General features: G+C 46.2%; 36 protein-coding genes. 21 read left to right on the top strand and 15 right to left on the bottom strand.

The window, feature by feature from the left end:
* The first annotated feature begins 116 nt into the window (after positions 1-116).
* From NDI34_RS03720 to NDI34_RS03730, 3 genes are all read left to right on the top strand, one after another.
* Positions 117-497: a hypothetical protein gene (locus NDI34_RS03720; protein ID WP_190413403.1), complete on the top strand. Its 381-nt coding sequence runs from the start codon at positions 117-119 to the stop codon at positions 495-497.
* A gap of 66 nt (positions 498-563) precedes the next feature.
* Positions 564-1754, top strand: a complete 1191-nt coding sequence (locus NDI34_RS03725; protein ID WP_348231891.1) for a cysteine desulfurase family protein — start codon at positions 564-566, stop codon at positions 1752-1754.
* A 241-nt stretch (positions 1755-1995) separates the two neighbouring features.
* On the top strand, positions 1996-2748 hold the full coding sequence (locus NDI34_RS03730) for a DUF1995 family protein (protein ID WP_348231893.1): 753 nt from the start codon (positions 1996-1998) through the stop codon (positions 2746-2748).
* On the opposite strand, the gene NDI34_RS03735 is transcribed toward NDI34_RS03730, so the two are convergent.
* Entirely contained in the window at positions 2745-5255 is a 2511-nt protein-coding gene (locus NDI34_RS03735; protein WP_348231894.1) for a diguanylate cyclase, read from the bottom strand. The two genes, NDI34_RS03730 and NDI34_RS03735, sit on opposite strands and share 4 nt — an antisense overlap.
* 609 nt (positions 5256-5864) lie before the next feature.
* Between NDI34_RS03735 and NDI34_RS03740 the strand changes: the two genes are divergently transcribed.
* The 3 genes from NDI34_RS03740 (at position 5865) to NDI34_RS03750 (ending at position 10782) form a co-directional block, all read left to right on the top strand.
* Entirely contained in the window at positions 5865-7277 is a 1413-nt protein-coding gene (locus tag NDI34_RS03740; protein ID WP_348231895.1) for an adenylate/guanylate cyclase domain-containing protein, read from the top strand.
* A gap of 15 nt (positions 7278-7292) precedes the next feature.
* Positions 7293-7679 carry a response regulator gene (locus NDI34_RS03745; protein WP_190435667.1) on the top strand — a complete coding sequence of 129 codons (387 nt, stop codon included), beginning with the start codon at positions 7293-7295 and terminating at the stop codon, positions 7677-7679.
* A 289-nt stretch (positions 7680-7968) separates the two neighbouring features.
* Complete coding sequence (locus NDI34_RS03750; protein WP_348231897.1) at positions 7969-10782, top strand: response regulator; 2814 nt, start codon at positions 7969-7971, stop codon at positions 10780-10782.
* 3 nt (positions 10783-10785) lie between these two features.
* On the opposite strand, the gene NDI34_RS03755 is transcribed toward NDI34_RS03750, so the two are convergent.
* A complete protein-coding gene (locus NDI34_RS03755) occupies positions 10786-11265 on the bottom strand; it encodes a GNAT family N-acetyltransferase (protein ID WP_348231898.1) in 480 nt (159 codons plus the stop codon).
* Positions 11266-11278: 13 nt separating this feature from the next.
* Positions 11279-11878, bottom strand: a complete 600-nt coding sequence (miaE, locus tag NDI34_RS03760) for a tRNA isopentenyl-2-thiomethyl-A-37 hydroxylase MiaE (RefSeq protein WP_348231899.1) — start codon at positions 11876-11878, stop codon at positions 11279-11281.
* A 669-nt stretch (positions 11879-12547) separates the two neighbouring features.
* Between miaE and NDI34_RS03765 the strand changes: the two genes are divergently transcribed.
* Positions 12548-13309 (top strand): metallophosphoesterase, encoded by a 762-nt coding sequence (locus tag NDI34_RS03765; protein WP_190413427.1) that lies wholly within the window; start codon positions 12548-12550, stop codon positions 13307-13309.
* Here NDI34_RS03765 and NDI34_RS03770 read toward each other — a convergent pair.
* Positions 13306-14157 (bottom strand): M48 family metallopeptidase, encoded by an 852-nt coding sequence (locus tag NDI34_RS03770; RefSeq protein ID WP_348231900.1) that lies wholly within the window; start codon positions 14155-14157, stop codon positions 13306-13308. The two genes, NDI34_RS03765 and NDI34_RS03770, sit on opposite strands and share 4 nt — an antisense overlap.
* Positions 14158-14608: 451 nt before the next feature.
* Between NDI34_RS03770 and NDI34_RS03775 the strand changes: the two genes are divergently transcribed.
* Both NDI34_RS03775 and NDI34_RS03780 read left to right on the top strand, forming a co-directional pair.
* A complete protein-coding gene (locus tag NDI34_RS03775) occupies positions 14609-14806 on the top strand; it encodes a hypothetical protein (protein ID WP_190413431.1) in 198 nt (65 codons plus the stop codon).
* 176 nt (positions 14807-14982) lie between these two features.
* Positions 14983-15510 (top strand): DUF4330 domain-containing protein, encoded by a 528-nt coding sequence (locus NDI34_RS03780; protein ID WP_190413433.1) that lies wholly within the window; start codon positions 14983-14985, stop codon positions 15508-15510.
* A 54-nt stretch (positions 15511-15564) separates the two neighbouring features.
* On the opposite strand, the gene NDI34_RS03785 is transcribed toward NDI34_RS03780, so the two are convergent.
* A complete protein-coding gene (locus NDI34_RS03785; protein WP_190681478.1) occupies positions 15565-16464 on the bottom strand; it encodes an alpha/beta hydrolase in 900 nt (299 codons plus the stop codon).
* 354 nt (positions 16465-16818) lie between these two features.
* The gene (locus NDI34_RS03790; RefSeq protein ID WP_348231901.1) at positions 16819-17025 is read right to left on the bottom strand and encodes a hypothetical protein; all 207 of its coding nucleotides are present in this window, start codon (positions 17023-17025) and stop codon (positions 16819-16821) included.
* 242 nt (positions 17026-17267) lie between these two features.
* Between NDI34_RS03790 and NDI34_RS03795 the strand changes: the two genes are divergently transcribed.
* Positions 17268-17846 (top strand): hypothetical protein, encoded by a 579-nt coding sequence (locus tag NDI34_RS03795; RefSeq protein ID WP_348231902.1) that lies wholly within the window; start codon positions 17268-17270, stop codon positions 17844-17846.
* A 145-nt stretch (positions 17847-17991) separates the two neighbouring features.
* Entirely contained in the window at positions 17992-18771 is a 780-nt protein-coding gene (locus NDI34_RS03800; protein WP_190530003.1) for a hypothetical protein, read from the top strand.
* 77 nt (positions 18772-18848) lie between these two features.
* On the opposite strand, the gene NDI34_RS03805 is transcribed toward NDI34_RS03800, so the two are convergent.
* Positions 18849-19337 carry a hypothetical protein gene (locus tag NDI34_RS03805; RefSeq protein ID WP_190413766.1) on the bottom strand — a complete coding sequence of 163 codons (489 nt, stop codon included), beginning with the start codon at positions 19335-19337 and terminating at the stop codon, positions 18849-18851.
* Positions 19338-19426: 89 nt separating this feature from the next.
* On the opposite strand from NDI34_RS03805, the gene NDI34_RS03810 reads away from it, so the two are divergent.
* Both NDI34_RS03810 and rpoD read left to right on the top strand, forming a co-directional pair.
* Entirely contained in the window at positions 19427-20113 is a 687-nt protein-coding gene (locus NDI34_RS03810) for a polysaccharide deacetylase family protein (RefSeq protein ID WP_348231903.1), read from the top strand.
* Positions 20114-20772: 659 nt separating this feature from the next.
* Positions 20773-21975, top strand: a complete 1203-nt coding sequence (gene rpoD, locus NDI34_RS03815; protein ID WP_190413446.1) for an RNA polymerase sigma factor RpoD — start codon at positions 20773-20775, stop codon at positions 21973-21975.
* 146 nt (positions 21976-22121) lie between these two features.
* On the opposite strand, the gene NDI34_RS03820 is transcribed toward rpoD, so the two are convergent.
* Complete coding sequence (locus NDI34_RS03820; RefSeq protein WP_190435681.1) at positions 22122-22277, bottom strand: chlorophyll A-B binding protein; 156 nt, start codon at positions 22275-22277, stop codon at positions 22122-22124.
* Positions 22278-22479: 202 nt separating this feature from the next.
* Here NDI34_RS03820 and NDI34_RS03825 point away from each other — a divergent pair, with 202 nt between their 5' ends.
* The 4 genes from NDI34_RS03825 (at position 22480) to NDI34_RS03840 (ending at position 29588) form a co-directional block, all read left to right on the top strand.
* Positions 22480-25707 (top strand): glycoside hydrolase family 15 protein, encoded by a 3228-nt coding sequence (locus NDI34_RS03825; protein ID WP_348231904.1) that lies wholly within the window; start codon positions 22480-22482, stop codon positions 25705-25707.
* Between the two features lie 282 nt (positions 25708-25989).
* Entirely contained in the window at positions 25990-27468 is a 1479-nt protein-coding gene (locus NDI34_RS03830; RefSeq protein ID WP_348231905.1) for an ATP-binding protein, read from the top strand.
* Between the two features lie 278 nt (positions 27469-27746).
* The gene (locus NDI34_RS03835; RefSeq protein ID WP_190413454.1) at positions 27747-28601 is read left to right on the top strand and encodes a DUF2267 domain-containing protein; all 855 of its coding nucleotides are present in this window, start codon (positions 27747-27749) and stop codon (positions 28599-28601) included.
* 156 nt (positions 28602-28757) lie between these two features.
* On the top strand, positions 28758-29588 hold the full coding sequence (locus NDI34_RS03840) for a hypothetical protein (protein WP_348231906.1): 831 nt from the start codon (positions 28758-28760) through the stop codon (positions 29586-29588).
* A gap of 81 nt (positions 29589-29669) precedes the next feature.
* Here NDI34_RS03840 and NDI34_RS03845 read toward each other — a convergent pair whose 3' ends face one another.
* Positions 29670-30779 (bottom strand): tetratricopeptide repeat protein, encoded by a 1110-nt coding sequence (locus NDI34_RS03845; protein WP_190677094.1) that lies wholly within the window; start codon positions 30777-30779, stop codon positions 29670-29672.
* On the bottom strand, positions 30769-31440 hold the full coding sequence (locus NDI34_RS03850) for a sigma-70 family RNA polymerase sigma factor (protein ID WP_190413460.1): 672 nt from the start codon (positions 31438-31440) through the stop codon (positions 30769-30771). The genes NDI34_RS03845 and NDI34_RS03850 overlap by 11 nt, the downstream gene beginning before the upstream one ends.
* A 461-nt stretch (positions 31441-31901) precedes the next feature.
* On the opposite strand from NDI34_RS03850, the gene NDI34_RS03855 reads away from it, so the two are divergent.
* Complete coding sequence (locus NDI34_RS03855) at positions 31902-32504, top strand: glyoxalase-like domain protein (RefSeq protein ID WP_190413462.1); 603 nt, start codon at positions 31902-31904, stop codon at positions 32502-32504.
* Positions 32505-32666: 162 nt separating this feature from the next.
* Here NDI34_RS03855 and lysS read toward each other — a convergent pair whose 3' ends face one another.
* A complete protein-coding gene (gene lysS, locus NDI34_RS03860) occupies positions 32667-34187 on the bottom strand; it encodes a lysine--tRNA ligase (protein WP_348231907.1) in 1521 nt (506 codons plus the stop codon).
* A 343-nt stretch (positions 34188-34530) separates the two neighbouring features.
* On the opposite strand from lysS, the gene NDI34_RS03865 reads away from it, so the two are divergent.
* From NDI34_RS03865 to NDI34_RS03875, 3 genes are all read left to right on the top strand, one after another.
* Positions 34531-35676 carry an AAA family ATPase gene (locus tag NDI34_RS03865; protein ID WP_348231908.1) on the top strand — a complete coding sequence of 382 codons (1146 nt, stop codon included), beginning with the start codon at positions 34531-34533 and terminating at the stop codon, positions 35674-35676.
* Positions 35673-36308: a hypothetical protein gene (locus tag NDI34_RS03870; RefSeq protein WP_348231909.1), complete on the top strand. Its 636-nt coding sequence runs from the start codon at positions 35673-35675 to the stop codon at positions 36306-36308. The genes NDI34_RS03865 and NDI34_RS03870 overlap by 4 nt, the downstream gene beginning before the upstream one ends.
* Before the next feature lie 25 nt (positions 36309-36333).
* Positions 36334-37391 (top strand): IS630 family transposase gene (locus tag NDI34_RS03875; protein ID WP_348231910.1). Its coding sequence is split into 2 segments (ribosomal slippage): positions 36334-36810 and positions 36813-37391, totalling 1056 coding nucleotides; the frame shifts between segments, so codons are not numbered across the junction.
* Positions 37392-37825: 434 nt separating this feature from the next.
* Here NDI34_RS03875 and NDI34_RS03880 read toward each other — a convergent pair.
* From NDI34_RS03880 to NDI34_RS03895, 4 genes are all read right to left on the bottom strand, one after another.
* The gene (locus tag NDI34_RS03880; protein ID WP_348231911.1) at positions 37826-38698 is read right to left on the bottom strand and encodes an alpha/beta hydrolase; all 873 of its coding nucleotides are present in this window, start codon (positions 38696-38698) and stop codon (positions 37826-37828) included.
* Positions 38699-38759: 61 nt separating this feature from the next.
* On the bottom strand, positions 38760-40241 hold the full coding sequence (locus tag NDI34_RS03885) for an FAD-dependent monooxygenase (RefSeq protein ID WP_348231912.1): 1482 nt from the start codon (positions 40239-40241) through the stop codon (positions 38760-38762).
* Between the two features lie 36 nt (positions 40242-40277).
* Entirely contained in the window at positions 40278-40898 is a 621-nt protein-coding gene (locus tag NDI34_RS03890; RefSeq protein ID WP_190429372.1) for a cytochrome b N-terminal domain-containing protein, read from the bottom strand.
* A gap of 218 nt (positions 40899-41116) precedes the next feature.
* Positions 41117-44371 carry an EAL domain-containing protein gene (locus NDI34_RS03895; RefSeq protein WP_348231913.1) on the bottom strand — a complete coding sequence of 1085 codons (3255 nt, stop codon included), beginning with the start codon at positions 44369-44371 and terminating at the stop codon, positions 41117-41119.
* Positions 44372-44986 lie beyond the last annotated feature (615 nt).

Raw genomic sequence — 44986 nt, forward strand, 5'->3', positions numbered from 1 at the left:
ACATAAACTGCAAGCGGACAAAATATTCGATCTTGTCCAACCGCCCACGGCGGAGAGTTTCCACAGGATAAAAGCTTTGTGGGGGTGGGAGGCACCAAGCCACACCACTATTTTTTATGCCAACCAGAAAAAAAACGTTTTCGTGCGGTCACAAAGGTCATGGTCAAACCTGCCATCGCTGCGTTCAAGAACGCGCCACCTGGATTCAAAGAAAACAGGAAAAACAGGAGTGGGAAGAATCTTTTTCACTCGATCCGATTAATTTAAGACATCTTCCCGCTCATTTGGTAGTGAAGGCGCGTGCCATCATCGCTAGATTGGAGGGTAGCCGGAACTATATAGAATTTAGGGGCAAGCGGATGCGCCACAACCGCTTGATTATTAGTATCCCTTTGAGCCGCGACTACCGGATGATTTGCCGCGACTGCGGGACGAAGCTGGTGCCAGAAGAAGTCATGTCTCACGAAGAATATAACGTCTGCAAACCTGGTAGTTAGGTGAGAGACGCTCTAGCGAGAGGCGCTATATGCTGAAAGAAGAGACAGCCTGTCGCTTAATCAACCATGCAAATTTATCTGGATTATAGTGCTACTACGCCCACTCGCCCAGAAGCGATCGCAACGATGCAAACTGTCCTCACCCAGCAGTGGGGCAATCCTTCCAGCTTGCACGAGTGGGGGCAACGGGCAGCAACGGTTCTGGAACTGGCAAGAATTCAGGTCGCTGGACTCATTAACGCACCGGCTGAGTCGATTATCTTCACTTCTGGCGGCACCGAGGCAGACAATCTGGCGATTATGGGGGTTGCCCGCAGCTACAGGACGCCCCAGCATATCATTATCTCCAGCGTCGAGCATTCAGCCGTGTCAGAACCGGCGCGTTTATTAGAGTTGTGGGGTTGGCAGGTGACGCGGTTGCCGGTAGATACTAAAGGACGGGTGAATCCCACCGATTTAGAAAAGGCGCTGCAACCGAATACAGTCTTAGTTTCGATTATTTACGGGCAAAGCGAAGTCGGTACGGTGCAACCAATTGAGGAATTGGGCAAGATTGCCCACTCCCACGGGGTGTTGTTTCACACTGATGCCGTCCAAGTGGCTGGGCGCTTGCCGATTGACGTGCAGCAGCTGCCGGTGGATATGCTTTCTCTTTCCAGCCACAAAATCTATGGTATTCAGGGCGCGGGTGCGGTTTATGTCCGCCCTGGTGTAGAGTTAGCGCCTTTATTGTGCGGGGGAGGGCAAGAAATAAAACTGCGTTCCGGAACTCAGGCTGTTCCTGTCATTGCTGGTTTTGGCGTGGCGGCTGAGTTGGCGGCGCAAGAATTGGGAACAGAGACACCGAGATTGATAAAATTGCGCGATCGCTTATTTTCCCATTTAGCGGATGTTCCTCACCTCATCCCTACTGGCGACAGGCAGCATCGGCTACCCCACCACGTCAGTTTCAGCGTCATCGGTGAGAGTGAAAAAGTCACCGGAAAAACCTTGGTGCGGCAGATGAACCTAGCTGGAATTGCCATCAGTGCCGGTTCTGCCTGTCACAGTGGCAAACTCAGCCCCAGCCCCATCTTGCTGGCAATGGGATACAGCGATGCAGTTGCCTTGGGAGGCATTCGCTTCACTCTGGGACGGGACACAGAGGAAGCTGATGTAGACTGGGCGACAATGGTGCTGAAGCAAGTTTTAGAACGATTGATGCCTGTTTCCAAGAATAGCTTTCAGCCGGAGCGAGTTTTGAGTTTAGAATTTTGAATGCTAACGACTCACAGTAATCAGTAGGTGGGAATCATCAACGACAACATTAAACCGAATCCCCAACCTCCTTCCCGTACTGCGCGTTCCGCGCCACTTCCCTAACGGAGGCAAGCAGCAATCCCGACATAATTAAAACATTCTTTCTCTTGTCCCCTTTCCTCTTAGGAGAGGGTTAGGGAGAGGTTTTTAATCAATTTGACATTTTGGCTGAATCCACTTAAATTCAACAATTTTCGAGATGGCAGAACTTCCCAAATCACTAGAAGAAGCGATCGCGCAATCCCGTGAAGCAACCCAAGCTGCGATCGCCAATGGTTACACCCGCATCAAGGTCGAGTTAGTCTTCCCAGAACTCAAACCGATGCCCGTCGCCTTGCAATTTATCGAAGCCTTTGAGGAGATGGCATCGGAGTTGAAAGTTTTCTTTCCCGACGCCGGGGCAGCTGCCCTTGCCCGCCGCGACTGGGGACACGTACCCTTTAAAATTACAGATATTGGCAGTAGCCGAGCGTCGGTAGATGAGAAAATTCACCCAGAAGATCGTGTTTTCTTGTTCGTTGAACCTTCCGCAGTAGAAGTCTTGCAAGTGGAAAAACTGTGCGAAGCAGCAGGCGATCGCCCGGTGGTTCTCCTCAACCCTAATCTAGAAGACGCCGCTATTATTGGCATTGGCTACGCGGGACGACAATTGCGCGATCGCTTCCTGACTACCCTGGAATCTAGTTACTATCTCAGACCCCTCGACGGTGCTGCGGTGCTTCGCTGCTACCCTTCACCCTGGCAAGTTTGGCAGGAAACCAAGGACAACTATCAGCTGATTGCCGAAGTTTCTACAAAACCCGTGGGCGAAGAACTTGACAACATCCTGGCAGGAACTACTCAGGGTAAGGACGCCGCCAATCCCAGCAACCGCAGCAGCGACACCGCAGCGCCAAAAAAACCTGGATTGTTCACCAATTTACAACGGTTCATTCGTACCCTGAGCCGTTAATTGTGTGCGGAATAGCGATCGCGCCCTGCGGCTTTTGCCTGATAGAGGGCGGTATCTGCTGCGGAAATCAGCATTGCTGGTGAGGATTCTAAAGTTGGAATTACACTAGCAATGCCTAAACTGAGCGCGATCTGCTGACTAGCTTGAGAATTAACGTGCGCGATCGCTAACGCCTTCACTTCAGCGCGGATTTGCTCAGCAACTCGGATTGCTCCCTCAACTACGGTATACGGCAAAATTATCGCAAATTCTTCTCCGCCGTAACGAGCTACTAAATCCGTCGAACGCTTCACTGCACGCCGAATCGCACTCGCCACTGCCTTTAAACATTCATCTCCCGCTTGATGACCGTAAGTATCGTTGTAGAGTTTAAAAAAATCGATATCGCCCAAAATTAAGGATAAGGGTGCTTGCTCTCGCACCAGCCGCTGCCACTCACTATTCATGTACTGGTCAAAGCAACGGCGATTCGCTACCTGAGTCAAGCCATCTAAAACGGCAAGGCGCTGCAACTCCTGATTCGCTTCTTCCAACTGTTGATAAAGTTGGGCTTGTTTAATCGCGATTCCCGCCTGTGTTGCTAATTCTTGGAGTAAATTAATCTCTAGCTGCTGCCACTGTCGCGGTTGCGAACAATGATGAGCAATCAACAATCCCCACAAATCCTCGCCTTGGAGTATGGGAACCACCAAGTTTGCTCTCACTTGAAACTGAGCCAATAAATCAACGTGACACGGACTTATCTTTGCCGTATAAATATCTTCAATCGATAGAATCCGACCGTTTTTGTAAGGCTCCACATAAGTTTGTGCAAAGCAACGGTCTGTCATCGTCGATCCTAAAATTGGCGTCCACCGAGAATCGACCGACTCAACTGCGATAACGCCACTCCAGTCTGGATGAAAGCGGAAAATGACTACCCGGTCGCAGGCAAGAAATTGTCGCACTTCTGTCACCGTCGTGTTGAGAATCTCCTCCAGCTTCAGAGATTGACGGATTTGGTGAGTAATTACCCGAATCAACGACTCCCGCTTTGCCTGCTGCAACAATGCCTCTTCAGTAGCTTTTCGCTGGGTGATATCCGTGACCATTCCCAGGACTCCCGCATATTTCCCCGCTTGATCGAAGATGGGATTGGTAGAAACAATTGCCCATAGATCGGAGCCATCCTGACGGCAGAATTTAAAATCATGTTGTTCTTTAATTCCTTGGCGGCGACGCTCCATGAAAGCTTTTGCGATCGCGCAACCTTCGTCATCCATAAAAGCAAACAAAGGCTTGCCTAACATTTGAGCCGCTGTTAGTCCTAGCATTTGTGCCATCTGGTTATTCACAAAAGCTGTATTCCCCTCTGGATCGAGAACCCAGATCCCTTCAACGGTGGTTTCGACAATTCGACGATACCTCGCTTCGTTTTCCCGTAGTGCTTGCTCTGCCTGCTTGCGCTCGGTTAGGGAAGCAATAGAATTAGCCAAACTTCCAATCCATTTCAGGAATGAATCATTGCATTGAACGATTTCCCAATGGGCTAAACTTAAAACTCCGATCGACCGTTGGTTGACGATCATCGGCATACAAATGAAAGTTTTAATCTCTGACTGCGAGAATATTTTATTAAAGTTACTATTCTTGGCTGACTGCGAAAGCTCCGTCTTCACGACAGGTTGACCCGTGCGAACCACACTCCCCGAAAGTGTCTGGTCTACCGGCACCTCAAGAACAGTTGTGTCCGCAGGCAAGGGAACTCCTTTTAGCCCTGCAAATACCATCATTTGCCTTGCTTCGTCATAAAGTTCGATGGTGATAATCGGAAAACCAGTATCAATGCTAATTTCTTCAACAATCTCTTGAAATGCAGTGTAAAGACATTGAGTCCCCTGCGCGATTTCTGAAATTTTGTATAGCGTTAGCCGTTCTAGATTACACAGGGTGAGCTGATTTTCTGAGTGCTTGCAATCGGTAATATTCTGAGCTTCGGCAATCAATAAAGGTAGCGTATGCTGTGCCTCAACAAACTCTGTTTCTACCTTCAAAATCTTCAACGAAAAGTCAAAGGTGGCGACAGTATTTCCAACACCTCGCACCTCAACTTCGTAACTCACGATTTCTCCGGCTGCTGCTTGAGCGATCGCGCATTTTAAACGTTCCTGGATCTCTGGCGAAACGCTCCACCACGGCGCTTCCCAAAAAAAACAACCTATTACATCACTTGCAGTGATTCCACCAAAGTTTAGCGCCGTCTGATTGGCTTCTAGGACAATCCCGTCTGATTGCAGTAGCGCGATAAATTGGGATGTTTGATTAAAAATAGCGCGGAATCGTCTCTCACTTTCGCTTAACGCTGTTTCAAACCTTTGTCGTGAGAGAATCTCTTTTTGGAGTTGTTCCTTCGTCTCGATCGGTTGATCTATTAATGCTGCAACTAGCTCTTCAAAATGCTCTAACTGTCCGCGAGGAGTTGTTGCCTGAGAACTCTCATCCCAGGGTACTAATTGATGAGGGTTCATTTCCTACACTCCTAATACCATTGGCGCAAAAATACCCCTCTCCACAAGAACAGTAGCCAAGCGATCCCCTGAGCAAATGATGCCATACCATAGGTTTACACATCCGCCCCAAGGATCGTTAAAGAAAACATAAAATGTTATTAATCTTTCGCTGAGCGGCGGCTGAAATTTGAAGATGAGGCAGCTTAATGGATGCGATCGCTTGGGTTAGCCATTGGATGCAGATTTTTGTCCTAGCGCTCCTGGCTTCCTTGTAACGGCGTTCTTGAAGAAGCGATCCCATAGGCGATCGTGATTCAACGATTAGCGCAAACGGTGGATGTATCAAGGGAGGCACTTTTCTGAACACAAATGTAAAAAAATACTCTTTTGAATTTTTATAGTCTTGATGGGTATTCTAAGCTTAGGGTGACAAATCGGCATTAGAAACACTAGCTATGTTTCTTAAAACCTTGTGATTTAAATTCTTTTCGCTAGGGAATGGCAATGTTATTTTATTCTTAAATCAGGGATTCAGCTCTCCGATTCTTCGCTAAATCGAGAATTTAGCCCTCATAAATCATTTAATGTTGCTATATTATTCCTATCATTGGCAGACAAAAAAATCTTATGACTCTAATTAGTTTAAAAAAGCTGATTTATAAAAAAGAAATTTCTTCGCTCATCGCTGACTTAATCGAGACATTGGATAGCTCTGTAAGTATTATAGATGTCAACGGTAGTCTATTAATCGGCGATGGTATTTTTTCCTCATCAAATAAATTTCCTATACAGCTTTCAGAGGAAGTAATTGGATGGGTATTTGGCGGAGACAAAGCATCCAGTCTTGCATCGTTGCTTACCTATATAGCTGGAAAGGAGCTTGAAAAAAAGACGCTTGCCCGCGAAATACTGGATAGATATAAAGAAATCAACCTTCTTTATAATATTTCTGGAAAACTATCAGCTTGCCTGGATCTTAAAGAAATTGCCAAATTAGTGATTGATGAAGCTAGGAGACTTATAAAAACAACCAATGCTTCAGCGATGTTACTGAATGAAAAGACAGGAAAGCTTGAAATCATTGCTGCTTTTGGTCAAGAACATCAGCATAAAACTACCCTGTTCCCTGGTGAAGGTATCGCTGGCAGCGTGTTTCATCTAGGAAACGCAGAGATAGTCAATGATGTAGAGTCAGATTCTAGATTTATTACAGGTAATAATAAGATAAAATCTCTAATTTGCGCCCCACTGAAGACGCAAAACGTAGTTCTTGGCGTGTTTAATTTGAGTAGCGATGAATTAGTCAATTATACAGCACAAGATTTAAAACTTTTCACTGCTTTAGCATCCCAAGCCGCAGCAGCTATCGAAAACGCTCTGCTCCATGAAAATAAACTTAGAGAAGCGCGGATTAAAAGTAACTTGGAAAGATATGTCCCTGCACAAGTCGTTGAAGCTATTTTAGATCCTCAAGAAGATATTTCTTTAGTTCCTGCTAAAAAAGACATTTCCATTCTCTTTTCTGATATTAGAAACTTTACCACTAAATGCGAGGAGTTAGCACCAGAAGCAATTGTAGAATATTTGAATGAGTATTTTACTCACATGGTAGAGGTGATATTTAGCCACGGCGGTACTGTGAACAAGTTTGTTGGAGATATGATTGTTGCCATGTTTGGCGCACCTTCAACTCTTGTCGATAGCGAACGACGAGCTATTGAAACAGCTATTGAAATGCAAAAACGCATAAAAACAATCCCAGTTGCTTGGATTAGGGATAATTTTCTTACCGGAATCGGTATAAGTTCGGGAGAGGTAGTTGTTGGCAACGTTGGCTCTCCACAACACATGGACTATACAGCAATAGGAGATAAAGTTAATATAGCGTCTAGGCTGCAATCTATGGCGAAGGGTGAGCAGATCCTAGTTAGTCGTTCTATCTATGAGAGTACAAAACATCTATTTGAATTTAAGGAGATTGGGAGCGTTCAAGTAAAAGGAAAAAAAGAAGCTGTAGAAGTTTTTGAAGTTCTTTATTAAATAGCAAGAAAAAGAATGAATCAGAAGATATTAATTGTTGATGATGAGCCTCACATTCGACTTTTGTTAGAACAAACCCTTGAGGATCTTGAAGATGAGGGCGTGGAATTACTAACGGCAACCAATGGTGAAGAGGCACTGGAGACAATTAAAACAGAAAAGCCAGCTCTTGTTTTTCTCGACGTAATGATGCCTAAAATGAATGGATTTGATGTATGTAATGCGGTTAAAAATGAACTAGAGATTAAGGACGTTTACATTATCATGCTGACTGCTAAGGGGCAAGAATTTGATAAGCAGAAGGGAAATGAAGTAGGGGCGGATATGTATATGACAAAGCCTTTCGATCCAGATGAGGTAGTGGCAAAAGCATCGAATATTCTAGAAATGGAGAAAGCTTAATTTTGTGAATAGATGTGATTGAACTATGTAAGTGTAGGTAGGTGTAGCCTGGGCGTTAGCGATCGCGTTATCAGAGCGCCTCGATGTAGCCCGTACTTTGGGCTTAGGAAAAGAAAAAGATGTAGGATTGCTATAGCACAGTAGTAACTGTAATCAAGATTTTTGCAAAAATCAAAACGGCGTTCAATACATACAGAGCTAGCTCAAGCGCCTGTAATATCAATCGTAAAAATATTTAGCAATATTAATTTTTTAATCAATTTTTGTCACCAAACGTTGAGGGTAAAATATGCAGTCAGAACCGAAAGCAAACATCCTTTTGGTTGACGACCATCCAGAAAATCTGCTGGCGTTAGAGGCAGTATTGAGTAGCTTAGGGCAGAATTTAGTCAAAGCAAATTCGGGGATGGAAGCCTTAAGATGTTTGCTAAATGAGGATTTTGCTGTGATTTTGCTCGATGTCCAGATGCCAGAACTGGATGGATTTGAGACAGCAAGGCTGATTCGAGCTAGAGAGCGATCGCGCCAGACTCCGATTATTTTCCAAACCGCATACGGCACAAGCGACACTAATATATTCACAGGTTATTCCCTAGGCGCGATAGACTACCTGGTTAAGCCGATTGAACCGGAAATATTACTCTCGAAAGTATCGATGTTTGTTAATCTGTTTAAGAATACAGCACAGGTAAAACAACAAGCATTGGACTTGGAAGCCGTCAATGCAGAACTTAAGAAAAACGAACAGCAATTTCGTTCTTTCAGTGCTTGTTTGCCAGTCGGCATTTTTATGACAGATATTGAAGGTAAATGCACTTATACAAACCCGCGCTGTCAAGCAATTTGTGGCTTTACACTTGAGGAAAGCTTGGGAGATGGTTGGTTGCGGTCAGTTTATCCGGAAGATAGCGATCGCGTCATCGCACAATGGTATACCTACACTCGTCAGCGGAAGGAATATTCGCACGAATGTCGCTTTCAAACACGAGAGGGAATTGTACGTTGGGCTTACATTCGGTCATCTCCTTTGCTTTCCAATAAAGGCGAACTCATCGGTTTTGTGGGAACAGTAGAAGACATTACTCCTACTAAAGAGGCAGAGGCATCACTACGAGAGAGTAAGCAAATGTTACAGCTAGTGATGAACAACATTCCGCAGTTAATTTTTTGGAAAGATAGAAAGTCTGTTTATCTGGGTTGCAATTACAACTTTGCGCGAGTAGCAGGGGTTAATACGCCAGAAGGCATTGTTGGCAAAACAGACTACGACTTGGCTTGGAATAAGGAGGAGGCGGACTGGTACCGCGAGTGTGACAATCGCATCATGGAGGCAGATACGCCCCAATATCATATCGTTGAAACTCAATTTCAAGCAGATGGCAAACAGTCTTGGGCAGAAACGAATAAGATTCCACTCCATGATGATGCAGGGAATGTTGTAGGTATTCTAGGTACCTATGAAGACATCACTGATAAAAAGTTGGTAGAAGAAACCCTGAAAAAGTCTGAGGAAGAGTTAAAAATTCGAGTAGAGGAACGTACTCTTGAATTGAATCATACTATTCAGAATTTGCAAAGCGAGATTGCCGAGCGCCAGCGGACGCAACAAGAGTTACAACAAGCTAAAGAAGCCGCTGAAGTTGCTAATTGTGCCAAGTCAGATTTCTTATCTCTTGTTTCCCATGAGTTAAGAACACCTCTTACCTCCGTCTTGGGATTCGCAAAAATTATCAAGAAAAAACTAGATTCCGTTATATTTCCTGAAGTTCAAAGTGAAGATAAGAAAGTTCGGAAAACCATCAAGCAAGTAGAAGAAAACCTGGACATCATTGTGTCTGAAGGGGAAAGACTAACAAATTTAATCAATAGTGTCCTTGATTTGGCAAAGTTAGAAGCAGGAAAGATTGAGTGGAAGACAGAACCAATTTATATATCTGAAATAATTGAACAGGCAACAGCGGCTACATCCGCCTTATTTGAAACAAAGCCGCTAAAGTTAATAAAGGATATCGAAAATGAACTACCTGAGCTAGTGGGTGATAAGGATAGACTCGTTCAGGTTGTGATTAATTTAATTTCCAATGCTGTCAAATTCACGCCAGAAGGCTGCATAACTTGCAGAGCAAAAAAAATCAACAACGAGGTTATTATCAGCGTTATTGATAGTGGTATAGGCATCGCCGAGGCTGACCAAGAGCAAGTCTTTGAAAAATTTAAGCAGGTAGGTGATACATTAACAGACAAACCTAAAGGAACTGGTTTAGGACTGCCCATTTGCAAGCAAATCGTAGAACATCATCAGGGTAGAATCTGGGTAAAAAGTAAATTGGGTAAAGAAAGCAACTTTTCATTCACCTTACCTATCAGTACAGGCGGAAATTTTGAGTTTGAAAAAGTTGATTTGGACACCCTTTTAAAACAACTAAAAGGTCATGTAATCACTTATAAAACCTCTTCTAATAAACAAAAGAAAACAATTCTGGTAGTAGATGATGAAGCATCTATTAGAGAACTTCTCACCCAGCAATTGGAAGCAGAAGGTTATATTGTTAGGCAAGCTAAAGACGGTATGGATGCCATTACACAGGTTAAAAAAGAACATCCTGATTTGATTATTCTGGATGTGATGATGCCTGCCATGAATGGATTTGATGTGGCAGCAGTACTGAAAAATGACCCTGGGACTACAACCATACCGATAATCATTTTATCAATTATAGAAGACAAAGATAGAGGCTATTGTTTAGGAATTGATAGGTATTTGGCAAAGCCAATTAACCAGGAAGAACTTCTAAGTGCTATCGAATCGCTTCTGGCTCAAGAAACCTCAAAGAAAAAAGTTTTGGTAGTAGATGAAGATGAATCAACAATCAAAATCCTTACTGATGTGTTACAGGCAAAAGGCTACAGCGTTGTTGAAGCTTCTAACGGTCAGGAATGTATCGAAAAGGCAATCTCAGCCAAGCCCGATATGATTATCATCGATTCAATCCTTTCAAAGCGAGACAATCTTGCCAAAACATTGCGATTTGAGAAAGGGCTGGAGAATGTTTTGTTTTTTTTAGTAGCAAACGGAAATGTAAATGGTCTAAATCAGTCGTGAGGGTTACAGGAATTTAACGTAGACGCGATCGCATCTTGCCGTCTCAATACCTGTTGCTGGTTCATACCCACTACTTTCATACAATTTGACTGCTTCTTTGAGAACGCTAGCGGTTTCAATCCAAATTTCCTGAAAACCACGAGAAGCGATCGCATTTTCGAGTTGTTCTAACAAATACTTACCCAGTCCTTGCCCTCTCACAGCTGGCAATAGATACATTTTGCGTAATTCTACCGCTCTGTCCCCACGCTTCACTGGATAATACGCGCCAGTCCCTACCACTTTCCCTTCTCTTTCAATTACCCAAAACTCACCCCCAGGATCTTGATAAAATTTTTCTACCTCTAGAACTTCCCTATCTGCCTCCTCTGGTTGCCAAGGCAAGCCATACTCGGTTAACACCGAATGAATGACATCAGATGCAAAAGTGCGATCGCGCTTTTCCCAGCCACGAATCACAAAATCCCGATATTGAGCCTTCATCTGCTTCTTGCCTTTAGCTGTGAATTCTCGGTTCTGGATGTAGCGTTTCCAGCAACTGACTCTCAACGACGGCTAATTCCTCCAGCCGTTGGTTGACAACAGCACGCTCAAAGTAAGTATCGGCAAGCACCCAATAAACGCCATAGTGACGTGCTTCAGATGCCATCAAGCTGCCATAAAATTGGGCTAACTCTGGAGCGGGCAAGTGGGTAGCGAGTAATCCCAACCGTTCGTGACTTCGAGCCTCTATCAACCCAGAAACTAGCAAAGAATCCAATAACCGCTCTGGCTCCTTGGCGCGGATTTGCGCCTTCATCCCGGCACCGTAGGGAGGCGCAGAGAGGGCAGCAAGGGGGATGCCACGACGTTCCAGCCACTGATTAACCAGCTCAAAGTGTTCCAGTTCTTCGCAGGCGATCCTGGTAAGCTGCCGCACTAACTGAGTATAAGAAGGATAGCGAAACATTAAATTCAAAGCAACTCCTGCTGCTTTCCGTTCGCAGTGGGAATGATCGAGCAGAATAGTATCCACGTTAGCGATCGCCTGATTTACCCAAGCGATACTACTAGCTTGTTTCAGAGCAATAATAACTGGCAGCGTAGCAGAAGACACACTAGAAGACACAGGAGGCAAGGAACTTTAAGGGAAAAAATCCTGACATTTAACGATAGCGAGAGAATTTTTCGGTTGATTGTCTCGCTCTGTTTTACCCAACACTCGACTGCCTTCAGAGAGATTCCCGATCCCAGAAGGTTCTACTCAAGCTAGGCGAGATATGATTAATAATGTAGTCTACCATACTTACAATTTGATACATCCCGCCACTTAGAAGAGAATTTAGAACTTAAAAGTCAGCTTTAAAAATATACCTTTGACTTTTAACTTCCTATTTCTAGTTGGTTTTCCCAGTGCTTTTTTGGTGTTCCCTATTCAGGCTGTGCATCCGCTCCGTGAAACTCTTAATACAAGGACATTCCCTTTTTTGACATTCTCCTACTTGATTGACTTACTAATCAACCCAGTTTTAGCGTGGTTATCAGTTTTAACGGGCTATAAGTTGCATCTAGCTGTAACGGAGCAGACGCAACAAACATATTACCAATGGTTGATTGGTAAGACATGGAATTTGATGATAGGTCGCGATTGAAAGTCACTCCCCCACCCGCGCTATAACCTGGGCGACATGACTAGGGATGTCCATGAGTGTATAAGTTTTGATCGACAGTGATTCAGTGTCTTACTTTGAGGCGCTATCTAAGGTTGTGAGTAATCGGATTGAGGATGAGCAAAATGACCCCCCGTCGCATTGTGATTGGTGATGTACATGGCCACTACGAAGGCCTGATGACCTTATTGGAAGCGATCGCTCCTTCCTCAAATGACTCGGTTTATTTTTTGGGGGATTTAATCGATCGAGGGCCTCACAGCGCTCAGGTTGTTAAATTTGTTAAGCAAAATTCCTACCATTGTTTGTTGGGCAACCACGAGCAAATGTTATTAGACGTGTTGGGCGATGGACAAATTTACGGCCCAGCGCTGCAAGGATGGCTCTACAGTGGCGGTCATGCAACCGTGAACAGTTATGGGGAAGCGGGTATTCCAACAGAGGATATCGAGTGGATGCGCTCGCTACCCACATATTTAGACTTAGGCGATGTCTGGTTGGTTCATGCAGGCGTCCATCCGCAAATTCCCTTCGAGAAGCAAACCGCTGAGGAATTTTGCTGGATTCGCGAAGAATTTCACAGCATTCCCCAGCCGTACTTCCCCGATAAACTGATCGTTACAGGTCACACCATCACCTTTACCCTGCCTGGAGTTGCACCAGGAAAACTTGCCCAAGGCAACGGCTGGCTTGACATCGATACGGGTGCCTATCACCAGAAAAGTGGCTGGTTGACAGGCTTGGATCTCACGAACAACTTGGTTTATCAAGTCAATGTGGCGCGGCGTCGCGTTCGCAAACTACCCTTGAAAGAAGCAGTGACGCAAATCGATCCATCTCAGGTGAGTCGGATGCGCCGCCAGATGCTCAGACCTTAAATCAGAGGGCGAATTTTCGCTTTATACGCCTGCTCATCCAACCCATCGCCGACGTTGGCATCTTCCGGGTCAATGGCACGTTCCAAAGCCTTAATCCGATCCGAGGTTGCCGGATGGGTACTTAAGAATGTAGGCACCGAATTTGCCCTGAGCAGCTTTTCCATGAAAGCCACCATTCCAGAGGGAGCATAACCTGCCCTAATCATGGTTTGCAGTCCCTTTTGATCTGCCTCGAATTCATCTTGCCGACTGTTCGGACGCCGTAGAGCCAAATCCACGCCAATTTGAACGGCTAGGTTGCGATCCAACCCCGCTGCTGCCGCTACGCCGCGAGCTAGCGCACTTTTCCGCATCTGCTCAATTGCATGACGACCGGCAATATGACCGATTTCATGGCTCATGACACTCGCCAGCTGAGCTTCATTCTCTGCTGCTGTGAGCAAGCCAGTGTTGACGTAGACAAAGCCTCCCATTGTTGCAAAGGCATTGAGACCCTTATCGTTAACCACTTGAAACGTATAAGGAATATCAGGGCGATCGCTCTTTGCCACCAACCGCTGACCAATCTCTTCAACGTAGCGAACGATTTGCGGATTGCGATACAGCCGAATCTCCCGACTGACCAGCTGGTTATTAATTGCCCGACCAATTTGGACTTCCTGTTTATCAGAAATATTCGATAGCTGAATTACCTGAACGCCGCGCAAAATCAAATCAAACAGCGAGATCGCTTGCCCAGACTGAGGCAAACCGACACAAATAAACAGCGCCACCACAGATGAGAGCAACGGATAGAACCAGCGGCGGGAGGAACGACGGGAAAAAAATGACAAGGGGTTCAACTTCATAGCGAATACGAGTGATAATCAAATCGACAGTTGCGATCGGCGACCAGTCTTGACAATTTCAACACTCCCTACCCTGAAAGCAGGCGAGGCAACACCACATTTTAAAAGTCACAATTTTGGGTTCTTGTTCTTCTTCCCAGGCATCGGCCCAGAGAAAGAGAATCTATAAGAATGCGATCGCTCCGCGTAAATGTGACAACAACTTTCATTAGTCTGAAACAAACAGACGTGATTTGAGAATTCTAAGTTGCAGCTTCAACCACAATCGAGAGATTTTGCGATCGCTCAAGCCTGGGCAAAGCCTCCAACTAAGATCGATCCCCCGTACAATACTGATTCGGTACTCCTGAAAATTTAGCCATTTTTCATCACCAGATTCGGTGAATGTCCTGATGAACTGGAGGGCAAGTTTACCGAAAATTTAAATAGAATCCTGTGCCCCGATAACCAGATGCAAGCTCAAAGCCTCTCCCTAACGATCGCTCAATTAGTCGAGCAATTATTAACTACGCGCAGAATTACTCGCCATGACCAACAACGGCTGATGGCGGCGCTGTTATCGAAGACGGCTCTCAGCTCCGAAGAGCAGATCCAAGTCAACCGAGTATTTGACAGCCTGAAACAAGGCTACATCCGTGTCGTAGACTAAGTTAGGCAGTCTTTTCAGGAAGGCTTTACAACCAGCCATCTGCCAGCACTCTCTAGGCGACACTCATGGTACTCTGACAAAAGACTGCCGGATTAAGTATCATCTACCTTGTGATTTGTAGAGTTAGAGGTTACTGAATCTCCCCAGTTTTTTAGCTAGAGCCAGGACAATTCTGCATGAAGATTTTGGATTCTCAAGGTCGCTTATTCGGCAAGGTGAGCATCTTAGATGTGGGTGCTGCCTTAGTGATTCTCTCAGTTATTGTGGGAATCTTCTTTTTTCCCGGCACTTCCGGTTCGGTTGCCCAAGTCGGCGTTACCACAAAACCCGTAGAAATGGATTTGATTGTCCGGGGTTTAAATGTGCGAGATCCCCAGGCTTTAATCGACCAGTTCCAGAAGGACAAAAAAACGAATATTATTATCCGCAATCAACCTGCCGGACAGATGGAGATTAAATCCATCAAGATCCTGCCACGAAGCGTGACCGTCCCGCAACCGGATGGTTCTGTCAAAGCGCTCCCCGATCCTAGACCTGATTCTTTCAGTACCGATATGCTGATGACTTTCGGTACTAAAGCCCAAATCACAAAAGATGGGCCGGTTGTGGGCGGTACCAAACTCAAAATTGGCATTCCAGTAGAACTAGACGGCTCAGGTTATAACTTCAATTCCACAGTCATTGATATTCGGTTCCCAGACTAATCTTGCGGTAGAGAAACCCACTATTTTCTAAAATAATGGGTTTCTTTGACATTTCTAGTCCAGCAAGTCTAAAAATCGCCGGATGAAGCCGATTGTCACCGCAGGCAGTTCCAGTTGGGGCGTCAATCCCACATCATCAAGCGCCTGAAAAACTCGGACAGCTTGCGGATTTAAAGCTGCCAGCCGCCTGCCAACTTCCGGACCCGTAAACTCGGACTTTTCCCCCCACATTATGGCAGTAGGCACGTTTAGCTGAGTTATGTAAAGGGATAGATCGAAGCATAAATCTCCCCGAACAAAAGAGAGCGCTGCATATTCCGCATTGGGTTGTTGGGCAGATTGCAAATAAGCGTCTACGATTTCCTGATATACGCGACGGCTACGAGCAAATTGTCGCTGTTCTAAGAAACTACGGATGCCACCCTCCGTAGCAACGCCCGTGCTATAGAGCAAGCGATCCAGAATGGGCGTAGCAACGAGTTGGGCAAAAAAGCTACGGGTGTAATTTTCCCCAAAGTCAGACAGACCCGCCGGTGTGGTGAGAATCAGGGACTTAAAGAGATCGGGGCGAGCGATCGCAGCTCTAATTGTAAAAGCAGCCGTGAGAGAAGATGCCACGACGGGTACTGGCTCGTTACAAGTCTGCTCGATGAACTCAATAATTGTGTTGATGTAGTCATCTATCTGGTAATTGCGTGCGGGGTGGTCAGACCGACCCCAACCAATTAGGTCGGGTGCAATCACTCGATAATCGGTTGCAAAAGCTGGATAGACTTTCGACCATTCGTAGGCGGATGACCCACCACCAAAGCCATGTAGGAAAACCAACGTGGGCAGATTCTCTGACATGGCTGCATCCGCCGAGCGCCAAGGTGCCCCCTTGGGGGTGTAGTACACCACTCTTCCCAAGGAAGTGACAATCGATTGCATCTCAAAGCCGGGTGGCTGAATCATGAATAAACCTCATTGTTATCGCCACGAGCGCTCATTGTCGCGAATTGTTGAGTGTTAGAACGTCTGACTACTGGTTGATTCCTAACACCCAGTTTCAATCGGCGATGCTCAGTTGAGCTGGTGACTGATACTATTTTAGATTTTTGCTTTAGATTTTGAACGATGAAACGCTTGCATATAGGTGGTTTCAGAATTTTTCATTGGGTAGCGTCAGACCAAACGATCTAGCACCAAATGCGCCCAGCCTAACTGGAGCAACGATCCTGTAATTTATCCGCAATTTAAAGGAACGATAAAACAACCGTCTTGAAATTAAAGATTTTGCAAATAGTTATCCCTAAAGGCAGATGTAAATTAAGGTAAAAATACATCAGTCGGTTGATAAGACTTTCCGCTATGCCAATCCAGCCGCTGGTTTTTTTCCGCCAAATTAGAAAAAATCAGAGATAATCCAAACGGTAGGGGGTGAAACCCCTCACCGGGTTTTTGCGTATTTAAGTAATAGGGTGTGTGCGATCGCGATGGCAATCGGTCATCAGCCAATGTTGATGACTGGAACATTTCTTCTAAAACTTCCCTCACAAGAAATTAAAAATGCGGAATTTTTTGCCTGAGGGAAGAAGCATTACTCGGAATCAGATCGTAAAAGACGCCCCATAAGTCAAGGAGGCTGAATGAACAGAGGGGGGATTAGTAGCTTCAGGTCGTCACTCCCAAGTGATAGCTCCGTCAAGTCTGGAGATATCTGCGTCGGAGTAATAAACGGCGATCCAGTTCTTGAAAAAGTACATTCACAGAATGTTATGGCAAAGCAATGCAGTCTTCCGTGGGATGAAATCAGCGACTTTAACGCATCCGCACCAACAATTGAGTCGCTCAGTGGGTCCACCGTTGTCGCTTCTCCTAGCGAGGAGCCGGCTAGCGCTGACTCCGGCTTCCCCTTAAATAAGGGAACCTGCGTTCGCCTCAACATGGAAGACTTGAAATGCTTTGACGTGGTGGAGCGCCAGTTTCAGCAATGGGGTCTCACGTTTAGAAACGCGATCGCTCTCCATCCCTCCAACCCCGCTTTCCCCCCTCGATCTGGCACCACCGTCCTCATGGGTGCCCCTAAAAACGGCTTGATAGAAATTTCCTTTGAGTTTCCGGTTCGCTTTGTCAGCGGCTTTGTCACCAGTTCTCAGCGAACAATTTTATCTGCCTACGACCAGCAAAACCAACTCCTGGGGCGCTCGGAGTTGACAGAGCCAAATCTAGCCGGAACGGATTCCAATATTCCTCCGAACAGTCAGCTGAGCGTCGCAGTACCAAATATCTATCGGATCACCTTCTACGCTTTTGATGGCTGTCTGACCGTCGATGACTTGAGCTTTGGTTTGTGAGCGGTCATCGGTCATTGGTTCGTAGTCATTGGTCAACTTGGTAAAACAAAGGACGAATGACTACGGGCTACGAGCTTAGGACTAAAAGGTATTACGATAGTTAACTCGTTAGGTATAATCTATCTGACTTAAGCAGGAAACTTTCGTGGCACAGGCGTCGTCTTGGCGACAACAACTCGTAAACCAGATCCAATTGGCTCTGTCGCAGAAACAATTAAAAATGCCAGTCCTCAAGCTGTTTCCCCGGCACCCAAGTCAGGGATCGGGCAGCTGGCTGGTGGTGAGCGCCGTTGTGGTGGTGATGCTGTTCTGGAACTGGAAGCTCCTACTGGCTACCGGCGCTGGTGTGTTGGTAATGTTGCTGGTTTACCTGATGCAGGAGTGGGACTGGCAAGTACACTGGTCAAGCCTGCAACGGTTTTTTAGTGGCTCCAACCGGCAATTAACGCTTGCCGTTGGCAGTGGCGGCATTGCTAGCCTCAGCACCTATATGGCAGTTTCCATCTGGGTAGACTCCGACAGTCCCTGGATTGCCGCTGGTGCAATTCTTCAAGGTCTGGGCACTCTGGCAACCCTAATCCTCTTGGTCTGGCAAATTATTAGCCGTCAACTGAATCGGGATGAAGCTAACCTGAACCATTGGTTAACGGAGCTGACGCAGGTAGACCCCCTGAAGCGTCTGATTGCGGTTCGCCGACTTTGTGCCTTAGTAACAGAGGCTCGGTTAGAGCGGGAGCATCGACGTAGTGTTGCCGAATACTTTCGGCTGATGCTGAATCAAGAACCGGAAGCGGCGATCCGAGATGCGGTTCTCGATGGTCTGCAAGCATTGGAGAGTAACCAGCCGTTAATTAAAGCTAGTCAACCGTTAAAGACGCCTGTTGTTTTGAAGCGCTCTGTGGCTAAAGTCCGCAGGAAGAATTAAGCAGGGGGGCAGAGGAGCCGAGAGACAGGGAAGAAGCGATCGCCCCCGCCTTAATTTTTGCTTTTTAATATCTCTTTTTAATTCTCAAACTTGGGTTCCGCTTTCTCCACAGAGGAATCATTGACTCCTAGCGTCAGCTCTAAAGGCGTTTGGGAAGGATATGCCTTGACAACCTCTCGATAGACATCGTAATTCGTCGGCAAGGTAACACTCTGCCCGTTGCTGCGATAAGTAATTTGGTAATTCACATCTCGCAAAATCTCTGGCTGGCTTGCCTTTTCGGCAGGTTGCAGTCGCTGTTCAATTTCATCAAGCGTGGGTCGTGGTGGCAGTGCAGACCACCAAAGTTCCCGTTCGTCGGGGCCAATTACCGCGCCTTCTGGCTTCTCCCCATTGCGGTTGAGTAAGGAAGTAGAGCCAAAAGTTTCGATTCGCTCTTGATTGCGACCCGGATTAGTCGAGTAACCGACTTTCCAAGTTAAAGTTGTCCGGGCGGTTGCTTCATACTGGTTAGTGGTTACGGTGCTGCACCCAGAGAGAGCAAATAAAAGAGAAGCTCCCGCCAGTATGGCAAAACATGGGCTTTGTTGTTTAAATTGACCTTTGAGACTCACCGTCTGTTGACACCCATTAGAAAAACGACATCAAAGAGCAAATGCAGCTAGCTCCGCTATTTCCTATTGTGTACCGAATTCTTCAGCCTGCCTTTCCCCGTTGTCTGTGGTCGGGTACTGGAAATTCACGAGCGATCGCTCTCACGTTTGATGATGGCCCCCATCCCCAGTACACTCCCGAACTCTTGAAAGTGCTAGACCACTACAACATACCCGCAAGTTTTTTTTGGCTGGGTGTTTGCGTTAACCGCGCACCAGCAACTGCCAAAGAAGTCTACCGGCGAGGTCACTGGCTTGGGCTGCATGGGTACGATCATCGCGCTTTTCCCAAGCTGAGTCCATCTGACCTCAAACAAAGTATGGAACAGACACAGCAGGCGATCCAACAAGCCTGTCAACTCGATCCACAATTTGTTCGTGACGTTCGACCCCCTAATGGTTTGTTTACACCCCAGACTTTAGATTTATTGCAGCAGTGGAACTATCGACCTGTCATGTGGAGCGTGGTGCCGGAAGACTGGGTACAGCCTGGGGTTAGCGTCGTCGTACAGCGAGTTTTGCGGCAAGTCCAAAATGGTTCGGTCATTGTTTTGCATGATGGCTATTATGGAGGTCAAGATGTGGCTGAAACGACCGCCCAGTTAGTGCCTAAACTATTGCAGCAAGGATATCAATTTGTTACCATCGATGCGCTGTGGCAGCAAAGTCAGTTGACCTCTTTAACCTAAATACGAAATATATTGATGTTTTCTCTGTCACATTTTGGCTCTTGTTGATTAGAATGACGGAATAGAATTCAGCCATTTGTCGCAACCCATCGCCCATCAAGCGTCAGTAGGATAGAGTTGCATTTAAGCAAAATGCGAAATCAAGCAATATTTTCTCTATTTTTGCCTAAACGTTCATTACTGCTTAGTGCTACTCTCCCCAAACCTTTGACGCTTAACTATAGGCTATTTATAGAAAGACAGCGCTCAACTGGCTGGAGGCATCACCAAATCAACCAGCGAGTGTTGCTGGTAAATCCTGTACAAGCTAGTTGAAGGAGATGAGATCGGAGTGGGTGTATCAATTCCAATCGGATTATCCATTGGGAAAAGCCGCCTTGACATTAACTTCATATTTGAAGGTTTAAATAAACCAAAAGCGTGCAAGTTTTGTGAGAAAGGCTACAATCGGAAAGGTTTTGAACACTACCAGCATTAACACCTATTTCAACGCGGTTATCGAACGCTGGCGTTGCACGCAAGCGCATTCTCTCTTTTCTCTCATTGAGCCAGTCAGCAAGCGTTGAAAGCTGGCAAGGTATAACGACTGGCTAACTTGTTTTGTAGATTAACTAACACCATCTTCTGGTCTTTAACTGAAGGAGCATGAGGAATTCGGCATGACCCAGGCCAACGACGTACTCGAAATCATCACTCCGCCTGAGAGCGAGTTGGATCTCTTAATTGATGAAGACGCGGATCAAGACGACTTTGTAGACGTAACGCCCGATGAAGACGAAGGTAAGCCTGGTAAGGTCAGTAGATCCCGTCGTCGGGTGCAAACGAAAAAGAAACACTACACTGAGGATTCGATTCGTCTCTATTTACAAGAAATTGGTCGGATTCGTCTCTTAAGAGCCGATGAAGAAATTGAACTCGCACGCAAGATAGCCGACTTACTAGAATTAGAGCGTTTGCGCGAGCAACTGATCGAAAATCTGGAGCGGGAACCGCAGGATATAGAGTGGGCTGAGGGAGTGCTGAAATCTGAGCGAGTCTGGGAACAACTCGCTACTCAGCTAGGGCGAGAACCCCAACAAGAAGAGTGGTCTAAAGAGGTGAAGAAGCGCCTACCAGCGTTCCGACATCGCCTCTATGTAGGTCGCCGCGCTAAAGACAAAATGGTGCAGTCAAACCTGCGTTTGGTGGTTTCGATTGCCAAAAAATATATGAATCGCGGCTTATCCTTCCAAGACTTGATTCAGGAAGGCAGTCTAGGCTTGATTCGAGCCGCTGAAAAATTTGACCACGAAAAAGGTTACAAATTCTCCACGTATGCGACGTGGTGGATTCGTCAGGCAATTACGAGAGCGATCGCGGATCAATCTCGCACCATTCGACTACCTGTTCACCTGTACGAAACCATTTCTCGGATCAAAAAAACTACCAAGCTTCTATCCCAAGAAATGGGTCGCAAACCCACTGAAGAAGAAATCGCTACTCGCATGGAAATGACCATCGAGAAACTGCGATTCATTGCTAAATCAGCTCAGTTACCCATCTCTCTAGAAACTCCCATCGGTAAAGAAGAAGACTCCCGTCTGGGTGACTTCATCGAAGCAGATGGTGAAACCCCCGAAGATCAAGTTTCTAAAAACCTCCTCCGGGAAGATCTAGAAAGCGTCCTCGACACCCTCAGCCCCCGCGAACGGGATGTGCTGCGTCTGCGCTACGGTTTGGATGATGGACGCATGAAAACTCTTGAAGAAATCGGTCAAATCTTCAACGTTACCCGCGAACGGATTCGTCAAATTGAAGCGAAAGCTCTCCGCAAGTTGCGGCATCCCAATCGCAACAGTATTCTCAAAGAATACATTCGCTAGACAATCCTTTTTAGCGAGATAAATAATAGTAGGGGCGGGTTTCTTTACCTGCCCCTACTATTATTTGGGAAACAAAAAACTGGGAGTTCCTAGATAAACTCCCAGCGAGCTTTTGAAATTGACCAAATTTATAAAATTGAAATATATTACATCAGACCCCAGAAGTGAAGCACGCCTTGACCTGTGGTGAGTTCAATCATCATGGCAATGAAAAAGCCGATCGTGGCAAAACGCCCATTCCAATTTTCAGCTTGGGGCGTAAAGCCAATCTTGGTTGCATCGTTGCGGTCTTGAGTTTGCATAGTCTTAACTCCATAAAATAAACTTTTGTTACCATCTGTACAAGAATGTAACTAAAGAATTGTAAACGCGCAGCAATCTGCTTCGCGAGGCAGATGAATTTTAGCTTTGGTGCGAAAATAAAAAGCACTTGGGCTGGATTTCTGACACTCTCTTCGTTTTGCCGGGGACGACCCCCAGCACCCCTCTCTTTAGGAGAATGATATGTTGCTAAACGCCTCACAACCGCTAAGCGATCGCCTAGACGATTACTACCACCAGATCAAGGCTGTCATTCTCAACCGTCAAAATCCGATTACGGGTCTGTTGCCCGCCAGTACTGCAATTAACGCCCACGGCGACTACACCGATGCCTGGGTACGCGACAACGTTTACAGCATTCTCGCCGTTTGGGGATTGGCGCTAGCTTACCGCAAAGTCGATGAAGATAAGGGGCGCACCTACGAGCTAGAACAAAGCGTCGTCAAGCTGATGCGCGGGCTGTTGTTCTGTATGATGCGACAGAGCCACAAAGTTGAGCAATTTAAACAAAGCCAATCCCTCCTAGACTGCCTGCACGCCAAATACAACACCAGCAGCGGTGATGTCGTAGTCGGCGATGACGCTTGGGGACACTTGCAGTTAGATGCCACCTCGCTATTTCTGCTGATGCTGGCTCAGATGACGGCATCGGGGTTACATATCATCTACGCCATTGACGAAGTAAACTTTGTCCAAAATCTGGTCTATTACATTGGCAGAACTTACCGAACCCCCGATTATGGCATTTGGGAGCGGGGAAATAAGATAAACCGGGGGAATCCAGAACTAAATGCCAGTTCGATCGGGATGGCAAAAGCCGCTTTAGAAGCAATAAGCGGACTGGATTTATTCGGAGTGCGCGGTTCTCAGGCTTCTGTAATTCACGTGCTGCCGGATGAAATTGCTCGCGCTCGTATGACCCTGAAATCCCTGTTACCAAGAGAATCTAGCTCCAAAGAAGTGGATGCGGCTAGCTTAAGCGTCATTAGTTTCCCAGCCTTTGCGGTGGAAAATATGGAGCTGATGGAACGCACTCGACAGAAAATCATCGACAAGCTGGAGGGACGCTACGGCTGCAAACGCTTTTTGCGAGATGGACACCAAACTGTTTTGGAAGATACCAGCCGCTTGCACTACGAACCTTGGGAATTGCAGCAATTTGAGCATATTGAGTGCGAATGGCCTTTATTTTTCACCTACCTGGTTCTGGATGGCTTGTTTCGAGGAGACATGGAACAAGTTAAGGACTATCAAGAGTGCCTGGAGTTTCTGCTGATTGAGCAGGACGGTTTGCGGCTGCTACCGGAGCTTTATTATGTCCCGGCGGAAAAGATTGAGGCGGAGAGACAGAACCCCCACACCCAACCGCGCCTGCCAAATGAAAATATCCCCTTGGTGTGGGCGCAAAGCTTGTACCTGCTAGGAGAAATGCTGAGTGAGAAGTTAATCGCGGTGGGAGATATTGACCCGCTGGGACGGCACCTGAGTGTGGGTCGGGAAGGAAACCCGATGGTACAAATTGCGCTGCTGGCAGAAGATGAAAAGTTACAGGCTGAATTAGCAGTTCACGGCATTGCAACGCAGACGCCGCAACAACTGGAGCCGATTCAGGTGCGTCAAGCAACAGAACTTTCGGCGGTTTATACCCAAATTGGGCGGAACGACAAGCTGGGACTCACGGGCAGGCCCGTGCGCCGGTTGCGGACTTTAACAACATCAAGGATTTTTCGTATTCGCAGCGAGACGATTGTCTTCTTACCGTCATTTTTGGATCAAAAGCAGTTTTACCTGACCCTTGACTACCATTTCTTAGTTGCTGAAATTCAGAGCGAACTTGCTTATATTCAGCGCAATTGGTTTGAGCTAGGGCGTCCTACCATGACGTTGTTGCTGACCCACGCAATGCTGGAAACCGGCTCAGAGGCGCTTCTGGAACTGATGCAGGAGCTAAAAGATGGTTTATGCAATGGGGTTCGGGTGAAATTGGGGCGGCTCAATCAGCTGATGCTGACATCTGGGACACAACGAATTGATTTTCTACACGACTTTGAGTTTACCCAATCGCCGGTTCAAGATGCCGCGACGCGGCGGTACTACCTGACCAGCCATCCCGATAAAAATTGGCCGCTGGGTAATACTCAAGAATTTATGCTGGAGTGCGAAACCAATTTGGGGTTATTGCTCTCTAGCCTGCGGGAGTCGGAAAACATCTACGAACAAATCGAGTTGTTGCATACCTTAGTGCGGTTGCAGGGATTGGATTTTGATACCGGCTTTGGAGGGCCGGAACAGCGAGTGACAGTGGCGGATTTGCTGGATGAAGTGTACACCAAGGCAGGCACCAGCGAAGCGTCCCCCCACTGGACGGTGGTACGTCATGCGGCTGGGTTACTGAATAAGGTTGATATTGGCTTGTCGGATGCGGTGACGGATATCCTGGTGCGGGGCAAGCAGATTACGGTGGGCAAGGCGTATACTGAGGCATCGCTGATGGCACGCCCGATGTCTTATACAGAAATTATGGACAAAATCCGCGAGTTCTGTGGGGAGGATATTCGCGATCGCGTCTTCACTCAAGAAATCCTAATTTATCTCGGACTCCTGATCAAGGGGGAACCTCAGCTATTTGATGGTTTGCTGACGCTGCGGGTGGGATATTTGATCCTGCTGCTGACTAGCGAATTGGCGCACGAGTTGTGCCTGACTCAGGATGAAGCTTACGAACACTTGATGCAGTTAAGTCCTTTTGAAGTGAGAATGCGGCTGCGCCAAGTATTGGCTGGGTATGAGGGGATGAATCAAGTGCTGCGTCAGCAAGAATCTTTACACGTTAAACAGCAGGAACAGGAGATTGAGTGGGTGGTGCCGGTGGAACCCGATGAGGAAGAGGCACCCACTGCTGGGGGTTGGTTGCGACAGCGACAACTAGATGGGGCACTCAATCGAGTCCCGAAAGATTTTTATCCCAGCGTTTGGAGATTGCTGAAACACTGCAAAGGTGTAGTAATTGGGGATAAGCTAGAGCGTCGCAATCGTTTGGATAGCCATTTGATTTTGTCAGAAATGACGCCAGGGGAAAAGAATTTTGCTCTGCGAATCGAGCATTTACTTAATAAAATACAGGCACCGGAATACCGAAAGGTAAATATTGAGGCATTAATGGAATTGGCAGCGATCGCTCAAGCGAATCCAGAGCTACAAGTAGAAGAATATATTGTGCTAGATGTGCTAATTGGTCATGCCGTGCGCTTGGCTTGGTTGGAAAAATTTCCAGAAAGAGCAGATCGCTATGACGAGTATAAAGCCGCTGCATGGCGTGCCTTTTACGGCACTTCTCCCAGAGATTGTGCGGCTTCTATTGTCAAAGCGTTCCGCTTCCTGACTCAATTTGGGCAACGCAGTGCTGCATAAAGTTGCTTAGATTGAATATTTGAAACGCAAAGGTACGCTAAGGAAAACGCAAAGGTACGCGAATTTAGATTGATTTCTCTGCGTATCTTTGTGTAAAAAGTAGATATTAGCGTTGAAGTTATATGCTTAATTTTTTCGCTAATTTAATATCATCGAAGTTGGGAAAGGCAGGCGATTCAGAGGATAGCGATTATAGTAAAATTTTACCCCTAGCTACGCTTACCGACTAGCAACGTTTAGGTGAGTTGCCAGAATAGCATTGGCAAAAGATTGAGTTAATTTATGTTTCAAGCTACTCGTCGGCGATTAGCTATTTGGTACACGGCTGTTACAGCGGTACTGCTACTGCTATTTGCTACTGGGGTTTATTTGTATGTCCGCAACACGCTGATTGAGCGCGTGGATGACACGCTCAATCATGTAGTGGAAGTGGTGCAGCGATCGCTCGTGATTGAAACCGCCCCGAATGGCAGTTCATCCGTCAACGTCGAAGCCAGTTTTCGCAACGATGCAGAAGCCGCTGAAGACGACCACATCGACCTAGAGTGGTTTAGCCCCACAGGTGAATTACTCTGGTCAACTCTCTCCGAACCTTTAGATATTCCCATTCATCTCAACCGCACTGGTGAAACCGTGCCGGTCGTTCGGGCTTCCTGGCAAGGGATATTAGACTCGGAATTTTGGTCTTCGACCAGGGAGGCAACGAAGGACTCCAAGCTGCTTTTGCGACAGGTAACGCAACGAGTGCAAATGGGGCGTCAGGTGCTGGGATATCTGCGCGTCAGCCATCCTTGGTTTGAGGTTGCCAAACCGACTCGTTTGTTGATGGTCGATTTGATTTTTGGCACCGGACTAATGTTGATTTCTGTGGCGACTAGCGGCTGGTGGCTTTCCGGGTTGGCGATGGAACCCGTGCGAGAGTCTTACCAACGGCTTAAACAATTCACCGCTGACGCCTCCCACGAACTGCGGAACCCGATTGCCATGATTCAAACGAATGTGCAGGTGGCGCTGGACGATCCCGATCTTGTAGAAGCATCTGGGGAGGCACCCATCCATTACCGACAACAGCTGAAGGTTGTAGAACGGCTTACTAGGCGTTTAGGGCGTTTGGTGGACGATCTGCTATTTCTGGCGCGGCAGGATAGTGGCATGAAACAACGCACTTGGGTTCAAGTTCACCTTGATGCCTTGTTGATGGAGGTGATTGAAGAACAACAGCTAGTCGCTGCGGAGAAAGGTGTCAAGCTATCTCTCGATTTTGGATTGCCAATTTTAAATATGGGAATGATTGAGCAAGAAAATCTCCCCTCCCAAATCCCAAATCCCAAATTTGAAGAGGATGCCTTTGCTATTGAAGGTGACTGGGATCAGCTGGCGCGTCTCTTCACAAATCTGGTTAGTAACGCCCTACAATACACTCCAGCAGGGGGTAAAGTTGATGTGACATTGCAATGGGTCGATACCATGAATCGCCTCGCCACGAAACGCCACGGGATGCCCCATCTGCAAGTCAGAGTCAGCGACACTGGCATCGGCATTCCAGAGTCGGCACTGCCCCACATTTTCGACCGATTCTATCGAGTCGATCCAGCCAGAACTCATATCGCGGGAAATACAACGGTAACGGGATCTGGATTAGGGTTAGCGATCGCGCAGGCAATTGTTGAAACTCACCAAGGTCATATCCAGATTGAAAGTATTCTCCATCAAGGTACAACCGTTACCGTCACTTTACCGGCAGCCACAGAAGAATATTAGGAAGGACAAATTCATTCATCTTTCATCCCCTTCCTCATCCTTCCGAAGACTCTACTTTAGAAATGCTTCCCCTGGCAGATGCAGGGATCAAGCTTGACCTACTAATTTCTTGAATAGCGGCTAAGGCAATTTAGCCAAATTTAGACCCAAAAGTGGTTTTGAGACTCTCTTTGAGTTTCAATTGCTCTACTCGTTATATACGAGCGCTTTCTTATGGAAAGTTTAGGGCAAAGCGCCACGTTTACTAAATCCAACATTCAAAATATAAGGAGATTCTGATGACAATACCCTTAAGAGAAGATGTTGCCTACATTTTACTCAAAAAAATTCACGAAGGTGATAGCGAACCGGGTAAGCATGAAGTAGCCTTCACGGCGGCAGACTTCGCTGGTAGACAAGTCACAGAAACCGACCTGATGGGGCACTTAGATTATTTAAATCAAAAGCAGTATATCGATGCTGAATTTACTGGCAATGCTTACGCTAATCAGGAAGATACCACGGATGTCGTTAATCCGAAAGAGTTCGACTTCCGCATTGCCAATTCCTACGATCCCTCTGATGGTTTAGCACCTCATCTAATTAAATTTAAAAGTGCCAGACTGACCGAAAAAGGGCAACGCCTGTTGGAAAAAATGGAGGAAAACCCGCCAGCAGCCCTTAAGGAAGGTCCTGTGGTTCCCATTGCCACAAAAGATATGCCCTTCCTAGAGAAAGTGATGTTCAGGGGCGAACTGGAAGATATCTTTGATGCTAGAGATATCAGTGAGGTGGTGTTCCGTACCATGCGAGATATGATGACGAATGAAGCCGCCGATCGGGTGACTTCTGAACTGCATGAACCAGTAGAACCGACAGAAGATAAGGCGCTGCAAAACGAAATTGCTGACTTGTGGCAGGATACCAATCCAATTGTCCATTTCCTTAGCCGGATTCGTCCTCCCCTGATCATTAAGGCTGATACTTTTCTATTCCGGATTCGCCAAGAAGCAGGTTTGCCGCAAGGGGTAGAACCAGAAATGGCAATTAAGGCTGTGTTCTCGGCGACAAAAGATGAATTGTCCGAAGAACGGATTCAGGAAATTGCTGGCTTCTTACCCGACAAAATTAGAGAACTCTGGGAGCAAGCCTAACTTTTTGAAAAAGGCAAAAGTAAAAAGAGCAAATTCTTTACTTTCGCCTTTTACTGACTAGACTTTAAATCTTTTTTTGCTGCCCGACGAGTACCAAATTGCTGAAGTCGGGCAGTATAAATGCTTTTAAAAAACTGAATTAAAGGAGAATCAATCATGATTCACAAACATCAGCCAATCAAAAAAACACTAGCGTTAGCAGGCGCGATTTGTGGGAGTTTGCTCTTTGGCTTACCAGCGCTGGCTCAGATGAACTCGGCTCCAGGGGAGATCGACCAACCGCGCGATACTCGCGATCGCCTGATGCAACCACCCGCAAGTGGAGAGGGCATGATGCAACCACCTGCAAGTGGCGATCGCATGATGCAACCACCTGCAAGTGGCGATCGCATAATGCAAAATAACTCCACTCCCAGCAATGTCAACCAATTGCAGAATAACGCTCAGGGTGCTTCGCCGCTAAATCCTTGTCCTAGCATTTTCTACGAATCTAGATACATTCAAGCAGGCATTCGTCCTCCCGCAGGTTGCCCAGCCGCTCCGCCACTCCAGCCAGGTTCCGCGACTGAGACAACATCCCCAGCGCCGCCAAGACCGGGCGCTGAGACGGCACCGCCGACACAACCGGGTGCTGTGATTCAAGCACCAGCCCCGGAACAGCTACAATCTCCCGCTTCTAACGTGATGCCCATGAACGGGATGGTGAATGTCAGGCTGATTAACCAAACCGGTGATCCCATTACTTACCAGGTGCTGGGCGATACCAATCAGAGAAGACTACCGGGTAGAGATAATATTACGCTCCAAGGCTTAAAAACCCCTGTAAATCTGACTTTCCAACGTCCGAATGGCGCACTGTTGAGAGTCGTTCCGCAAACATCAGGCGAACAGGGAATGTTAGAGGTGGTTTTGGAGGAAACAACGGATCTCAGTGTTGACAAAAATGCCATGACCATTCAGGAAAATGGTAATGTCCTGGTGAACTAACGATTTCGATATTTCCACAACCAGAAGTGTAGAGATGCAAAGCTTTGCGTCCCTACACTTCTGGTGTTTTGATTCAAATGCTTATCTAATCCGAATTTGAGCCAAATTGTTGAGCAAAAGTGCTTCTTCTTGCTCATCCCCAAGGGTACGCGCCAAAACGATCGCTCGTTGGTAGAAGGTCCGCGCCGTTACTGGGTTGCCGCTGACCTGATAAAGTTGAGCAAATAACCTGAGTGATTCTAGTTCTTGCCGCAAATTTTGCGATTCCTGAGCCAAGGTTAAGCGGCGATCGAGCAGTTCAAAACCCTCCTGATACTGCCTAAGCTTGCTGTAGACGACCAGCAGACCATCAATCGCTCGATATTGAGTTGAGCGATCGCGTATTTGCCGACCCAATCTCAGTGCCCCACGGTATGAAATCTGGGCATCCCGATATTGATTGAGTGCCAGATAAGCATCTCCCAAATTATTCACTGTATTCGCCTCGCCCAGCGGGTCTTTCCCCCGACGCCGAAAAATCAAGGCTTCTTCGTAACGTTTAATCGCTTGCAAATAATCGCCGCTATTTGCCGCCGCCAATCCTAGATTACTTAGAGACAGTCCTTCCCCGGCTTGGCTGTTGATGCTTTGGGCAATTGCCAGTGCTTCAGAAAAGCTTGCTGAAGCCGCCTGCACGGCACCTCGTTGCAGCAAAACGGTGCCGACGTTATTTAAGCCATAAATCTGCCCCTGGAAGTCTGGTTCGTCGCGGGCAACCGCCAACCGGCGTCGCAGGGCATCTTCCGCCTCAAAGTAGCGTCCCAAGCGGGCGTAAGTAAGACCTAAATAATCGTATGTCTGACCGATTGCCCGCCGATCGCCTATTTGTTGGTAAATATCCAGTGCTTGTATCCAGTAGGGAATTGCTTTTGCCAGGTTCCCTCTCTGTTCCTCCTGTGCGCCCAATCGCAGCAGTCGGTCAGCATCTTCCCTCGCATATCCTTGGGTCCCATTGTTCAAGGGGATACTGAGTTGTTGGTCAATACTAACGGCTTTGGCACTGCTCGGCAAGTAAAAAGTAAACAGTAAAAAGATAAAAGAAACAGAAAAGAATCTCAATTTATTAGCATTGTTCTCTTTTATTTTTTGTGCCCTATTTTTGCCTAGTTTGGCGAATGCTGCAAACAACCACCCTCGCTCCTCATAACTCATAGCTAATCGCTCCACTTGCCTCTTGCTTCTCACCTTTTTGTTGCTTAGCTGCTCCTACCAGATAAATTGTGCGAATATCCTCTGGTAAAGAAGCTTCTAACAGTTGATACCCTTCTTGGAGCTTGACTTGAACCTGTGCGGGAGAAATTGTTTCTCCCTCTGCCTGGAGATAAGCGGCAATCCGCGTATGACTCCAGTTAAAGGTCTGCGCCATCAGCACCATCAATCGCAGCATCGGCGGGAATCGCTCCAACGCTTGTTCGACATAACACCACAGGGGCGGGGAAGCCGCTTGTAGGTTGTAATGAATTGACTCCACGGGCGGCAATTCTGCCTGGTTGATACATACAGCAGTAATGTTGATCAGCCAGTTCTGGAACGTTAGCATCCCAGTCCCGCTAACATCGCGCAAATCCAGTCCGCCTAGCTCAAAGTAGATGTGCCGCCAGGTGAGGGCGAAGAGGTAGTCTGCTTGTACAGGCGATCGCGCCAAATGCTGAATCAGGGTATAAACAATCGGACTATAGCGACTGAAAAGCGCTACGAAGAAGCGCCCCTGCTCCGGATGGCGCTGAAACAAAGTCAGTAATTCCTGATCGCTGTAATGAAACAGCGATTTGACAATCGGATGATTGCTTTCAGGGAAATGAGGAATTTGCACGATTTTGAATCACTTACTGGAGTCATTCTATCCAGGAACGATCCCTAATATATCTAGTGTTTTCAGGAATGGAAATGATACTTGTATTTTTAGCCGGTGGGAAGAGTGCCAATCGCCCTTTATTTTTTTAGCTGATGCGATCGCTTCAGTGCGATGAATGGAGTAGCGATCGCGCTCAACAAACTCCCATCCTTCTGATTATCTTTCTCATTTTGTGAAGGCAAGATACCCGACTTCATAGAGAAATCGGGTATCTGAAATCGTAGCGATCGCCTTGTCTGAGTATCGAGCTAGATGACTTGCTGCGTCAGTTTTATTAACTTCGGCAGACTTGCAGAGTATTTTAGAGACTCGTTTAAGCTTGATAGAATTAAATAGCGCTCTTGACTGGTTTACAGTCAAAGTGTTATGTGCAACCGTAAGTTTAGTTTTCAATAGAGTTCTTCAAGCCTTGTAGGTTCATGGTTCTAGCAGCAATTGATACGATTTCTCTTCTGCCTCAGCTCGTTCATTTAGGTGCTTTTTTCCCTGAATTACCTCTAGATGGTCTCTTGTCTACTCAAGGCATCATGGTGATGCTCTTGGCAGCCTACGCTGGTGCTATGTGGATGTTTCTCACCAGCGCCCCAAAAGTCCATACCGTCATGGTGTCCGATTTAGACACGGCGCGACAGTTTTATGAAGGCTTGCTAGATTTGCCAGTCGCAGAAGTGCCGCTGCACTACTACTACAACTACGAGCAAACATTGGGAGCTACTGCCATCGATCCGCTTTATCTCTCACCCACGTTGGGAGGAAGCACTGCTACCCAAAAGCTGAATGGTACGGAAGGTTTATGGTATCAGCTCAAGAAGAACACCCAACTGCACGTAATTTCTGGAGCCAGTTTGGGGAAGAAAAACCAGCAGCGCCACGTTTGTTTTGACCACGATTGTTTAGAAATGGTGCTGATGCGGGTACAAATGCGGGGCGTCAAGCACAAAATTCGCCGCGACAAACCCTTGAATTTTTTGGTAAAAGATTTGGATGGTCGCGTGATTGAAATGGCAGAAGTGTCGAATTAGCAAGATTGACCTTTTCTTAACCCCTCCCTATTTCTCCCTAACCCTTCCCTACAAGGGGAGGGTTAGGGAGAAATGTTTGTTAATGGGAGGGAAAAGGAAGAAATTTTTGGGTTGTTGGGTTCTTTTTAATTCTCCCCTTCCCTACGAGGGAAGGGGCAGGGGTTAGGTTGATTCTGGGGTAGCGTCGGATTTTTCGGGTTTGAGGAGAGGGAAAGCGATCGCATCCCGAATGCTGGCACAATCAGTTAGCAGCATCACTAAGCGGTCAATTCCAATCCCTAAACCACCTGTCGGCGGCATTCCATACTCCAGCGCTGTCAGGAAATCTTCATCCACGCCTTGCGCTTCCAAATCTCCCGCTGCCTTCCGCGCCGCTTGCGCTTCCAGTCGTTCACGCTGATCGATAGGATCGGTTAATTCTGAGAAACTATTCGCCGTCTCCCGTCCGACGATAAATAGCTCAAATCGCTCTACCAATCCTGGTTTCGAGCGGTGCGGCTTAGCCAGGGGAGAAATTTCCACCGGATAATCCAGCACAAACGTCGGCTGAGTCAGATTCGGTTCGCATTTTTGCTCAAAGGCTTCGTTGAGGATTTTGCCAATCGATTCGCATTCTTCTGCGCCTCCGATACCTGCCTCACTTGCTGCTGCTTTCGCGGCTTCCAGCGTTGGGAAAGCGGCAAAATCTAAGCCAGTTTGCTCCTTGACTAAGTCGTGCATGGTAACGCGACGCCAAGGCGGTGTTAAGTTAATCGGTTCGCCTTGATAAGTAATTTCCAGCGTCCCCAGCACCTCTTGCGCCACAGTGGTAATAATTCCCTCCGTCAGCGCCATCATGTCCTGATAGTCGGCGTAGGCTTGATAAACCTCAATCGTGGTGAATTCGGGGTTGTGGCGGGTAGAAATCCCCTCATTCCGGAAAATCCGCCCCAGTTCAAACACCTTCTCAAATCCACCTACAATTAGCCGCTTTAGATGGAGTTCTGTGGCAATCCGCAGATACAACTCCATATCCAGCGTGTTGTGATAGGTGACGAAGGGACGCGCATCCGCACCACCAGCTTCTCCCTGTAACACTGGCGTTTCAATTTCAATAAAGCCGAGTTTATCCAAATAGCGGCGAATTCCGGCGGTAATCAGAGCGCGGCGTCGGAAGGTTTCCCGCACTTCCGGATTGACAATCAAATCCACATAACGCTGACGGTAGCGCTTAGCTACATCCGTCAATCCATGCCACTTATCCGGTAAAGGCAGCAGCGACTTGGTGAGAATCGCGTACTGCTTGACGTAAACCGATAGCTCACCCTTTTCCGTGCGTTTAACTGTCCCCTTGGCTCCCAGAATATCCCCGGCATCTGTTAGATCCTTTAGGTGTTTAAAGGCATCCGGGACATCCGCCATCCCTTCATCGATTCTTTTCTTCTCCAGATACAGCTGAATCGAGCCAGTTTCGTCTTGCAAGGTAAAGAAGGCGAGTTTGCCGAAGACGCGACGCGCCATAATGCGTCCAGCAATGGTGACTTCTACTTCTACTTCTTCACCGCTTGGCAAATCTGCGTATTTTTCCTGCAATTGCGCCGCATGGTGGCTGGATTCCCACTGGTAAGCATAGGGATTCATTCCCATCTGCTTGAGCTGTTCGACTTTCTCTAACCGCGTGGCGCGGATATCATCTGAGGACATGGTAAGGAACTTTTAGGGGCAGTCTTTGATTTTAGGATGCTCTGGGCGAGTCTGTTAACTATTGTGTCTTGTTTTTGCAGTGGCGGGGGAAGGAGAGTGGAGGAGGCGATCGCGCCTCTGGCTCAGATGGCTTTTTTGGAATGGAGGAAAAATAATAGTGGAGAGCGCTCGCTATTACACTTGTGTAAGTCCTGCCACCATAGATTCAGTTAATAGAGCTTTACAAATATTTTGCTAATATATCTAAGAATTTAGGCTGTAGGTGTTTAACAGCTATGCCTTCAGTATATTAACCAGTTCAAGCTAATCGTTGTAATTTATGTGACTGAAGGGGACATTAGTTATGAAAATTAAAACAATAGAATATTATAACAAAGCCTTAGACTGGCGCTTAAATCCAGTTGATTTTACTAATAGCTTTTCTAACCTCACCTTACTTGTCGGTGTATCAGGAGTTGGCAAAACTCAAATTATTAAGTCTATCTTAAATTTAAAGAGAATAGCCAACGGGGAACCTTTGAATGGGGTGCAATGGGATATTACATTTGAAACCCTTGATCGGGTTGAATTTCGATGGAAAGGAGAATTTGAAAGTAAAGGATTAGCCGGAGAGATTCGTGATGTAAATGATGAAGAACCTAAAATTAGAATTATAAATGAATATTTATACAAACAGGGCAATGAACTTGCTAAAAGAAACAACGACAAAATAGAATTTAAAAATCAAACAACTCCGAAGTTATCACCGTTTAAAAGTTTAGTTGATATACTAAGTGAAGAAGAAGACATTGCTCCCATAAAGGAGAGTTTTGATAAAATAATTCAGTTGGATACAGAAAATAAAATATATACAGTTACTACTGCATTGTTAAACCAATTTGAAAACTCTTCTGTGGAAACCATACAAAAAATTAATCAACCAGACTTAATCAAATTGGCATTAGTTTATAAATATTTCCCAGATGTATTTCAAAAAATCAAAAAGCGCTTTATAGCTATATTTACACAGGTTGAAGATATCAAATTAGAACCGGAGAGGCCGGAAAATTTACCAATTAGTTTTGGGAATTTATTGAATGAATTTCTTTTTATTAAAATTAAAGAAAAAGGTATTAATAAATGGATTAGTCAACCTAACATTTCTTCTGGAATGTTTAAATCGTTAATGCAGATTAGCGGACTATACTTATCGCCTGAAGACAGTGTAATTCTCATCGACGAATTTGAAAATAGTTTAGGCGTTAACTGTATTGATGTTTTAACTGAAGATTTGTTGGCGCAAAATAGAAATCTGCAATTTATCATAACCAGCCATCACCCTTACATTATTAATAATATTGGCATGGAACACTGGAAAATAGTTACTCGCAGAGGAGGTGTAGTAACGGTAAAAGATGCTAAGGATTTTAACGTGGGGAAATCTAGACATCAAGCTTTTATTCAACTACTAAATCTTGAAGCTTACAGCGAAGGAATAGCAGTTGAATGAATCTGTATTTTCTTGTGGAAGGAAGAAGAACTGAAAAAAAAGTTTATCCAGCTTGGTTAGGGCATCTGTTACCAGAACTACAGCGAGTTAATGCTTACCATCAAGTAAATGAAAAAAACTATTACCTTATAAGTGGTGAAGGTTATCCTTCCCTTATTTATGATTTCATTCCCAGAGCAATTGAAGAAATTAATTTAAGTGGAAAGTATGACTATTTTGTGGTATGCCTTGATGCAGAAGAAAATACTGTTCCAGATATCAGAAAGGAAATTGATGAATTTATCAGAAAGGAAAGTTTTGAATTGGGAAAGACAAAGCTTGTTATTATCGTTCAAAATAGATGTCTGGAAACGTGGTTTCTGGGTAATCGGAAAATTTACTCAAAAAATCCTCAAAACCAACCTTTGTTAAACTATAGCCGCTATTATGATGTTTCAGTCGATGACCCTGAATTGATGGACAAATATAACGATTTTAATACTCACGCTCAGTTTCATGGTGCTTATTTAAAAGCCTTATTTGAAGAGAAAAATATCATTTATAACAAAAGAAACCCAGGTGATGTATTAAAAGCATATTATTTGGCTGAATTAATAGTAATACCAGTTTCCAATGAAGATGCACTAAATTGAAGAAAGCAACAGGGTAGGTGTAGGAATGGCAAATCAGTTCAAAGTGGCAGTCCAAGAGACAACGGAAGAACTGCAACATCGGCTGAAACGAGCCGTCACCGCTCAAGCAAAAGAGCGGTTGCAAATGCTCTACTCGATTAAAACAGGAGCGCTGACCACAAGGTCTGAGTTAGCGCAGTGGATACAACGTGACGAATCGACGATCTATCGCTGGCTCCAGCGATATAAACAAGGTGGGATAAAAGCTCTCTTAAGTGTGAAAACAGCACCTGGGAAAGTCTCGAAAATTACGCCGGAGGCTTTGCAAAAACTAGAACAACGCTTGGCACAACCGGAAGGATTCCACAGCTATGGTCAGATTCAACGGTGGTTGGAAGCCGAATGTGGGGTGGTAGTGGCCTATCGAACGGTGCATCAATTAGTGCGCTATAAACTTAATGCCAAGCTAAAAGTGCCTCGTCCTCGCAGCCAGAAGGCTTTACCCGAAGTGCAAGCTGCCTTTAAAAAAAACTCAAAGACTTGATAAGAGTGCTGGTGCGCTATCTGGGAACAGGACAACCAGTGCGTTACTGGTGTCAAGACGAGACTCGTCTGGGACTCAAGACCATCACAGGTCGGCAGATTACCCTCAAAGGGGTGAAACCTCACGGCATCGTTGGTTGGCGGCGCGAGAACTTCTATGTGTATGGAGCAGTGGAACCGGCTACGGGAGAAAGTTTCTTTTGGGAGTTTTCCCATCTCGATAGCTCCTGCTTTCAGTCGTTTCTCAACCACTTTTCTGTACAATTTCCCGATAGCTTAAATATCCTGCAACTAGACAATGGCAGTTTCCACAAATCGGTAACCCTGAATTGGCCCGATAACATTCTGCCAATTTTTCAACCAGCTCACAGTCCTGAACTCAACCCTATCGAGCGCTTATGGCAACATTTCAAGCAGTTTTTGCGTTGGGAAACTTGCACCAACTTGGAGCAATTGCGACAGAAGTTGAAAGAGGTTCTCGATCTCATCTCTCCTGAAGTGATCTCCTCCATTTGTGGATGGGATTACATCACTACAGCTTTATTAAGTGCAACTTCATAGGAAATTGGTATAAGAATTCATAATCAGCCACACCAATTGGCTACCTTCCGAAATTTTATAGAATTTTGTAACAGAGTCAAAGCAGAATTGTAAAAATAAATAGCGCGATCGCATTTTCCCCACATCACAAAAATTGTGAGTTAATCGTTGCGACTGCGCCAACAGCATCGCTATTTGTTGTAGATGTAGAAGCAAGTAGATTCGCTGTCTGAGTTGCATTCAGACAGATGCTTGGTAAGATTTTAATAGATTGGCAATCTGTCGGTTTGAGGCTGGAGCTGTCTAAAATTGAAAAAGCAGCTTCAGCCTCTTGATTGACACTTTGAAAGCTAATAGCAAGATGGTTAGACTTTTCCCAATCTCTAATTGGCTCAAAAGTGTTAATCTCAGCAGCAAAGTGAGCTAATTTAAAAAGTTACAGAATCAACTATCGATCAGCTGTTGGTAAATGAAAGGAACTCCCTCATATATTGAGTAACCAGTTGCGGTTTCTCTTGCTGCACCCAATGACTAGAGTCAGGGATGTATTTAATCGTAAAGTCTTTGACATACGCTTCAGTTCCGTAAGTCAGTTCTTTACCGAGTGCAGTATCTTGCTCTCCCCAAATCATTAGTGTAGGAACCTGGAGGATACTCCAATCTTGACTGAGCATTCTCTGCTGAAAAAGATTGCGATAATAGTTTAGGCTGGCTGTCAGGGCACCGGGTTTTGCAGCAGCTTGTTTATAGGCATCCAGATCGGCTTTGGTGAAGGCATTCTTATTAACAGCCATACCCGCGATAGCCGTTTCAATCGATTGGTAATCGAAGGATTGTAAAAGAAATTCTGGTAGCCACGGTAGCTGAAAAAAGAAGATATAGGAACTGCGTAATAGTTGTTGAGGATTACGCATATTTTCGGCAAATTTGGCAGGGTGAGGCAGATTTAGCACAATCAACTTGTCCACCATCGTGGGGTATGAGTAGGCAAAATTCCAAGCGATCGCGCCCCCCCAGTCATGACCCACCAGCACGCAGCTAGAGTATCCGAGTCCCTGAATTACCCCTTCAACATCTTTAATAAATTCATCCATCACATAAGCCGATTGAGCTGCTGGCTTATCGCTGTCGTTATAGCCGCGCAAGTCAAGGGCGACGACTTTATAATCTTTGGCAAATTCGGGGATTAGATGCCGCCAGGAGTACCAAAATTCCGGGAACCCATGCAGCATTAGCATCAAAGGGCCTTCTCCCTGAGTGACGTAGTGCAGCTTAATTCCGTTGCTGGTGATATATTCGTGCTTCCAAGAACCCTCTAGCACAGACATAGATACCTCCTTTGCTGTTGTAGTCATGGCATCGGCGATTCATCGCCGATGCGAACACTCTTCAGGTTAACGAATCAACACCAGAAGACGGCAGGTTCGGAAGAGATAGTTCATTAACATTCGCTTGATTTTGCTGACGCCGAGTGATTACCTGCCTTAGCACTTGCATTAAGATACTAGGCTGAAACAACGCCGTGGGTGGTTTCAGCAGGTGCAGCACTTCTATGAAAACTTTGAAGGCTACGGGACTCTCAATCGTGATTAACCTCACACGATCCAGATACCGTTGCATCAATCGGGTCTTCAGATCGGGTTGACCGCCCTCGGTCGTAGACCAGCGGAAATCCTCGCCCGTCGCCATCAGCCAAGGAATATGATTCACTTTAGCCAGTTGCTTTTGAAAGCGCCGCGTTAAACCCGTTAAATCGTCCTGAGAGTGACGCTGAAATTGCACTTTCAAGCACTCCTCCAGCGTTAACGCAGCCATCGCCGCCGCGGTCATACCTTGACCGTAGATAGGATTGAAGGAACAGACGGCATCACCTAAGACGACAAAGTTTTCTGGCAGTCTGGATTGTTCGTAGTGACGCAGGCGGTTTTCTGTGCCGCGATGACAGTAGATGGGTGAAATCGGTTGGGCTTGTTTGACCACTTCGTAGAGAATGGACGATCGCAAGCTGCGGGCAAATTCCAAAAAGCCAGCTTCGTCGCTGGGTGGATAGTCTCGACCCAAACCAGCCAGGGTAATTACAAAAGCGTCACCCTCACAGGGATAAAGCAGCCCACCGCGAGAATTTTCTCCTGGTTTAGACCACACCACGATTGATTTCCAATCGCTTTGGAAATCCGCTGGACGTTGATACCAACGGCTGGCGTAGCCTAAAAAGGAGTTAATGACTGTCTCTTGAGGCGGTGTGTAACCTAATGCCTTTATCCACTCAGGGGTTTTGGAATTCCGTCCAGTTGCATCCACGACCAGATCGGCTGGTAGAGACGCGGAATTTTGCGTCTCTACATCTGCGGCGCTAGTGTTTTGCCCGTGGTGGTGAAATTGCACCTGTACGCCCGTTACCTTAGTTTTGCTGGTGTCGGACAACAACTCGGTTGCTTGGCATTCTTCCAGAAAGCGTACATTGCTGTAAGCAGCCAGTCGGCGGCGAATCATCCACTCCAGCAGGTTCCGACTACAGGCACGAGTCACCAGTCCAGAGGAAAAGCGGGGTGCCCAACCGCCAAAATCTAGCATGGGACAGTCTAACGTCCAGTCCAAAGCAGTAGCGCCAGCAGCCGCTAATTCAGCACCCAATCCAGGAAACATTTGCTCCAAAATCTGCTGACCCCGCAACAGCAGAACGTGAGCTTGGTGGGCTTGGAGTACCCCTCGGCGCGTCTCTGGTTTGTCTGGGATGCGATCGCGTTCAATAATCGTCACTTGATCAAAGCGTTCGGCAAGCACTCGCGCTGCCAGTAGCCCAGCCATACTGCCACCGATGACAATGGCTTGTCTATTGCTGCCAACCGCCAGTTGGTGAGGGACGGACATAGACGTTTGAGTTTTTTTGGGTGATTTAGATGTATGTCAGCTTAATTTTGCTTCTGATTCTATCAGCGTCTGCTTCTCTTCTTTTTCTTGTAGCAATAGTCCTCCGAGATGAATCACTGCCAGAATCAGCGCCCCAATTGAAAGAATGTAGCTATGCAACGTGTACAAATGGGCAACTGTTACCGTATTGATGGCTCCACCCCCCGTGAGGATTTCTCGGAGTAGGGAACCAATTCCAGGGACGGCTTCTACTGTGCCTAATTCGATGGTGAAACGCCAGTATCCCAGCTGTGTCCAATCGAGAAGCATGGCAGTCCAACCAAGCGCGATCGCTACCAAAGTTAATAAAATTCCGCTAATCCAAGCGGTCAGCCAGCTTCGGCGAAATTTTTCACCGAGAAACATCACAACAATCGCTATCAGAGAAGCCCCAATTAATCCATTTCCAGCAATCTCATGGAGACGCTGAATTAGCCAACCGTTGGGAATCTCTGATTTGATTTCCCTCAAGGAATTATAGGCTCCACCTGCGGTCGGTTCGTAATAGAAAGATAGAAGAATTCCGGTGACGGCTGCTGTCAGGCTCAAAGACAAAATTGCTACAGCCAAAATAGTAGCCAGTCGTCGAAGTACAAAAGCGTACTGCACATTGTTCATGGCTAACTCCAACCTTTTTCGGTTGAATATGTATTTATACTTATTGTATTTATTTTTTCTGATTTGAACCCAAGAAATTATTAAATTTGTGAGCAAAACGAGCAGCAAAGAGAACGCCTACGCCAAGACCCGGAACGCAATTCAGGGGATGCTCCCGTTACTGTCTCTGTAGGGTGTTAGGAAAATCCACCTTCTCAGAACAAAACAGCCGATTTTCCTCACCACTGATGCTCTGCCGCCATGAATGTCTCGACAGATGCAACATCCAGAGGCCGGGAGAAAAAATAACCTTGTCCATACTCGCATTGCAGGGTTCTGAGTTGGGCAAGTTGCTCTGCTGTTTCTACTCCTTCTGCCACCACATCCAAACCCAAGTTGTGAGCCAGTGTGATAATGGTACGGACAATCTCCCAATTCTCGCTATCACTGCTCATTCTACCGACGAAAGAGCGGTCAATTTTCAACGTATCAATCGGAAATCGGTGCAGATAGCTTAAAGATGAATAACCTGTGCCGAAGTCATCAATATATATCTGGACGCCTAGTTTTTTTAATTGTAAGAGAGTAGCGATCGCAGATTCAGCATTTTCCATCACCGCGCTTTCAGTGATTTCTAACCGCAAACAGCCAGGATCTAAACCTGTTTCCTCTAAAATTTGATGGATTGCTTGGGCGAGATGAGGTTGCGTAAACTGTTTGCTCGATAGATTTACGCTAATAGTTAATGGTTGATGGTTGATGGTTAATGGTTTGTTGCCAGGAACACCGGATGATGAATCATTAACAAGTTGTTTTTGCCATACATACATCTGACGGCACGCTTCCTGTAATACCCACCAACCGATAGGAACGATTAGTCCAGTTTCTTCTGCTACTGGAATAAACTCAGCTGGAGAAATCAAACCGCGTTCTGGATGCTGCCAGCGCGCTAGAGCTTCAAATCCAGTAATTTGACCTGTGGAGAGCGAAACAATGGGCTGGTAGTGAAGTAGAAACTCTTGGCGATTAACAGCCTGCCTCAAGTCAGTTACTAACTGCAAAAGTTCCACAGCGCGAGTGTGCATCGTCATGTCGAAGACCTCATGACGCGCTCTACCCGATGCCTTAGCACGATACATGGCAATGTCGGCATCGCGTAAGAGGTCTTGCGGCTGGTGAGAATCTGTAGTGTTAAAGGCAATGCCAATACTGGCACTGGTAAAGACTTCCTGCCCGTTTAAGTTAAAAGGTAAAGCGAGTTCATTTTGAATTTGGTTCGCAACGCGGGTGGCGTCACTCACATCTTGAATATCTTCTAGAAGAATCGTGAACTCATCTCCCCCAAGACGGGCAACCATATCTCCAGGACGCAGACACCTCTGGAGCCTGTAAGCGATTTCGACAAGTAGTTGATCGCCGATTGTATGTCCAAGGCTGTCATTAATCACCTTAAAGCGATCGAGATCCAGAAAGAGTACAGCAAACAAGTAATCTTGACGCCGTTTTGTCAGCTCAACCAAATGTCCGAGCCGCTCCATGAATAGAGCGCGGTTGGCTAAACCTGTCAGCTTATCGTGAAAGGCATCGTGGATTAATAGATCCTCTACCAGTTTGCGATCGCTAATATCTGTAGCAACACCCAGCACTTGTCGGGCTTTCCCATCTGGTGAGACTAGAGATTTCTTGGTGGTTTGAAACCAACGCACGTTGCCTGTAGAGTCGGTGAGGGTCTCCTCAGAAATGATTTTTTCCGTTTCTCCTATTATCACTTCTCTGTCATCGGAGAGAAACCGTTCTACTTCCTCAAAATTCGGATTGAAATCTGCATCGGTTTTGCCAAGCAAATTTTCAACGGTTGTTCCATAAATACTTGCTAATGCTTTGTTAACCAGAGTAAATTTTCCGTCCCAGTCTTTGACAAAAATTAAATTTGGGGTGGAGTCAATCACATTGCGAAGAAACTCTTGTTGTACTCTAAGTGCTTCTTCTGCTTGCTTGCGGCTGGTAATATCTCGGCTCACAGCGAGGAGACATTGCTGATTGTCAAAGTCAATAATCTCTGCTGATAGTAATGCCACACGCGCCTCACCTGATTTTGTAAGGAAGGTAAATTCTATGTTGCGAACAGACCCTTCCTCCAGCAATATCTGCTTCATGCGATCGCGCTGCTCCTGATTTGCCCAAATCTTCAGCTCAACTGTGGTGCGACCGATGATTTCTTCGCGGGTATAACCAGTAATGTTTAGCAAGCTATCGTTGACTTCAACAAGGCGTCCCTCTGCCACCGTACTGATAGTGATTGCGTCAGGAGTGGAACGGAAGGCTTTAAAGAATCTCTCTTCTGATGCCCGCCGCGCCGCTTCTGCTCGCTGGCGCTCTTCAATTTCGGCTTGTAATGTCTGATTCGCTTTTTCTAGCTCTTGGGTTCGTTCCCAAACCCGATTTTCTAGCTTTTCGTGCGCTTTCTGGAGTGCGGTTTCTGTCCGCTGGCGCTCAATGGCAATTCCTGCTAAGTTTGTCGCTATTTCAATCAGTTGTAAATCATAAGAATTAGGGGTGCAAGGCTGGGAGTCGTACATGGCAAAAGTACCCAACACCTTGCCATCCGAATTAAGAATTGGTGTAGACCAACAAGCTCGCAGTTCGTTGCTCAACGCTAACTCGCGGTAATCTTGCCACAACGGATCGATGGCAATATCTGAGACAATTACAGGCTCTTTCCAATAGGCAGCTGTCCCGCAAGAAACAACACGCGACCCAATGGCGATTCCGTCAAGGGCACGATTATAGCTTTCTGGAAGACTAGGTGCTGCGGCATGGCGGAGATTGCGCCCATTTTCATCCAGAAGTAGAACGGAACATCGCATTTTACTGGAATGTTTCTCAATATTGCGGCATAAGACGTTCAGGACGCTATTGAGAGAGTCTCCTCTAGCAATCATTTCCAGTACACGCTTCTGACTAGCTAAGAGACTTTCTGCTTGCAAGCGCTCAGCGATCGCTTGTCGCATATTTACTAAATTACGTCTTAGTTCCAGTTGCGCTACGACCTGACGACTCAGTGATAAGAGGGCTTCTTGCTGCTCAGGCTTGAGTTGACGCGGCACAAAGTCGATCGCGCACAGCGTTCCCAGCGCATAACCGGCGGGTGTGATTAAAGGCGCACCTGCATAAAAGCGAATATTGGGGTCAGTCGTTACCAAAGGGTTCGTGGCAAACCGTTGGTCGGCTAATGCATCTGAGACGATAAACAAATCGGTTTGCAGAATAGCATGGGAGCAAAAAGCGATATCTCGCGGTGTTTCTGATACTTCCACACCGACTTTTGACTTGAACCACTGCCGATTCGCATCGACGAGGCTGATTAGCGCAATCGGTGTTCCGCAAATATGTGCAGCCACACGAGCTAGATCGTCGAAAGCCTGTTCGGGAGCCGTATCAAGAATCTCATACTGCTGGAGGGCTTTCAGCCTTCCTGCTTCATGGCTAGGCATAGGCGCTTTCACGCAGGATATTTCTCCAGATTCGATGCTTGCGACATTTTTGCTGGCACTAGCTTTGGTTATTTTTTGGGATATAGCTTCAAATATACCTATCCGGCTCAGATTTCCCATATTCTGTTTTTCCTCAGCTAGGTTAGTTATATTTATATTCGTAACTTTTACTTTTACCTTAATTTACATAGGTTCTTTAGGGATCTAAGTCACAAACAATTCGTTTGTCTGTCACAAATTACCTTAAGAAGTTTTTAATCTTATTAATTTTTAGACGTAGAAAGTTAGTCTGTATATGAGATTACAGAGATTCTGGATGAAATTAATTTATTTACAATTTTATCGATATAAAAAATGCCCATCATTTAAGTTTTTTCATTACATCTGGAGCAATTACAAAATTTGGGAACCGGGAAAATACGGGTGTTCTCTTGTTTCCAGCAGAGAGTTTCCTATTTCTTCAGGATTTCTACGGATCTAAAAACAGGGCAGATGATTTCACTAGACCTCTTGCAAAAGTCGTCGCTGGGGTAATATGGGGTCTAAAATTAGACGATTGCTAGCTGCCAGTCATAAGTTTTACTCATCTTACCTTTGACTGAGCCGAAGTTCATA

It is taken from the genome of Trichocoleus sp. DQ-U1, from assembly GCF_039961925.1.
Taxonomy (GTDB): domain Bacteria; phylum Cyanobacteriota; class Cyanobacteriia; order Cyanobacteriales; family FACHB-T130; genus FACHB-T130.

What these genes read in the sequence shown, in the direction of transcription:
- NDI34_RS03810 (WP_348231903.1), top strand. Translation starts at nt 19,427, where the DNA reads ATGCAGCTAGCTCCGCTATTTCCTATTGTGTACCGAATTCTTCAGCCT.
- NDI34_RS03775 (WP_190413431.1), top strand. Translation starts at nt 14,609, where the DNA reads ATGCAAGCTCAAAGCCTCTCCCTAACGATCGCTCAATTAGTCGAGCAA.
- NDI34_RS03885 (WP_348231912.1), bottom strand. Translation starts at nt 40,241, where the DNA reads ATGTCCGTCCCTCACCAACTGGCGGTTGGCAGCAATAGACAAGCCATT.
- NDI34_RS03845 (WP_190677094.1), bottom strand. Translation starts at nt 30,779, where the DNA reads ATGAGTTATGAGGAGCGAGGGTGGTTGTTTGCAGCATTCGCCAAACTA.
- NDI34_RS03825 (WP_348231904.1), top strand. Translation starts at nt 22,480, where the DNA reads ATGTTGCTAAACGCCTCACAACCGCTAAGCGATCGCCTAGACGATTAC.
- NDI34_RS03740 (WP_348231895.1), top strand. Translation starts at nt 5,865, where the DNA reads ATGACTCTAATTAGTTTAAAAAAGCTGATTTATAAAAAAGAAATTTCT.
- NDI34_RS03795 (WP_348231902.1), top strand. Translation starts at nt 17,268, where the DNA reads ATGGCAAAGCAATGCAGTCTTCCGTGGGATGAAATCAGCGACTTTAAC.
- NDI34_RS03880 (WP_348231911.1), bottom strand. Translation starts at nt 38,698, where the DNA reads ATGTCTGTGCTAGAGGGTTCTTGGAAGCACGAATATATCACCAGCAAC.
- NDI34_RS03780 (WP_190413433.1), top strand. Translation starts at nt 14,983, where the DNA reads ATGAAGATTTTGGATTCTCAAGGTCGCTTATTCGGCAAGGTGAGCATC.
- NDI34_RS03855 (WP_190413462.1), top strand. Translation starts at nt 31,902, where the DNA reads ATGGTTCTAGCAGCAATTGATACGATTTCTCTTCTGCCTCAGCTCGTT.
- NDI34_RS03725 (WP_348231891.1), top strand. Translation starts at nt 564, where the DNA reads ATGCAAATTTATCTGGATTATAGTGCTACTACGCCCACTCGCCCAGAA.
- NDI34_RS03720 (WP_190413403.1), top strand. Translation starts at nt 117, where the DNA reads ATGCCAACCAGAAAAAAAACGTTTTCGTGCGGTCACAAAGGTCATGGT.
- NDI34_RS03865 (WP_348231908.1), top strand. Translation starts at nt 34,531, where the DNA reads ATGAAAATTAAAACAATAGAATATTATAACAAAGCCTTAGACTGGCGC.
- NDI34_RS03765 (WP_190413427.1), top strand. Translation starts at nt 12,548, where the DNA reads ATGAGCAAAATGACCCCCCGTCGCATTGTGATTGGTGATGTACATGGC.
- NDI34_RS03830 (WP_348231905.1), top strand. Translation starts at nt 25,990, where the DNA reads ATGTTTCAAGCTACTCGTCGGCGATTAGCTATTTGGTACACGGCTGTT.
- rpoD (WP_190413446.1), top strand. Translation starts at nt 20,773, where the DNA reads ATGACCCAGGCCAACGACGTACTCGAAATCATCACTCCGCCTGAGAGC.
- NDI34_RS03790 (WP_348231901.1), bottom strand. Translation starts at nt 17,025, where the DNA reads ATGTTCCAGTCATCAACATTGGCTGATGACCGATTGCCATCGCGATCG.
- NDI34_RS03735 (WP_348231894.1), bottom strand. Translation starts at nt 5,255, where the DNA reads ATGAACCCTCATCAATTAGTACCCTGGGATGAGAGTTCTCAGGCAACA.
- NDI34_RS03750 (WP_348231897.1), top strand. Translation starts at nt 7,969, where the DNA reads ATGCAGTCAGAACCGAAAGCAAACATCCTTTTGGTTGACGACCATCCA.
- NDI34_RS03890 (WP_190429372.1), bottom strand. Translation starts at nt 40,898, where the DNA reads ATGAACAATGTGCAGTACGCTTTTGTACTTCGACGACTGGCTACTATT.
- NDI34_RS03835 (WP_190413454.1), top strand. Translation starts at nt 27,747, where the DNA reads ATGACAATACCCTTAAGAGAAGATGTTGCCTACATTTTACTCAAAAAA.
- NDI34_RS03755 (WP_348231898.1), bottom strand. Translation starts at nt 11,265, where the DNA reads ATGAAGGCTCAATATCGGGATTTTGTGATTCGTGGCTGGGAAAAGCGC.
- NDI34_RS03770 (WP_348231900.1), bottom strand. Translation starts at nt 14,157, where the DNA reads ATGAAGTTGAACCCCTTGTCATTTTTTTCCCGTCGTTCCTCCCGCCGC.
- NDI34_RS03870 (WP_348231909.1), top strand. Translation starts at nt 35,673, where the DNA reads ATGAATCTGTATTTTCTTGTGGAAGGAAGAAGAACTGAAAAAAAAGTT.
- NDI34_RS03730 (WP_348231893.1), top strand. Translation starts at nt 1,996, where the DNA reads ATGGCAGAACTTCCCAAATCACTAGAAGAAGCGATCGCGCAATCCCGT.
- NDI34_RS03820 (WP_190435681.1), bottom strand. Translation starts at nt 22,277, where the DNA reads ATGCAAACTCAAGACCGCAACGATGCAACCAAGATTGGCTTTACGCCC.
- NDI34_RS03840 (WP_348231906.1), top strand. Translation starts at nt 28,758, where the DNA reads ATGATTCACAAACATCAGCCAATCAAAAAAACACTAGCGTTAGCAGGC.
- NDI34_RS03785 (WP_190681478.1), bottom strand. Translation starts at nt 16,464, where the DNA reads ATGATTCAGCCACCCGGCTTTGAGATGCAATCGATTGTCACTTCCTTG.
- NDI34_RS03745 (WP_190435667.1), top strand. Translation starts at nt 7,293, where the DNA reads ATGAATCAGAAGATATTAATTGTTGATGATGAGCCTCACATTCGACTT.
- NDI34_RS03895 (WP_348231913.1), bottom strand. Translation starts at nt 44,371, where the DNA reads ATGCCTAGCCATGAAGCAGGAAGGCTGAAAGCCCTCCAGCAGTATGAG.
- lysS (WP_348231907.1), bottom strand. Translation starts at nt 34,187, where the DNA reads ATGTCCTCAGATGATATCCGCGCCACGCGGTTAGAGAAAGTCGAACAG.